Origin of the sequence: Bradyrhizobium ivorense (assembly GCF_900696085.1) — a bacterium.
GTDB classification, from domain to species: Bacteria; Pseudomonadota; Alphaproteobacteria; order Rhizobiales; family Xanthobacteraceae; genus Bradyrhizobium; species Bradyrhizobium ivorense.
In genome coordinates, this window is the sequence record NZ_CAADFC020000021.1 from 56929 (window position 1) to 114599 (window position 57671).

General features: G+C 64.7%; 48 protein-coding genes and 1 tRNA gene (1 of these 49 running past the window's edge). 27 read left to right on the forward strand and 22 right to left on the reverse strand.

Annotation, left to right across the window (positions count from 1 at the left end; all coding sequences use genetic code 11):
- From CI41S_RS27190 to CI41S_RS27200, 3 genes are all read left to right on the forward strand, one after another.
- A protein-coding gene (locus tag CI41S_RS27190; protein WP_139862399.1) for a DHA2 family efflux MFS transporter permease subunit crosses the window boundary here: on the forward strand, positions 1 to 1532 show its 3' portion. It extends 82 nt beyond the left edge of the window; 1532 of the gene's 1614 nt are visible here — the last part of the coding sequence; its start codon lies beyond the left edge, outside the window; the stop codon is at positions 1530 to 1532.
- Positions 1533 to 1636: 104 nt separating this feature from the next.
- On the forward strand, positions 1637 to 2962 hold the full coding sequence (locus CI41S_RS27195) for a PQQ-dependent sugar dehydrogenase (RefSeq protein ID WP_139862470.1): 1326 nt from the start codon (positions 1637 to 1639) through the stop codon (positions 2960 to 2962).
- 128 nt (positions 2963 to 3090) lie between these two features.
- A complete protein-coding gene (locus CI41S_RS27200; RefSeq protein ID WP_139862400.1) occupies positions 3091 to 3852 on the forward strand; it encodes an outer membrane protein in 762 nt (253 codons plus the stop codon).
- A gap of 53 nt (positions 3853 to 3905) precedes the next feature.
- On the opposite strand, the gene CI41S_RS27205 is transcribed toward CI41S_RS27200, so the two are convergent.
- The gene (locus tag CI41S_RS27205; protein WP_172626922.1) at positions 3906 to 4163 is read right to left on the reverse strand and encodes a hypothetical protein; all 258 of its coding nucleotides are present in this window, start codon (positions 4161 to 4163) and stop codon (positions 3906 to 3908) included.
- 209 nt (positions 4164 to 4372) lie between these two features.
- Here CI41S_RS27205 and CI41S_RS27210 point away from each other — a divergent pair, with 209 nt between their 5' ends.
- Complete coding sequence (locus CI41S_RS27210) at positions 4373 to 5272, forward strand: aminoglycoside phosphotransferase family protein (protein ID WP_139862401.1); 900 nt, start codon at positions 4373 to 4375, stop codon at positions 5270 to 5272.
- Between the two features lie 215 nt (positions 5273 to 5487).
- On the opposite strand, the gene CI41S_RS27215 is transcribed toward CI41S_RS27210, so the two are convergent.
- Positions 5488 to 6144 (reverse strand): glutathione S-transferase, encoded by a 657-nt coding sequence (locus CI41S_RS27215; RefSeq protein ID WP_172628211.1) that lies wholly within the window; start codon positions 6142 to 6144, stop codon positions 5488 to 5490.
- Positions 6145 to 6259: 115 nt separating this feature from the next.
- Between CI41S_RS27215 and CI41S_RS27220 the strand changes: the two genes are divergently transcribed.
- The gene (locus tag CI41S_RS27220) at positions 6260 to 6823 is read left to right on the forward strand and encodes a TetR/AcrR family transcriptional regulator (protein ID WP_139862403.1); all 564 of its coding nucleotides are present in this window, start codon (positions 6260 to 6262) and stop codon (positions 6821 to 6823) included.
- A 58-nt stretch (positions 6824 to 6881) separates the two neighbouring features.
- Here the strand turns inward: CI41S_RS27220 and CI41S_RS27225 are convergent, their stop codons facing one another.
- Entirely contained in the window at positions 6882 to 7181 is a 300-nt protein-coding gene (locus tag CI41S_RS27225; protein ID WP_139862404.1) for a hypothetical protein, read from the reverse strand.
- 208 nt (positions 7182 to 7389) lie between these two features.
- Here CI41S_RS27225 and CI41S_RS27230 point away from each other — a divergent pair, with 208 nt between their 5' ends.
- The 3 genes from CI41S_RS27230 to CI41S_RS27240 all read left to right on the forward strand — a co-directional run bounded on the left by CI41S_RS27230 (position 7390) and on the right by CI41S_RS27240 (position 14671).
- Entirely contained in the window at positions 7390 to 7647 is a 258-nt protein-coding gene (locus CI41S_RS27230; RefSeq protein ID WP_371815120.1) for a hypothetical protein, read from the forward strand.
- A 160-nt stretch (positions 7648 to 7807) separates the two neighbouring features.
- Entirely contained in the window at positions 7808 to 9133 is a 1326-nt protein-coding gene (locus CI41S_RS27235) for a type 2 periplasmic-binding domain-containing protein (RefSeq protein ID WP_139862406.1), read from the forward strand.
- A gap of 804 nt (positions 9134 to 9937) precedes the next feature.
- On the forward strand, positions 9938 to 14671 hold the full coding sequence (locus CI41S_RS27240; RefSeq protein WP_139862407.1) for a beta strand repeat-containing protein: 4734 nt from the start codon (positions 9938 to 9940) through the stop codon (positions 14669 to 14671).
- Positions 14672 to 14869: 198 nt separating this feature from the next.
- On the opposite strand, the gene CI41S_RS27245 is transcribed toward CI41S_RS27240, so the two are convergent.
- Positions 14870 to 14959, reverse strand: a tRNA-Ser gene (locus CI41S_RS27245).
- Between the two features lie 742 nt (positions 14960 to 15701).
- Here CI41S_RS27245 and CI41S_RS27250 point away from each other — a divergent pair.
- The gene (locus CI41S_RS27250) at positions 15702 to 16634 is read left to right on the forward strand and encodes a septal ring lytic transglycosylase RlpA family protein (RefSeq protein ID WP_139862408.1); all 933 of its coding nucleotides are present in this window, start codon (positions 15702 to 15704) and stop codon (positions 16632 to 16634) included.
- A gap of 18 nt (positions 16635 to 16652) precedes the next feature.
- Here the strand turns inward: CI41S_RS27250 and CI41S_RS27255 are convergent, their stop codons facing one another.
- Positions 16653 to 17588, reverse strand: a complete 936-nt coding sequence (locus CI41S_RS27255; RefSeq protein WP_139862409.1) for an alpha/beta fold hydrolase — start codon at positions 17586 to 17588, stop codon at positions 16653 to 16655.
- Between the two features lie 160 nt (positions 17589 to 17748).
- On the opposite strand from CI41S_RS27255, the gene CI41S_RS27260 reads away from it, so the two are divergent.
- The 8 genes from CI41S_RS27260 to CI41S_RS27295 all read left to right on the forward strand — a co-directional run bounded on the left by CI41S_RS27260 (position 17749) and on the right by CI41S_RS27295 (position 25706).
- Entirely contained in the window at positions 17749 to 19008 is a 1260-nt protein-coding gene (locus CI41S_RS27260) for a D-alanyl-D-alanine carboxypeptidase family protein (protein ID WP_244626713.1), read from the forward strand.
- Position 19009: 1 nt separating this feature from the next.
- The gene (gene tmk / locus CI41S_RS27265; protein WP_139483625.1) at positions 19010 to 19696 is read left to right on the forward strand and encodes a dTMP kinase; all 687 of its coding nucleotides are present in this window, start codon (positions 19010 to 19012) and stop codon (positions 19694 to 19696) included.
- The gene (locus CI41S_RS27270; RefSeq protein ID WP_139862410.1) at positions 19693 to 20733 is read left to right on the forward strand and encodes a DNA polymerase III subunit delta'; all 1041 of its coding nucleotides are present in this window, start codon (positions 19693 to 19695) and stop codon (positions 20731 to 20733) included. Before tmk ends, CI41S_RS27270 begins: the two co-directional genes overlap by 4 nt.
- 57 nt (positions 20734 to 20790) lie before the next feature.
- Positions 20791 to 22746 (forward strand): methionine--tRNA ligase, encoded by a 1956-nt coding sequence (gene metG / locus CI41S_RS27275; protein ID WP_139862411.1) that lies wholly within the window; start codon positions 20791 to 20793, stop codon positions 22744 to 22746.
- Positions 22747 to 22760: 14 nt separating this feature from the next.
- The gene (locus CI41S_RS27280; RefSeq protein ID WP_139862472.1) at positions 22761 to 23552 is read left to right on the forward strand and encodes a TatD family hydrolase; all 792 of its coding nucleotides are present in this window, start codon (positions 22761 to 22763) and stop codon (positions 23550 to 23552) included.
- Positions 23549 to 24355, forward strand: a complete 807-nt coding sequence (locus tag CI41S_RS27285) for an MBL fold metallo-hydrolase (RefSeq protein ID WP_139862412.1) — start codon at positions 23549 to 23551, stop codon at positions 24353 to 24355. The genes CI41S_RS27280 and CI41S_RS27285 overlap by 4 nt, the downstream gene beginning before the upstream one ends.
- Positions 24356 to 24499: 144 nt before the next feature.
- Positions 24500 to 25258, forward strand: coding sequence for a nitroreductase family protein (locus CI41S_RS27290; protein ID WP_139862413.1), 759 nt, complete (start codon positions 24500 to 24502; stop codon positions 25256 to 25258).
- Complete coding sequence (locus CI41S_RS27295) at positions 25239 to 25706, forward strand: MarR family winged helix-turn-helix transcriptional regulator (RefSeq protein WP_139862414.1); 468 nt, start codon at positions 25239 to 25241, stop codon at positions 25704 to 25706. Before CI41S_RS27290 ends, CI41S_RS27295 begins: the two co-directional genes overlap by 20 nt.
- Positions 25707 to 25864: 158 nt before the next feature.
- Here the strand turns inward: CI41S_RS27295 and CI41S_RS27300 are convergent, their stop codons facing one another.
- From CI41S_RS27300 to CI41S_RS27310, 3 genes are read right to left on the reverse strand one after another with little or no spacing between them, the layout of a single operon-like run.
- On the reverse strand, positions 25865 to 27514 hold the full coding sequence (locus tag CI41S_RS27300; protein ID WP_139862415.1) for an acyl-CoA synthetase: 1650 nt from the start codon (positions 27512 to 27514) through the stop codon (positions 25865 to 25867).
- A 19-nt stretch (positions 27515 to 27533) separates the two neighbouring features.
- The gene (locus CI41S_RS27305; protein WP_139862416.1) at positions 27534 to 29432 is read right to left on the reverse strand and encodes a TRAP transporter large permease; all 1899 of its coding nucleotides are present in this window, start codon (positions 29430 to 29432) and stop codon (positions 27534 to 27536) included.
- A gap of 36 nt (positions 29433 to 29468) precedes the next feature.
- The gene (locus CI41S_RS27310; RefSeq protein WP_139862417.1) at positions 29469 to 30488 is read right to left on the reverse strand and encodes a TRAP transporter substrate-binding protein; all 1020 of its coding nucleotides are present in this window, start codon (positions 30486 to 30488) and stop codon (positions 29469 to 29471) included.
- Positions 30489 to 30966: 478 nt separating this feature from the next.
- Here CI41S_RS27310 and CI41S_RS27315 point away from each other — a divergent pair, with 478 nt between their 5' ends.
- From CI41S_RS27315 to CI41S_RS27330, 4 genes are all read left to right on the forward strand, one after another.
- Entirely contained in the window at positions 30967 to 32274 is a 1308-nt protein-coding gene (locus tag CI41S_RS27315; protein ID WP_139862418.1) for a S1C family serine protease, read from the forward strand.
- A 135-nt stretch (positions 32275 to 32409) separates the two neighbouring features.
- Positions 32410 to 33045 (forward strand): nitrile hydratase subunit alpha, encoded by a 636-nt coding sequence (gene nthA / locus CI41S_RS27320; protein ID WP_139483643.1) that lies wholly within the window; start codon positions 32410 to 32412, stop codon positions 33043 to 33045.
- Positions 33042 to 33701, forward strand: coding sequence for a nitrile hydratase subunit beta (gene nthB / locus CI41S_RS27325; protein ID WP_139862419.1), 660 nt, complete (start codon positions 33042 to 33044; stop codon positions 33699 to 33701). Before nthA ends, nthB begins: the two co-directional genes overlap by 4 nt.
- On the forward strand, positions 33701 to 34078 hold the full coding sequence (locus CI41S_RS27330; protein ID WP_172628212.1) for a nitrile hydratase accessory protein: 378 nt from the start codon (positions 33701 to 33703) through the stop codon (positions 34076 to 34078). The genes nthB and CI41S_RS27330 overlap by 1 nt, the downstream gene beginning before the upstream one ends.
- A gap of 228 nt (positions 34079 to 34306) precedes the next feature.
- Here the strand turns inward: CI41S_RS27330 and queC are convergent, their stop codons facing one another.
- Complete coding sequence (gene queC / locus CI41S_RS27335; protein ID WP_139862421.1) at positions 34307 to 35026, reverse strand: 7-cyano-7-deazaguanine synthase QueC; 720 nt, start codon at positions 35024 to 35026, stop codon at positions 34307 to 34309.
- 140 nt (positions 35027 to 35166) lie between these two features.
- Here queC and mazG point away from each other — a divergent pair, with 140 nt between their 5' ends.
- Positions 35167 to 36021: a nucleoside triphosphate pyrophosphohydrolase gene (gene mazG / locus CI41S_RS27340; RefSeq protein WP_139862422.1), complete on the forward strand. Its 855-nt coding sequence runs from the start codon at positions 35167 to 35169 to the stop codon at positions 36019 to 36021.
- A 456-nt stretch (positions 36022 to 36477) separates the two neighbouring features.
- Here mazG and mgtE read toward each other — a convergent pair whose 3' ends face one another.
- The 5 genes from mgtE to CI41S_RS27365 all read right to left on the reverse strand — a co-directional run bounded on the left by mgtE (position 36478) and on the right by CI41S_RS27365 (position 43826).
- Positions 36478 to 37848 (reverse strand): magnesium transporter, encoded by a 1371-nt coding sequence (gene mgtE, locus CI41S_RS27345; protein WP_139862423.1) that lies wholly within the window; start codon positions 37846 to 37848, stop codon positions 36478 to 36480.
- 207 nt (positions 37849 to 38055) lie between these two features.
- Complete coding sequence (hflX, locus tag CI41S_RS27350; RefSeq protein WP_139862424.1) at positions 38056 to 39450, reverse strand: GTPase HflX; 1395 nt, start codon at positions 39448 to 39450, stop codon at positions 38056 to 38058.
- Positions 39451 to 39461: 11 nt separating this feature from the next.
- Positions 39462 to 39710: an RNA chaperone Hfq gene (gene hfq / locus CI41S_RS27355; protein ID WP_006020546.1), complete on the reverse strand. Its 249-nt coding sequence runs from the start codon at positions 39708 to 39710 to the stop codon at positions 39462 to 39464.
- Between the two features lie 346 nt (positions 39711 to 40056).
- Positions 40057 to 41427 carry a nitrogen assimilation response regulator NtrX gene (ntrX, locus tag CI41S_RS27360; protein WP_139483655.1) on the reverse strand — a complete coding sequence of 457 codons (1371 nt, stop codon included), beginning with the start codon at positions 41425 to 41427 and terminating at the stop codon, positions 40057 to 40059.
- A 17-nt stretch (positions 41428 to 41444) separates the two neighbouring features.
- Entirely contained in the window at positions 41445 to 43826 is a 2382-nt protein-coding gene (locus CI41S_RS27365) for a sensor histidine kinase NtrY-like (RefSeq protein WP_139862425.1), read from the reverse strand.
- A 426-nt stretch (positions 43827 to 44252) separates the two neighbouring features.
- Between CI41S_RS27365 and CI41S_RS27370 the strand changes: the two genes are divergently transcribed.
- A complete protein-coding gene (locus tag CI41S_RS27370) occupies positions 44253 to 44672 on the forward strand; it encodes a hypothetical protein (RefSeq protein ID WP_139483659.1) in 420 nt (139 codons plus the stop codon).
- A gap of 50 nt (positions 44673 to 44722) precedes the next feature.
- Here the strand turns inward: CI41S_RS27370 and ntrC are convergent, their stop codons facing one another.
- From ntrC to dusB, 3 genes are read right to left on the reverse strand one after another with little or no spacing between them, the layout of a single operon-like run.
- On the reverse strand, positions 44723 to 46165 hold the full coding sequence (gene ntrC / locus CI41S_RS27375) for a nitrogen regulation protein NR(I) (protein WP_139483661.1): 1443 nt from the start codon (positions 46163 to 46165) through the stop codon (positions 44723 to 44725).
- A 9-nt stretch (positions 46166 to 46174) separates the two neighbouring features.
- Positions 46175 to 47350 carry a two-component system sensor histidine kinase NtrB gene (locus tag CI41S_RS27380; protein ID WP_139483663.1) on the reverse strand — a complete coding sequence of 392 codons (1176 nt, stop codon included), beginning with the start codon at positions 47348 to 47350 and terminating at the stop codon, positions 46175 to 46177.
- On the reverse strand, positions 47347 to 48348 hold the full coding sequence (dusB, locus tag CI41S_RS27385; protein WP_139862473.1) for a tRNA dihydrouridine synthase DusB: 1002 nt from the start codon (positions 48346 to 48348) through the stop codon (positions 47347 to 47349). The genes CI41S_RS27380 and dusB overlap by 4 nt, the downstream gene beginning before the upstream one ends.
- A 286-nt stretch (positions 48349 to 48634) precedes the next feature.
- Here dusB and CI41S_RS27390 point away from each other — a divergent pair, with 286 nt between their 5' ends.
- The 3 genes from CI41S_RS27390 (at position 48635) to CI41S_RS27400 (ending at position 50990) form a co-directional block, all read left to right on the forward strand.
- Positions 48635 to 49831 carry a bifunctional 2-C-methyl-D-erythritol 4-phosphate cytidylyltransferase/2-C-methyl-D-erythritol 2,4-cyclodiphosphate synthase gene (locus tag CI41S_RS27390; RefSeq protein WP_139862426.1) on the forward strand — a complete coding sequence of 399 codons (1197 nt, stop codon included), beginning with the start codon at positions 48635 to 48637 and terminating at the stop codon, positions 49829 to 49831.
- A 1-nt stretch (position 49832) separates the two neighbouring features.
- A complete protein-coding gene (locus tag CI41S_RS27395; RefSeq protein WP_139483666.1) occupies positions 49833 to 50432 on the forward strand; it encodes a CinA family protein in 600 nt (199 codons plus the stop codon).
- Between the two features lie 162 nt (positions 50433 to 50594).
- Positions 50595 to 50990, forward strand: a complete 396-nt coding sequence (locus CI41S_RS27400; protein WP_139483668.1) for a BA14K family protein — start codon at positions 50595 to 50597, stop codon at positions 50988 to 50990.
- A 176-nt stretch (positions 50991 to 51166) separates the two neighbouring features.
- Here the strand turns inward: CI41S_RS27400 and CI41S_RS27405 are convergent, their stop codons facing one another.
- Both CI41S_RS27405 and lipA read right to left on the reverse strand, forming a co-directional pair.
- A complete protein-coding gene (locus CI41S_RS27405; RefSeq protein ID WP_139862427.1) occupies positions 51167 to 51631 on the reverse strand; it encodes a type II toxin-antitoxin system RatA family toxin in 465 nt (154 codons plus the stop codon).
- A 3-nt stretch (positions 51632 to 51634) separates the two neighbouring features.
- Positions 51635 to 52594: a lipoyl synthase gene (lipA, locus tag CI41S_RS27410; RefSeq protein WP_139862428.1), complete on the reverse strand. Its 960-nt coding sequence runs from the start codon at positions 52592 to 52594 to the stop codon at positions 51635 to 51637.
- Between the two features lie 186 nt (positions 52595 to 52780).
- Between lipA and CI41S_RS27415 the strand changes: the two genes are divergently transcribed.
- Complete coding sequence (locus CI41S_RS27415; RefSeq protein WP_139862429.1) at positions 52781 to 53395, forward strand: DNA-3-methyladenine glycosylase; 615 nt, start codon at positions 52781 to 52783, stop codon at positions 53393 to 53395.
- On the opposite strand, the gene CI41S_RS27420 is transcribed toward CI41S_RS27415, so the two are convergent.
- From CI41S_RS27420 to CI41S_RS27430, 3 genes are all read right to left on the reverse strand, one after another.
- Positions 53387 to 53611 carry a hypothetical protein gene (locus CI41S_RS27420; RefSeq protein WP_139862430.1) on the reverse strand — a complete coding sequence of 75 codons (225 nt, stop codon included), beginning with the start codon at positions 53609 to 53611 and terminating at the stop codon, positions 53387 to 53389. The two genes, CI41S_RS27415 and CI41S_RS27420, sit on opposite strands and share 9 nt — an antisense overlap.
- A 208-nt stretch (positions 53612 to 53819) precedes the next feature.
- Positions 53820 to 56696, reverse strand: coding sequence for a valine--tRNA ligase (locus tag CI41S_RS27425; protein ID WP_139862431.1), 2877 nt, complete (start codon positions 56694 to 56696; stop codon positions 53820 to 53822).
- Positions 56697 to 56830: 134 nt separating this feature from the next.
- Complete coding sequence (locus tag CI41S_RS27430; RefSeq protein ID WP_139862432.1) at positions 56831 to 57571, reverse strand: PopZ family protein; 741 nt, start codon at positions 57569 to 57571, stop codon at positions 56831 to 56833.
- Positions 57572 to 57671 lie beyond the last annotated feature (100 nt).

Here is a 57671-nt window from a genome sequence, read left to right on the forward strand (position 1 = left end):
CCTTCGTCGTCTCGATCGCGACCTTCATGGAGGTGCTCGACACCACGATCGCCAATGTCGCCTTGCGCCACATCGCCGGCGGGCTCGCCGTCGGCATCGACGAGAGCACCTACATCATCACCAGCTATCTGGTGGCCAACGCCATCGTGCTGTCGATCTCGGGCTGGCTCTCCACCGTGATCGGCCGCAAGCGCTTCTACATGATCTGCGTCGCCACCTTCGCGTTCGCCTCGCTGCTCTGCGGATTTGCCTGGAGCCTGGAGGCGCTGGTGCTGTTCCGGATCCTCCAGGGACTCGGCGGCGGCGGGATGGCAACGAGCGAGCAGGCGATCCTGGCCGACTCCTTTCCGCCGGGGAAACGCGGCCAGGCCTTTGCGATCTACGGCGTCGCCGTCGTGGTTGCGCCCGTGATCGGGCCGACGCTCGGCGGCTGGATCACCGACACCTACACCTGGCACTGGATCTTCCTGATCAACGTTCCGATGGGCCTCATCTCGCTGTTCCTGGTCGGCACGCTGGTGAAGGAGCCGTCGGGTGCCGAAGAGGAGCGGAAGGCGTTGCTCAGCAAAGGCCTGCGCGTCGACTATATCGGCTTCGTGCTGGTCGCGATCGGACTCGGCTCGCTCGAATTCGTGCTCGATGAAGGACAGCGCAAGGACTGGTTCGGCTCCAGCATGATCGTCGGCTTTGCGCTGGCCGCTGCGTTCTGCCTGATCGCGCTGATCCCCTGGGAATTGACGCGCAAGGATCCGATCGTCGACCTTCGCCTGCTCGGACGCCGCCAGTTCGGCTCCTGCTTCCTGGTGATGCTGTGCACCGGCGCCGTCCTGATCTCATCGACGCAGCTGTTGCCGCAGCTGTTGCAGACCGAGCTGAACTATACCGCGCTGCTCGCCGGGCTCGCGCTGTCGCCCGGCGGCATCGTCACGCTGATCCTGATGCCGGTGGTCGGCAATCTCGTCAGCCGCGTGCAGCCAAAATACCTCATCTCGCTCGGCGGGGTCATCGTCGCCTATTCGATGTGGCATCTGACCGGGCTGACCGGCGACATCACCTATGGCTACGCTGCGCTGGCGCGAATTTTCCTGTCCGCCGGACTTCCGTTCCTGTTCCTGCCGGTGACGACCGCGTCCTACGACGGCGTGCCGCCGGACAAGACCAACCAGGCATCGGCGCTGATCAACGTCGCGCGCAACGTCGGCGGATCGATGGGCGTCGCGCTTGCCCAGACCGCGCTGGCGCAGCGCCAGCAATTCCACCAGAACCGGCTGATCGAGCACGCCGCACCCTCCGACATCGGGTATCAGCAAACCATCGATGCCATGACGCGCTTCTTCCAGGCCCAGGGCTCCAACGCCTCCGACGCCGCGTCCCAGGCGGTCGCCTGGGTCGGGCAGACCCTGCAGCAGCAGGTCGATCTGCTCGCCTATATCGATGTGTTCTGGTTGCTTGGGCTGATCGGCCTTGCGATGATCCCGCTCGCATTGATCATCAAGCCGATCGATCTGTCAGCGCCGCCCAAAGGACATTGAGAAGGCCGCTCAGGAAGACGACATTGTGAACGGAGACGATGGCCGATCTGCGCTATTGAGGTAAAGACGGACGCGGACATCGCGCGGGGAGCAACATGCCCGGAATGAACCTTGTCAGCGTGAGCCTGGCTGCCGTCCTGCTCGCTGCGATGACCGTCACGGGATCGGGCGCCGAGCCGGTGCTGAAGGGCGCGGACGCCTTCGGCGACTGGCAGCGCGACAAGCCAGGCACGATCAGACTGATCACGCCGCAGGATCTGCCGAAGCCCGGCGCGACCCCCTCCAGCAGCAACGCGCCCCGCGTGATGACGCGCCCGGCATCGGTCGTGCCGCAGGTGCCAGCGGGGTTCAAGATCGAGTTGTTTGCCAGCGGGCTCAGCGGGCCGCGGATCATCCGGACCGCGCCCAATGGCGATATCTTCGTCGTCGAAACCTCGCAGGGGCGAATCCGTGTCCTGCGCAGCGCCGCCGGCGCCAGCAAGCCCGCGACCAACGAGACCTACGCGACGGGACTGACCCGGCCATTCGGCATCGCGTTCTTTCCGAATGGCGACAATCCGCAATGGCTCTATGTCGCCAACACCGACAGCGTGGTCCGCTTCGCCTACCGTAGCGGCGACCTCAAGGCGTCGGGAAAACCGGAGACCGTCGCCAGCCTGCCGCACAGCTACTTCGGCCATTCCACCCGCGACATCGTGTTCACGCCGGACAACAAGCGGATGCTGGTGTCGGTCGGCTCCGTCGGCAATGCGGGCGAGGGGCTCGGCAGGGCGCCCGACGGCTGGAGCACCGAACGCCCGCTCGGCGCGGCCTGGGGCGCGGAAACCGATCGTGCCGCCGTGCTCGCCTTCGATCCCGACGGCAAGAACCAAAAACTGTTTGCCACCGGCATCCGCAATTGCGTCGGGCTCGCGATCCAGCCGGGAAGCGGCACGCCGTGGTGCTCGACCAATGAGCGTGACAGCCGCGGCGACAATCTCGTGCCCGACTATGTGACGCGGATCCGCGAAGGCGCGTTCTACGGCTGGCCGTGGTTCTATATCGGCGGCAACGAGGACCCCGCCCATGTCGGCGCGCGCCCCGATCTGAAGGACAAGGTGACCATCCCCGACGTCCTCCTGCAGGCGCACTCCGCCTCGCTGGGCATCACCTTCTACACCGGGAGCAATTTTCCGCCCGAATATCGCGGCGATGGCTTTGCCGCCGAGCACGGCTCGTGGAACAGGTCCCGGCGGACCGGCTACAAGGTGGTCCGTATCAGGCTGAAGGACGGCGTGCCGACCGGCGAGTATGAGGATTTTGTGACCGGCTTTGTCATTGGCGACAACGAGGTCTGGGGCCGTCCGGTCGGCGTGACCGTGGCAAATGACGGCGCGCTGCTGGTCTCGGAAGACGGCAACGGCACGATCTGGCGTATCAGCCACGAGTAGCGGCGAGCCCTTGGGCAGCGCCCGAGATGGAGCAAAGACTGTGGCAGGCGCGCTACAGCCTTGAGGTGCATTCTGCCGATATTCTCACGCCAGTGATTCAAGCAATTTTTGGGGCGGGAGATTTTGGAATGCGGAAGATTGCGGTTGGCACCATCATGGCGCTTGCGCTCGGAGCATCGGTTTCTGCCAACGCGGCCGATCTGGCCGCGCGGCCTTACACCAAGGCTCCGCCGATGGTCGCTGCGGTTTATGACTGGACCGGCTTCTACATCGGCATCAACGGCGGCGGCGGCTCGACCCACAAGTGCTGGGATTTCGTCTCGCCCGGCAGGGGCATTCTCGTTCCCGAGGGCTGCCACGACTCCACCGGAGCAACGGTCGGTGGCCAGGTCGGCTACCGCTGGCAAGCCGCCAACTGGGTGTTCGGCATCGAGGGGCAGGGCAACTGGGCCGACTTCTCCGGCGACAACATCAGCGCTCTGTTTGCCGCGGACCGCAACCGCAGCCGCATCGACGCCTTCGGCCTGTTGACCGGACAGATCGGCTACGCCTGGAACAACGTGCTGTTCTACGTGAAGGGCGGCGGTGCCGTCGTCGACGACCGCTACGACGTCTACGTAGCTCCCGGGTTTCCGGGGGCAGGCGCGCTGGTGGCTTCCGCGGATGAGACACGTTGGGGCGGCGTTGTCGGTGCCGGCCTCGAAGTCGGCTTTGCCCAGAACTGGTCGATCGGCATCGAATACGACCATCTGTTCATGGGGCACCGTACCGTTGGCTTCACCACGCCGGCTGGTCTGGCCGCCGGTGACAGGCGAATCGATCAGGATGTCGACATCGGCCTCGTTCGCCTGAATTACAAGTTCGGCGGTCCCGTGGTGGCGAAGTACTGATCGTCCCCCCCATCATATCGACCGGCGGCGCCTGAGCAGCGTGCCGCTGGTTGCTATCCCAATCCGTCCTTGAGGCCGTATTCCTCGTAGATGATCAGGGGATTGGTGTCGGGAAACAGCCGGCACTTGGCCTGCGCAAGATGCAGGGTGACAGCGCCGGATTCGCATCTGGACGTCAGGATTTTCCGGACGTCCTCCATATGCGCACGCGGCTGATGCTTTGACGGCAACTGCTCGAGGGCGACCAGCGCCGTGGCCAGGGCCTCGGTAACCACCCAATCATCGTGTCCGGTAATTCCTTTTCGCGGCATCGCCACACCTCCCATGCCAGCGGCGCGACATTGTAACGCAAGGTGGGTGGGGGCTGTCATCAGCCAACATGGGCAGGGCGGCGCGGAACCCGCTCGAAACTTGCTGCCACGAAGCGCCGCAGGCGCCACGGGTGGCAGCTGCCGCAGGCAGTGACTAGAACGACGGGCTCAGCCCCGGCCCGCCAAACTCCCAAAACTCCGTCTCCGAAATGTTCGAGCCCTATCTGTCCGCGTGGAGCCTCATTCCTGACGGCAACCCGATCGTGACGCACGCCGCGCGGCTGTTGCCGGTGCGGCGGCACGGCGAGCCTGCGATGCTCAAACTGTCGACCGAACGCGACGAGCGCCTCGGCGGCATCGTGATGGAGTGGTGGGACGGCGATGGCGCGGCGCGCGTGCTGGCCCGCGAGGGCGACGCGCTGCTGCTGGAGCGCGCCACCGGACCCACCTCCCTCAGCGAGATGGCCCGAACCGGATGGGACGATGAGGCCTGCAATTTCCTCTGTGCGACGGCGGCCCGCCTGCATACCGCCAGAACAAAGCCGCGGCCGGACCTGACGCCGCTCACCGACTGGTTTCGCGAGCTGTGGCCGGCGGCGCGGACGCATGGCGGCATCATGCGTCGATCGGCTGCAGCCGCGGAGGCGCTGCTTGGCGATCAGCGCGAGGTGGTGGTGCTGCATGGCGACTTGCACCACGACAATGTGCTCGACTTCGGTGCGCGCGGCTGGCTCGCGATCGATCCAAAGCATCTCGTCGGCGAGCGCGGCTTCGACTTCGCCAATATCTTCACCAATCCGGATCTTGCGGACCCGACACGTCCGGTCGCAATCGTACCCGGGCGCTTTGCGCGCCGCGTCGATATCGTGACGGAAGTTGCGGGGATGGACCGCCGGCGGTTGCTGTCGTGGATCCTCGCCTGGACCGGATTGTCGGCGGCCTGGTACCTCGGCGATGCCGATCCGCTGGCCGAGATCGATCTGACGATCGCAAGACTTGCTGCGGCCGAACTGGACCGATGGCGTGACGCCCGCGGCTATGCCGCGACTGCGCCGGCTCCGGTCAGTGACACATTGAGGATCCGCCACTTCGAGGTATCGAAGAAATAGGTGGCCTTGATGTGCGCGGACGCGGAATCCGGCGCCTGAATCACCGTGTGGAATTTCCGCGTTCCATCGCTCAGCGAAATTCGGAATGTCTGCATCGGTCGAACCTCCACTCGCCGAATGCTGCGGTAGCGACGGTTAACGTTCGGTTGACCGACGAAGGCGAGGGCCCGCCGCAGCGCTGCTTGCGTGCGCTGACGGCGGCTGCGGCAGCGATGTCAGTCCGGCGCGCGGGTTGGCGCGGGGATCGCCAGCTGCTTCGCTACGCTTGGACGCTCTCGCATGCGTCCGTACCAGGCGAGCAGCGCCTCGCATTCCGCGGGCACCGCCAGCTTCACCAGCGCTGCAAAGATCAACCCGCCGATCACAGTGATGTCGGCCATCGAGAACGCCGCGCCGGCGATGAACGGTTGTCCTTTCAAGACCGCATCGAAATAGTGCATGCCCCTTAACGCCTTGTCGCGCTGACGCAGCCCCCATTCCGCGTTCTGGTAAAGCTCGACATCGGGCCCAAGCCCCGGCGTGGCGTGGTGGAAGTAGACACTGATCGCGTCGAGCAGCTCGAGTTCGGCGCGCTTGCTCATCATGTGGATGATGCCCTTCTCGCGCGGCGTCGCGCCGGTCAGCGTGGCGGTGCCATCGAGCGCGTCGAGGTACTCGGTAATCGCCGTGCACTCGGCAATGAACGTCCCGTCGTCGAGCTCGAGCACCGGGAGCGTGCCTGAGTAGTTTTTGGCGAAGAAGTCGACCCGCTTGTGCTCGCCCTTGCGCAGATCGACGCGCACAAACTCGACGCGCGAGTCCAGGTTCTTCTCGGTCAGGGCGATCCGGACCCGTGCCGGATAGGGGCCGGTCGGCCAATCATGAATTCGCATTGCGGTCTCCTCTCTGCCTAACACTTGGTAGAGGTGGAATTAACGGATTATCATTGCCCAGTCAATCACTATCTAACAGTTGGTAGGTTTGAGTCTGAAGCAATGAGGGATTGAAATGGGTGCAAATTCCAGGGAAGCCATTTTGGCCGCCGCCAAGGGAATTGCGCAGGCGCGCGGTTATGGCGGCTTGAGCTTTCGCGACCTGGCGGACGAGGTGGGGATCAAGGCCGCGAGCATCTACCATCACTTCCCAAGCAAGGCCGATCTCGCCGCGGCGGTGGCGCGGCGCTATTGGGAGGATACCGCGGCAGCTCTGGAGGCATTGTCGGCAGCAACGCCGGACCCGGCGCGTTGCCTGCGGCAATATCCCGAGACGTTTCGCAAGGCGCTTGCGAACGACAATCGGATGTGCCTCTGCAGCTTCATGGCTGCCGAATATGATGATCTGCCTGACGCGGTGAAGCGGGAGGTCCAGATCTTTGCCGACGTCAACGTGGCGTGGCTGAGCCGGGTGCTGTCCGCCGCCGGCGTGGTCAGGCCCGAGGAAAGCCAGCAGCGCGCCCGCGCCATTTTTGCGGCGATCGCCGGCGCGCAGCTGGTTGCACGAAGCCGCGCGGATATCTCGCTCTACGACGCACTGATCGACGGCTATCGCGCGGCGGGTCTGTTGCCGGCGTAGTCCGCGATCACGTCACGCATCCGAAACGTTTGGCCGCGCTGCAGTCCCCAATCCGGAATCACCACCAGTACGGATTTGGCTGGCTGTAGATCACCCCGGGCCCGACAACGCGCCGATGCCGGAAGCGCGCGTTGACCAGATCGACGGCGATCGCAGTCACATCGTGGCCCGTGTAAACAGGGTAGCCTTTGGAGAACAGGTAGCCGTCATAGGTCGGCGGAGACCCGTATCCGAATCCCCAGGGGAATCGCGGGGCGAACGGCGCTCCGTAGCCATCAGCCAGCGCTGATCCCGATAATGCGACGGCACTTAGCCCGAGTAGCGAGACGGCCAGCAAAAGACGCGGGGTCCGTTTCATTGCGTTTCTCCTCCCAAGGTCGGTCAGGACGGTCAGTCGCCACAGTCATGTTATCCGCTGATCGCTGTGCTGGCCAGTGATCCGGCGGGAGCCGCCCGCAACGCCGGCGTCCTGCGACACAGATTGCACTGGTCAAGGCGACGCTGCGCACCGATAATGACGTCATCGCCTCTGGGACTGACGAGGGTCGCTTGTGTTCAGGCTACAGATTCTCGCATTCGCGGTCGTGATCCTCCAATTTTGCCTGACACAAGACGCGGCCGCGTTGCCGCTCACGCCTTTTCGATACGAAGCCCAGGCGCAGCGCCATTGCCCGGACGATACCGTGGTGTGGCTCAATTTCCGGAACGGGCGCTACTATCTCAAATGGCAGAAGCGCTACGCCATGGGGCTGGATGGCAATTTCGTATGCAGGAACGAAGCACGCGACAGCGGCTATCGGCAATCACTGCTCGGTCGCCGTTAGCACCGCCTCCACCGCGCCTGGGGAGAGGAGCGCATTGTTGAGGGAATGGAGACCACGTATTATCGCTGCAAGATCCCGCGGTACGCGATCCGCAGTGCCGGACCCTGGGCTGGTTCGAGAGGCGATGACCGGCCGAGCCAAGGCTAGTCGGTGAACGGTCATGGATGCGATCAGATTACCGGCATGGTTGCGGATCACCCTGGTCGCCGGGGTGGCGCTGTTGGTCGGCGGCGCCAGCCTGATCGCATATCGCTGGTACACAATGCCGACGACGCTGACGGTTGCGGTCGGCTCGCTCGACGGCGAGGCGACCAAGCTCGTGTCCGCGATTGCCGGCAAGCTTGGCCAGTCAGGCGCGCCGGTGCGGCTCAACATCGTTCACACCATAGGTCCGCTGGAATCCGCGAAAGAGTTTGCGGCCGGAAAGGTCGATCTGGCGGTGGTGCGCGGCGACGTCGGCGATCTCTCGCAGGCACAGGCCGTCATGGTGCTGGCGCATGCCGTAGCTCTCTTGGTCGCCCCGCCGGGAGCCTCGATATCCGACGTCAGCGAGCTCAAGCGTGCCACGATCGGCGTCATCGGCGGCGAGGCCAACCAGAAGCTCATCAAGGTCTTGACCGACGAATACGACCTCGCGCGGGCCGGCGTGACGTTCAAGGACATCGCTCCGGCCGATGCGCGGCGCGCGCTCGAGGCCAAGGAAGTCCGCGCGATCCTGGTCGTGATTCCGCTCACGGAGAAATACCTGGCGCTGTTGCGCGGCCTGTTTGCGCATGGTGCGAAAACCGGCCCCGTGATGATCGCGGTGGAGTCCGCCGGCGCGATCGCCGAAAAGGAGAGTGCCTACGAAAGTTTCGATGTGCCGAAGGGCACCGTGCGCGGCGCGCCGCCAATTCCCTCTGACGATCTGACCACGCTCAGGACGTCGTTCTATCTCGTGGCCCAGAAGAAGCTCGGCGCCGACCTGATCGGCGACTTGGCCGAGTCGGTCATGAAAGCTCGCCGGGATCTGCTTGCGGAATTGCCCATGCTGGGACAGATCACGGCACCCGACACCGCCGCGGACGCCTACCTGCCCGTGCATCCGGGAGCGGCTGCGTTCTACGACGGCACGCGGGAAAGTTTTCTCGACAAGTGGGGCAATGCGATCTTCCTCGCGCCGATGATCGCCGGTGCGCTGGCCTCGATCCTTGCGGCGGCGTGGAAGTTCGTCCGGCCGGTCGAGCTCAAGAGCCGGCAGGAAGCGCTCGACGAGCTCTATGCGCTCGGGCCGCGGATCCGGATGAGCGAGCAGGCCGCCGAGCTGGACGAGATCGAGCGCGAGATCGACCGCGTGCTTCGCATCCAGCGCAATGGGGATGCTGCTGGCGAGAATGCCGAGCGCCACGTCACGGCGGTGAACGTCGCCGCCCATCGCCTGGAAAACCTGATCCACGACAGGCGCCTGCATCTTGCGTCACGGCAAGGGGGCAATTCGCAGGGTTGAAGGGGGCTAGCTGCAGGTTCCCGCTGAAACCACCGTAAAATTCCGGAGGACGTTCATTGGAAATCACGGCTAAGTCCGTGGTTTAGCGACGTTAATGGTTAAGCAAACACAAATCTCGTTCATGTAGACGATCGCACAAATTTGCTGCAATCTGCACGCGAACTAGGTTAAGGGATCCTTCTAGGTTAAGGGATCCTTGCCCGGCTGAACCCGTCACGGGGAGGTCGGGGATTGAAGTTACGTAACGAGAAAATTTAAGCGACAAGCATTTTCAGGGTGCGCGGTGTGCGGACCGAAGCACGCAGCAGGCAGGGGTTACGGCGGTCGTAGTCATTTCACGGTAGGCAAAGTGCATATTGCAACGGCAGATGTTTCTTTGGCCGGATGCCCACGCGAATTTGGATGGGCGTTCGTGTTTTCAGTGAATTGAATTGCAATCGCTCCTGCTCTGCCCCAGCAGAGTGGAGGAGGAGGCGTTGGTTTGCGTAGTATTGCCGCACATCATAGTCGAGCCTACGCTTGACAGGTCCGGAATCGAACCGCGCCTGCAGAGCATCTCAGTCGCTTCAACACGTTGTTCTTCCGACCTTCCGCTCGATCAGTCCGCAGGTCTCGCGAGTCATCTGCTGGCAGGCAACGCGCCCTGGCGGCTACTTCATCAACGCGATCCAGGACCTTTTGGTCGGTTGAACGCCGCCGAGCGCGACGCCGCGTCGAGATTTCAGACCTCGACCGATTTGAACTTTTGAATAGGTCGGCCTCCGACCGCGAAATTATTGCGAACAAGATTTTGGAGCGAAAGTAATGGCAAGCGCCAGCGGCACGACCATCCTCTCGGGTACACAGAGCAACGATAATTTGGTCGGCGGGTCGGGAAACGACATTCTCTCCGGTGGAGCAGGAAATGACCGCCTGAATGGCGGGTCCGGCGATGACATCCTCAACGGGGGCAGCGGTTTCGACGTTCTCTTGGGAGGATCAGGAACCGACATCCTTATCTACAAGGCATTCGAAAATCAGTATATCCTCGGATCAACTGGTTTCAGCGCAGCAACCCAGCAGATCAGCGGAGGGGTTGCATATTCCGGAGCGGACCAGACCACGTTGGGAAGCGTGGGTACGCAGTCGACGATCACCGGATCGTCATTCCCGGGATATGACTCCTACAACGGCGGAAGCGGCGCGGTACAGCTAGGCAAAGCGGGGGCGACCCCGGACGTCGATACACTTCAGATTTGGCTGAGCACTGCGCAGCTCGCAGACAGCAACATCCAGGCTGAAATTTCCTATTACAAGAATGTTTGGGTGCCGGCGCACATCAATGCGCAGACCGGGCAGTCTGACGAGACCATCTACACTTTCAAGACCTTGAATTTGCAGGTCGCGGCCATTGAGAAGGTTGAGGTTCGCGATAGCGCCGGGGTTCTTACCATTGCGGCCAAATCGGATACCGCTTCGGCGACAGAAGCAGGCGGCGTCAACAATGGGACGCCCGGTGTAAATCCGACCGGCAACGTTCTGACGAACGATTTTGATTTTAGTTCTGCCACGAAGTCTGTCGCCGGCGTTGTCGCTGGGACGACGAGTGCTACCTTAAGCACAGGTGCCGGGTCCGATATCGTCGGTGCGCACGGCACGCTGCATCTCAATGCTGACGGTTCTTACACTTACAACGTGAACAATGCCGATACGGCAGTGAACGCATTGCCGACGTTCAACGATACCCTCACAGACACGTTCTCTTACACGGTCAAAGACACCGCGGGAGCGACTGCGACCACCACGTTGACCGTGACCATCCACGGCGCCAACGACGCAGCCACCATCACGGCGTCGGCGGGCGAGGACACCTCGGTGACCGAGGCCGGCGCCGGCAACGCCACCGTTCAGGCAACCGCCGGCGATGCCAGTGCGGGCGGCACGTTGACGGTCCATGACGTCGATGCGGGCCAGGCCCACTTTGCTGCCGTGGATCCGACGGCCTTGGCCGGGACCTACGGCAACTTCACCTTCGATCCTGCGACCGGGGTGTGGGGCTACACGCTCGACAACAGCAAGACGGCGACCGAAGCGTTGATCGCCGGCCAGCCGGCCACCGACACGCTGACGGTGACGTCGGCCGACGGCAGCGCAAGCCAAACCATCACGGTCAACATTATCGGGGCCAACGACGCCGCCACCATCACGGCATCGGGCAGCGAGGACACCTCGGTGACCGAAGCCGGCGGCGTCAACAACACCACGGCGGGCGACCCGAGTGCATCCGGCCAGCTCACGGTGTCCGACGTCGACGCCGGGCAGGACCACTTTGCCACCCCGGCCAGCCTCAACGGCACCTACGGCACCTTCACCTTCGACACCACCACGGGAGCGTGGACCTACACGCTCGACGACACGCGCAGCGCCACCCAGGCCCTGATCGCCGGCCAGGCCACCACCGACACGCTCACCGTTGCCTCCGCCGACAACTCGGCGAGCCACGACATCGTCGTCAACATCACCGGCGCCAACGACACCGCTGCGATCGGCGTGGTCGCCGGCGGCGACTACGCCGCCAGCGAAGCCGGCGGCGTCAACAACACCACGGCGGGCGACCCGAGTGCGTCCGGCCAGCTCACGGTGTCCGACGTCGACGCCGGGCAGGACCACTTTGCCACGCCGGCCAGCCTGAACGGCACCTACGGCACCTTCACCTTCGACACCACCACGGGAGCGTGGACCTACACGCTCGACGACACGCGCAGCGCCACCCAGGCCCTGATCGCCGGCCAGGCCACCACCGACACGCTCACCGTTGCCTCCGCCGACAACTCGGCGAGCCACGACATCGTCGTCAACATCACCGGCGCCAACGACGCGGCCACCATCACGGGTACCCCGAGCGGCTCGGTGACCGAGGACGGCGGGTTGACGGCAGGCAATACGCTGACGGCCAATGATGTGGATACGGGGCAGAACCATTTCCAAGCCCCGGCCTCCCTGGCTGGCACCTACGGCACCTTCACCTTCAACGCGCTAAGCGGCGTGTGGGGCTACACGCTCGGCAACGGCCAAGCCAATGTCCAGGCACTCGCAGGCGGCACGCAGGTACACGATACGCTGACAGTGAAGTCGTTCGACGGTACCGCCACGCAGGTGATCGACGTGACCATCAACGGTGCGAACGACGCGCCGGTTTTGGATGCAACCAAAACACCGGTCCTCGCGTCCGAGAACCAGGGGGTCGGAGCGCCCGTCGGTGCAGTCGGGACACTTGTCTCGGCGCTGGTCGATCTCAATCCTCCGGTCGGCGGCCTTGATAACGTCACTGATGCCGACACCGGTGCGGTGACCGGCATCGCACTGGTTGGCACCGATACGAGCCATGGCACCTGGTTCTTCTCCACCAACAACGGTGGGACATGGACGGCCGTGGGCACGGTGTCGAACACGTCGGCTCTGCTGCTGTCGGCCGACGCCAACACGCGACTTTACTTCCAGCCGAGCCCGGGTTTTGCCGGGACGGATACAGGCGCCATCACATTCCGCGCCTGGGACCAAACCAGTGGGTCGAACGGAGCGACCGGTGTGAACACCTCCTCCAATGGAGGTACGACAGCCTTCTCCACTGCAACCGACACCGCCAATATCACCATCAATGCGACGAACGTCGCGCCGGTTGTAGATTTGAATGGACCGGGCGCCGGCAATGACGCCACGGCGAGCTATCCATCACAGACAGCACCGCTGGCGATTGTTCCTACGGCGACGATCTCCGATTCCGACTCAACAAATCTTACGTCTTTGACAATTACGCTCACGAATCCGCAGGATAATAGTTCAGGGACCGGTATCAGGGAGATACTGTCGCTCAATGCTGCCGCATCCTCGGCCGCTACGGCTGCCGGATTGACCGTGAGCTTTACGTCGACCGTAACCAACAATACGGATCCGGTCACTCTGTCCATCACCGGGTCGGCTTCCGTCAGCACTTACCAAACCATCCTCAGAGGACTCCAGTACGCTGACACCAAATCCGGAGCGCACATCGATTCCCCGGCGCGCATCATCAATGTGGTGGCCAGCGACGGCACGAGCAGCAGTGTCGTCCACACGATCACGCTGAGCGTCGCAAAACCGGCAGGCGTTGCGGGCTCCGAGATCAATCTGGCCCTGAACGATCCTGCCGATCACGTCGGAGCCACCACCGTGACCGTTACCGGCGTTCCTTCGGGATGGACCTTGAACGAGGGGACGCACAACAGCGACGGCAGCTGGACGGTGACGACCAATAACGTGTCGTCGCTGGCGATCACCTCGCCTGTCGACTACGTCGGAGCGGCGGTCCTGAATGTCGCGCTGGCCTGGACGAATTCCGATGGCAGTATCGGACACGCAACCGTCATCGATAATGTCGAAGCGTATGCACCGGGCTCTCCCATCTTCGCCGTTGCGGGCACCGATACGCTGACGGCCTCAAGCGGTAGCGACGTGCTCGTATTCTCGCAGCCGATTGGCCACGACGTCGTCTACAGTTTCGACGCGATGCACGACATGATCGACCTGGTCGGATACGTCGGTTTCGGAAGCTTCGCCGACATTCAAGCGCACACTGTCGACGACGGTGCCGGCAATGCCGTCATCACGCTGGGGGAGGGGCAATCGATCACCCTCTATGGCGTGGGTGCCGCGTCGCTTTCCGCCGACGACTTCGCGTTCAACCAGACTCCGTTCACGGAGAATCCGATCACGATGACGATCGACGACGGCGCGATCTTGCCGCTCAGTGGCGTGATCCACAACACCGGTACGATCGCGCTGAATTCAGCCGGCGCCGAAACCGATCTTCAGCTCGTGGGACATGGCATCACGCTGGAGGGCGGCGGTCAGCTGATTATGTCCGACAACGCCGGAAACTTCATTGCTGGTGCAAGCAGCGACGTCACGTTCACCAACGTGGACAATATCATCTCGGGAGCCGGACACCTTGGCGCTGGACTGATGGTCCTCGTGAACGAGGGGACAATCATCGCAACCGGGACCAATTCGCTCGACATCGATACGGGGACGAACTCAATCACCAATTCCGGAACGCTCGAAGCGATCGGAAGTGGAGGTCTCGTCGTTCACAATGACATCGTCAATGACGGCGTCCTGTGGGCTAATGGTGGGAACGTCACCGTGGAGGGCAATGTCAGCGGCACCGGATCGGCGATCATAAGTGGGATGGCTACGCTGGAGTTTGCCGCGACTTCGACCGGAAACGTGGCATTCGCGGCCGGTTCGTCGGGAACTCTGGCACTAGATCACGCCTTCGACTTCTCGGGCATTGTCTCAGGTATGACCTCCGAAAATCATTTGGATTTGCTTGATTTCAACTTCGCGGACACAACTCTGAACTACACCGCGAACGCTGAAGGGACCGGCGGAACGCTAAGCGCCACTGACGGCGTTCACACGGCGAGCATAGCTTTGATTGGTCAATACGATCCGGCGGGGTTCCAGACCGAGGCCGACAAGGGGGCCGGGACACTGATCAACTATCACCTCCTGGCGTAATGCGGTCCACACGACGAAACGACGTACACACCGGGGGCTGACGCCTCCGGTGTTCGTTTGGACGGGGGCTGGATCGTCCGTCTGCCTCTTTCTGGCCCCCTTGAGCCGGTCGTGGTTTTCTTGATCGGCGGTGCACGGTCCAGGAGGAGACCTCCGCAGAGATGCAACCGTGGATAGAGCAATGCGGAGGATATATACTGGCGGAAGGGGTGGGATTCGAACCCACGGTACCCTTGCGGGCACGCCGGTTTTCAAGACCGGTGCCTTAAACCACTCGGCCACCCTTCCGTCTGGATGCGAGCGACATAGCAAAGGGGGGAGGTTCGCGAAAGGGGCATGCGGGTGCCCATGGATGGGCGCGGGCGCCCCAAGGTCTTAAATCTTCAGCTGAACGCGAACGCTAGCAGGCTCGAGCACAGCAGCACGAAGCTCGCTGCGGTCAGGGTCAGAAATCCGTCGGAGACCAAATCGTGATTACGCATGATACACCTGCCTTGAAGGGATGCTCATCCGAATTGATTAAAGCTTTCCGAACTGTCGCTCTTGCTCCTGGAAAGAGATGATGCGTCTTTCCGCTTTCAACGGACCCGATCAGGCCCGATACCAGTAGCCTTCCACAGCGTGAGCCACGAAGATGGCTGCACTCACCAGGCCCATAACCGCTGTAACCGTCTCGATCATCGCAAACTTCCTTTGCGCCCCGCAGGCGAGAGAACGATTGCAGCCTTGCACAGTCAAAAAGATTCAATTGTTGGAATCGAAGATGCGCCGAGACTGATGATTTGCTGCAACAGTGTGTCTGATTGCGGGACACGTGAGCCCGCTTGGTGCGGCTCTAGCTCAGTAGATCAACGGAGGGCGCGCAACAGACCATTCACCACGGCGGGCTAGCTTGAAAGCTCACCCCATTTCCGCCGTGTTCCGGTTGCGATATCGTCACGGTCTGGTGCGGAAGGTGGGCCGCATCATGGGGATATGACCTCGACGCCTCGCAGTAGGCGCGGGTCCGGCAGAATGGTACTTGGGGCAGATGGGGATTAGACGGCCAGATTCGATCATCCGGACGGCGCGCGGCGCTGTTGCGGTGGCCACGTGCCTCGTCCTCGCCAACTGCGCCTCGTCGAACAAGTTCGCCAGCCGCGTCGACCCCAGATACGGCGTGTCGTCCAGCCCGCGCGTGGTCGCGCTTGGCGATCCCGTGCCGAAGGGCGGCGGCACCTACCGGATCGGCAAGCCCTACGTCGTCGCTGGCCGCACCTACGTGCCGGAGGAGGACGTGAACTACCGGGCCGACGGCATCGCCTCCTGGTACGGCAACGATTTCCATGGCCGCCTCACGGCCAATGGCGAGGTGTTCGACATGAGCTCGCTCACCGCGGCCCATCCGACCCTGCCGATGCCGAGCTACGCCCGTGTCACCAATCTGAGCAACGGCAGGTCGCTGGTCGTGCGCGTCAATGACCGCGGCCCGTATCACGGCAACCGCCTCATAGACGTCTCGAACAAAGCCGCCGAACTGCTTGAATTCAAAGGCAATGGCGTCGCCCGGGTCCGCGTCGAATATGTCGGCCGGGCGCCGCTCGAAGGCTCCGACGACCGCCAGCTGATGGCAACCCTGCGTACCGGCACGCCGGCACCGTCGCCGTCGATGGTCCGGGTCGCCTCGGCCCGGCCGTTCGTGCCGGATCTGTCGTCCTCGTCCGGCCGGATCCGCGGCGATGTCCCGCTGCCGGAGGGGCGGCCCTACAGCCTCGGCAATACCTCGGCCGATTACGCCTCGGTCAATGCCACCTCCGAAATGTCCGCTTCCGGCCGCTCCCGTGGTCGCGCTTTGCACAATCCGCGGGAAGTGTCCTACGAGAATGACGAGCGCTTTGCCGCGAGCCCGAGCCCGGCGTCCGCTTATGTGCCGATCGACGCGCGCGGCCCGGCGGAAGTGCTGAGCGGGCGCGGCCTCTACTGAATCAGGTACTTCGCCAGATTATTTGAGGAATGCGATCAGCGCCGCATTGACCTCGTCCGGGCGCTCCTGCTGGATCCAGTGGCCGGCGCCCTCGATGATCAGCTTCTGCTTCAGGTTCGGCAGCACGCGCTCCATGTCGGCCACCCGCTTGGCGCCGATCAGCCCGGTGATGACGGAATCGTTCGAGCCGGCGATGAACAGCGAGGGCTGGAGGATCTGCGCGTCCTGCCAGGGCGCGGTCAGCTCCCAGTTGCGGTCGAGGTTGCGGTACCAGTTGAGACCGCCGCGGAAGCCGGATCGGCGGTAATTGTGGGCGAACTCGGCGATGTCGGCCTCGCTCAGCCAGGTCGGCAGCGGCTTGTCGCCCGGCAGCTTGCCCAGAAAGCCCTTGGCCTCGTCGACGAACATTGAATCCGGATCGGACACGCCGCGCCCCAGCACCAGCCGCATGGTGCTGATGACATCGCGCTCGAATTCGGCCTCGGCGACGCCCGGCGGCTGAAAATACTGCCAGTAGAAATTGGTGATGCCGCCCTCGCGCAGGGTTTCAAGCGGGCGACCGCGGCCGCGGAAAGGCGGGGGGACGCTAAGGCCGGCGACCTTGGTGAAGATATCCGGCCGGAACAGCGCCGCGTGCCAGGCCACCGGCGCGCCCCAGTCGTGGCCGATGATCACGGCCTGTTTCTCGCCGAGCGCGGCCACCAGGGCGACCATGTCGCCGACGGTGTCGAAGATCGAATAGGCGCCGACCTCGACCGGCGCGCTGGTGCGGCCGAAGCCGCGCATATCGGGCGCGACGACGTGGAAACCGGCGGCGGCAAGCGCGGTGATCTGGTGCCGCCAGGAGTAGGACAGTTCCGGCCAGCCGTGGCAGAGCACGACCAGCGGTCCTTCGCCTGCCTCGCGCACGAACATGTCGATACCGTTGACGGTGATGGTGCGTGAGGAGGACATCGCGTTTCCGCCTTGTTTGCCGGTTCTGTTGCCTTTGCCGGTTCCAAGATTACGGACGTTCCGCGCAGGCGGCAATCCAGCCGGCCGTGCATAAGCGCAAATACCTCAGTTGTTTGCGATACTTCCACCTGTTAGAACGCAGTCTTTCAGGACATCGCCGATGGCAGGAAAGACCGCAGTTCCCCGCACGTTCGCCGCTCGCGCCGGACGAGGCTGGCGCGGCCTGATCGCGGCCGTCGTCGCGCTGGCGATCGGCTGCGGCGGGGTGGTCTATGCCGCCAACAACAGCGTGCAGGGCGCCAAGAAGGAAGAGGGCGGTTTCGACGGCGATGCGCCGACCGCGATCCTGGTCGAGGCCTCCAGCGGCAGCGTGCTGTTCGAGAAGAATGCCGACGAGCTGCGCGCGCCGTCGAGCATGATGAAGCTGATGACGGCCGAGGTGGTGTTCAACGCCATCAAGAAGGGCGACGTCAAGCTGACCGACGAGTACCGCATCAGCGAAAACGCCTGGCGACGGGGCGGCGCGCCGTCCGGTACCTCCACGATGTTCGCGGCGATCAACAGCAAGGTCTCGATCGACGATCTCCTGCACGGCGCGATCATCCCGAGCGGCAACGACGCCTGCATCGCGCTGGCCGAGGGGCTGGCCGGCAACGAATATACCTTCGCGACCGACTTCATGACCAAGCGCGCCCGCGAGCTTGGCCTGACCAAATCCACCTTCGGCAATTCCAATGGGCTGCCCGACCCCCGCAACAAGATGACGGTGCGGGAACTCGCGGTGCTGGCGCGCCACATCATCCTGACCTATCCCGACATGTACAAGCTGTTCGGCGAGAAGGAATTCACTTGGAACAAGATCCGCCAGCAGAACCGCAATCCGCTGCTCAACGCGCTGCCCGGCGCTGACGGATTGAAGACCGGCTACACCAAGGAGGGCGGCTACGGCATGGTCGGGTCCGCCGTGCAGAACGACACACGGCTGATCGTCGTGGTCAACGGGCTCGAGGATTCCGAGGACCGCGCCACCGAGGCCAAGAAGATGCTGGAATGGGGTTTCCGCAGTTTTGAGACCCGAACCCTGATCGCGGCCAACCAGCCGGTCGGTTACGCCCGGGTATTCGGCGGCGAGAGCCGCTCGGTCAAGCTGACCACCCCCGATCCGGTCAAGGTCATGGTGGCGAAGAACGGCAACGACAAGCTGATCGCGCGCATCGTCTATAGCGGCCCGGTCAAGGCGCCGATCACGGCCGGCCAGAAGATCGGCGTGGTCAGGGTCTGGCGTGGCGGCAACGTCGCGGTGGAGCAGCCGGTCTATGCGGCGGACCCCGTCGCCACGGGGTCGACGATGCGCCGTGCGCTCGACGGCGTGCAGGAGCTCGTCATCGGCATGTTCCGCGCCGGCGTCGAGAAGCTCTGACATGGCAGAGGCAGCAGTCAAACGGCCGAGCTTGCGCGGTCGCTTCATCACCTTTGAGGGCGGCGAAGGCTCCGGCAAATCGACCCAGATCCGCAAGCTCGCCGAGCGGCTCGACGCCGCCAAGCTGCGCGTCATCGTGACCCGCGAACCCGGCGGCTCGCCGGGTGCCGAGATCATCCGCCACCTCGTGCTGTCGGGGATGGGCAAGCTGCTCGGGCCGGATGCAGAGACGCTGCTGTTCGCGGCTGCCCGCGACGATCATGTGCGCACCGTGATCCTGCCGGCGCTCAATCAAGGCATCTGGGTGCTGTGCGACCGCTTCTTCGATTCCACGCGCGCCTATCAGGGCCAGCTCGGGCAGGTGCTGCCCGGCCTGGTCAACGCCATGCAGCGCGTCACCATCGGCGATCTCAAGCCCGATCTGACCTTCATCCTCGACGTGCCGGTCGAGGTCGGCCTGCAGCGCGCCAGCGCCCGCCGCGGCAATGCGGCCGCAGATCGTTTCGAGGCGGAGGACGTCAAGTTCCACCAGGATCTGCGCGAGGCCTACCGGAAGATTGCGGCCGAGGATCCGCAGCGCTGCGTGCTGATCGATGCCACACCCGATCCGGATGCGGTCACGGCCAAAATATGGGCGGAGCTGCGCGAACGCCTGCGCGCGACGCAATCGGCGGCAAGCCCGGCATGAGCGCGCGCAAGGTCGAACAGGAGATCGCGGTCCGGCATCCGCGCGAAACGCCCGATTTGTTCGGGCATCGCGAGGCGGAGACGGCCTTGCTCGACGCCTATCGCAGCGGGCGGATCCCGCACGCCTGGCTGATCGGCGGCGCGCAGGGCATCGGCAAGGCCACGTTGGCCTATCGCATGGCGCGGTTCGTGCTGGCGTTCCGCAATCCCAAGGCCTCGCAGGTTCAGCGGGCGCCGACGCTGCGGCTCGACCCATCCGATCCGGTGGCGCGGCAGGTCACGGCCGGCGCGCATGGCGGGCTCCTGGTGCTGGAGCGCGGCCTCAACGACCGCGGCGTGCTGCGCACGGTGATCACGGTCGACGAGACGCGCGAGACGATCTCGTTCTTCGGCTCGACCGCCGCGGTTGATGGCTGGCGCGTCTGCATCGTCGATACCGTGGACGAGCTCAATCCCAACGCCGCCAACGCGCTGCTGAAAGTCCTCGAGGAGCCGCCGCAGCAGTCGCTGTTCCTGCTGGTCAGCCACGCGCCGTCGCGGGTGCTGCCGACCATTTTGTCCCGCTGTCGCAAATTGCTGCTGCGGCCGCTGGAGCAGGACGACGTGTTGCGCGCGGCCGCCGCCGCGACCGGCATGGCGTCCGACGATCCCGCGCTGGCGGAGGCAGCGGCCGCATCCGAGGGCAGTGTGGGCAGGGCGCTGTCGCTGCTCGGCGGCGACGCCCTCAAGCTGCAGCAGCGCACCGCTGCGCTGCTCGCGACGCTGCCCAACGTCGATCCGCGCGAGCTGCATGCGTTGGGCGACGCGCTCGGCACCAGCGATCGCGTCGCGCTTGCGGCCTTCATCGACGGCATCGATCGCTGGATGAGCGAGCGCATGCGCTCCGGCGATGCCAATGCCAATCTGCCGCGCCTTGCACGGCTGGCGGAGGTATGGGAAAAGATCGTCCGCGCCGCGCGCGATACCGAAGCCTACAATCTGGAGCGCAAGCCGCTGGTTTTCTCGGTGTTTTCGATGCTCGCCGATGCAACCCGATAGACGCTCCGTCTGACAACACTCCCGACATTCCCATTTCGATCTGCAGAGGATTTTGTGGTGGCGACCGCTAGGAAGAAATCGTCGAAGAAGAAGGCGAAGAAGACGAAGAAGGCGGCGCCCGCTCGCGCAAGTGGGAAGAAGGCCGCAGCCAAGTCCGCAATCAAGTCGCGCGCCGCCAAGAAGGCCAAGCGGGTCGTCAAGAAGGCGAAGAAGGCTGCCAAAAAGACCGTCAAGAAAGCGGGCGCGAAGAAAGCGGCCAAGAAGACAGTAAAGAAGGCAGCGAAGAAGGCTACGGAGAAGGCCGCCAAATCGGCGCCCAGGGCCGCGGCTGCAAAGGTTCCGGTATCGCCGGCCCCCAAGGCACCGAAAGCTCCGGCAGCCAGCAAGGCGCCAAAGCCGGCCCGTGCGCCGAAGCAGCCCAAGCCCGCCGCGCTTGCTCCCGTGTCTGCGCCCATAGCCGCACCGGCCGCAGATCGCGGCAACGTCTTCTACATCACGACGGCGATCGCCTATCCGAACGGCCAGCCGCATATCGGCCACGCCTATGAGGCGATCGCGACCGACGCGCTGGCGCGCTTCCAGCGGCTCGACGGCAAGGACGTGTTCTTCCTGACCGGCACCGACGAGCATGGCCAGAAGATGATCCAGACCGCGCAGGGCGAGGGCATGAGCCCGGAAGCACTTGCGACCCGCAACGCCGCGCGTTTCAGGGAGATGGACGAGCGGCTCAACGTCTCGTTCGACCGCTTCATCCGCACCTCGGAGCCGGCGCACCACAGGTCGGTGCAGTCGATCTGGAATCGCATGCAGCAGAACGGCGATATCTACATCGACACCTATGCCGGCTGGTACTCGGTGCGCGACGAGGCCTATTACGCCGAGGACGAAACCGTCGTCGGCGAGGACAACGTTCGCCGCGGGCCGCAGGGCACGCCGGTCGAATGGGTCGAGGAGAAGAGCTACTTCTTCAGATTGTCCGCCTATCAGGACAAGCTGCTGCATCTCTATGAGAGCCAGCCCGATTTCATCGGGCCGGATTCGCGCCGCAACGAGGTAATGAGCTTTGTGCGCGGCGGCCTGAAGGACCTCTCGATCTCGCGCACCACCTTCGACTGGGGCGTCAAGGTCCCCAATGATCCCGAGCACGTGATGTATGTGTGGGTCGACGCGCTGACCAACTACATCACCGGTGTCGGTTATCCGGACGAGGGCGATGCGAACTGGCGCTACTGGCCGGCGGACGTGCACATCATCGGCAAGGACATCATCCGCTTCCACGCGGTGTACTGGCCGGCCTTCCTGCTCTCGGCCGGGATTCCCGTGCAGAAGCGGGTCTATGCCCACGGCTTCCTGTTCAGCAGGGGCGAGAAGATGTCGAAGTCGGTCGGCAACGTCGTCGACCCCTTCAATCTCGCCGACCAGTACGGCGTCGACCAGGTGCGCTACTTCTTCCTGCGCGAGGTGCCGTTCGGCCAGGACGGCAACTACAACCACGAGGCCATTGTCGCGCGCATCAACGCCGACCTCGCCAATGATTTCGGCAATCTGGCGCAGCGCTCGCTGTCGATGATCGCAAAACAACTGGGCGGCGTGCTGCCTGAGCCAGGCGAGTTCAGCGACAACGACAAGGCGATCCTGGCCCAGGCCGACGCCATGCTGGAGACCTCGCGGACCGCGATGGCGACTCAGCAGATCCACCAATGGCTCAACACGGTGTGGGCCGTGGTCGCCGAGGCCAACCGCTATTTTGCCGGCGAGGCACCGTGGGCGCTGGCGAAGACCGATCCTGCGCGCCAGAAGACGGTGCTCTATGTCACCGCCGAAGTCGTGCGCCAGATCGCGATCATGGCGCAGGCGGTGATGCCGGAATCTTGCGCCAAGATGCTCGACAGCCTCGGTGTTGCCGCGGACGCTCGGCAGTTTGCCGCGCTCGCGGAGCGGATCAAGCCGGGGACGCTGTTGCCGGCGCCCGTTGGTGTGTTCCCGCGTTACGTGGAACCGAAGAGCGAGTGAGCGGTTCGGACATCATGCTGGTCGACAGTCACTGCCATCTCGATTTCCCCGATTTTGCCGACGATCTCGACGGCATCGTCGGCCGCGCCGAAGCGGCCGGCATCGGCCGCATGGTCACGATCTCGACCCGGGTCAAGCGGCTCAACGGGCTGCTTGCAATCACCGAGCGGTTTCCCGACGTCTATTGCTCCGTCGGCACCCATCCGCATCATGCCGATGAAGAGGACGGCATTCCCGCCAGCGAGTTGATCGAGCTGACGAAGCATCCGAAGGTCGTGGCGCTCGGCGAGGCGGGGCTCGACTATTTCTATCAGCATGGTTCGCGTGAGGCGCAGGAGCGCGGCTTTCGCGCCCACATTGCCGCCGCGCGTGCGACCGGGCTGCCGCTGGTGATCCATACCCGCGAGGCGGACGAGGATTGCGGCCGCATCCTCGAGGACGAGGTCGCGAAGGGACCGTTCAAGGCCGTGCTCCATTGCTACACCGGCGGCCGCGAGCTCGCGATGAAAGCGATCGCGCTCGGGCTGTCGATCTCGTTCACCGGCATCATCACGTTCAAGAAGTCGGAGGCGCTACGCGCGCTCGCAGCCGAGCTGCCGGCCGACCGCATCATGGTCGAGACCGATGCGCCGTATCTCGCGCCCGGAAAATTCCGCGGCAAGCGCAACGAACCGGCCTATGTCGTCGAGGTCGCCAGGGTGCTGGCGGAGACCCGCGGCGTCTCGCTCGACGAGATTTCGCGGCAGACCAGCGAAAACTTCTTCCGGCTGTTCTCAAAAGTGCCGGCGCCGAAGGTTGCTGCATGACGCTGACACTGACAATTCTGGGCTGCGGCTCTTCCGCCGGCGTGCCGCGCCCGGCGCTCGGCTGGGGCGCCTGCGATCCCAACAATCCCAAGAACCGGCGCCGCCGCTGCTCGATCATGGCCGAGCGCGCCACGGCGCAGGGCACCACGCGGGTCGTGATCGACACGTCGCCGGACCTGCGCGAGCAGCTGATCGACGCCGATGTCGAGCATATCGATGCGGTGTTCCTGACCCACGAGCACGCCGACCAGACCCACGGTATCGACGATTTGCGCTCGGTCGTGATGCACCAGCGCCGCCGCATCCCGGTCTATTTCAACATGTCCACCGCCAAGGACATCATGGCGCGGTTCTCATATTGCTTCATCTCGCCGGAAGGCAGCGATTATCCGCCGATCCTGACGCGGCATTCGATCGAGGCCGGCGAGAGCCACACGGTCGAAGGGAAGGGCGGCGCGCTGAAGCTCGAGGCCTTCCTGGTGCAGCATGGCCGGATTCCCGCGCTCGGTTACCGCATCGGCGATTCCGCCTACACGCCCGACCTGCACGACATTCCGGAGGAGAGCTGGCCGGCGCTGAGGGATCTCGACCTCTGGATCGTCGACGGCCTGCGCTATGCGCCGCATCCCAGCCACTTCAGCGTGGCCGACGCGCTGTCGTGGATCGAGCGCTTCAAGCCGAAGCGCGCGGTCCTCACCAATATGCATTCCGACCTCGACTACGAGGTGCTGCGGCACAAGCTGCCGCCCGGCGTGATCCCGGCCTATGACGGCATGCGCCTGACGCTCGATCAGTCGGGCTGACGCTTCCCAATCACGACATTTCCGTCGGTCGGACGGCACCCGTCCGCCGCCGCACGTTCGCCGTGCCAGCGATCACACGCTTGCGCATTGACGTTTCGCGCGATTGGAATATCGTTATGATCATAACGATATTGGGAGGATCCCATGGCCGAAGCCTTGGCAACGCGCGATTACACCGACCGCACGCGCTATGACGCCTTGATGGACGTCGTGAAGAACCGCCTGACGACGCGGGCGTTCGATTCCAGCTACGTGATGCCGGCCGAGCATTACAACATGATCCTGGAGGCGGCGCGGCACGCGCCGTCCGGCGCCAATGCCCAGCCCTGGCACTTCATCGCCGTCACCGACCAGGACCTGAAGAACCGGATCACCGAGTATTTTCGCGAGGAGCAGGTGGCGCGCGCGAGGCTCAAGATGAAGTTTCCGACGCCCGACTATCGCGGGCTGGCCTCGGCGCCCGGCTTCATCGTCGTCGCCAGTGATTTTCGCTGGGTCAGGGCGTTTCCGGTGCTCAACGACGGCTCCGAGCTCGACAAGATGTACAAGGAGAACGCCGAGCGCATCCTGCTGCAGAGCGTGGCGGCGGCGACGATGTCGGCGCACCTTGCGGCCGCTGCGCTCGGCTACAATGTGTGGTGGGTCACCGCGATCGGGCAGGAGAAGGCGCAGCAGGCCATGAAGCCGCTGCTCGGCATCCCCGAGGAGTTGTCGGTGCTCGACATCATTTGCTTCGGGCCGCCGGCGAAGCCGCCGTACAAGCGCTGGAAGAAGAGCCTGTCCGATATCAGCAACTGGAACAGGTTCGACGCCTCGCACTACATGACCGAGGCCCAGATCGACGAATGGGTTTCGACCACGCGCCACAAGGTGATGTACCGCGATGCCGAGAACGTCGACTAAGGTAGCCGCGCCGGTCAGGCGCCAGGCGCCAGACTACCGGCTGGAGGACCAGGTCGGCTTCCTGCTGCGCCGCGCCTACCAGCGCGCCTCGTCCAATCTCGTGGAGCAGATCGGCTCGCATGATCTGACCGCGCCACAGTTCGCCACCTTGGCCCGGCTCTATGAGCGCGGGGCGCTGTCGCAGAACCTGCTCGGCCGGCTCGTCGCGATGGAGCCGGCCAACATCCGCGACGTGGTGCTGCGGCTGAAGAAGCGGCGGCTCGTTGCAACGCGCCGCGACCCGACCGACAGGCGGCTGGTGCTGATCGACCTGACGGCTGCCGGCGTCGCGCTGGTCGAGCAGTTGATCCCGATCGAGATCGCATGCACGGCTAAGACGCTGGCGCGGCTCGACGCCGAGCAGAAGCAGCTGCTGTACGATCTGCTCGGCCGCCTCGCGGACAACTGAGCGCCTCGCCCAACACACGCTGTCGTCCCTGCGAAAGCAGGGACCCATAGCCACAGGGCTTTGGCGTTGAGGTAAGCTGTCGCTCCAGCGCAGCAACACAATTGGCATTCGTGGTCCCGGGGCAGGCCCGGGACGACAGCGAGTATGTGGGGCCTTGCTCAGGCCGAGATCGCCTTGGCGGAGCCGACCTGATTGCGCAGCAGGAATTTCTGGATCTTGCCCGTGGACGTTTTCGGGATCACGCCGAACACCACCGATTTCGGGGTCTTGAAGCCCGACATGTGCTCGCGGCAATAGGCGATGATCTCAGCCTCGGTTACCTTCGCGCCGTCCTTCAATTCGAGGAAGGCGCAGGGCACCTCGCCCCATTTCGGGTCCGGCTTTGCCACCACCGCCGCGAACAGTACGGCCGGGTGCTTGTAGAGGATGTCCTCGACCTCGACCGATGAGACGTTCTCGCCGCCGGAGATGATGATGTCTTTCGAGCGATCCTTGATGATGACGTAGCCGTGCTCGTCGAGCACGCCGAGATCGCCGGTGTGAAACCAGCCGCCGGCAAACGCTTCCTGGGTCGCCTTCTCGTTCTTCAGGTACCCCTTCATCACGATGTTGCCGCGGAACATGACCTCGCCGATGGTCTCGCCGTCGCGCGGCACCTCGCGCATGGTTTCCGGGTCGAGCACCGTGACGCCTTCCTGCAGCGGATAGGAGACGCCCTGGCGCCGCTTCAACTGCGCGCGCTGGTCGGCCGACAGCGCGTCCCAGCCCGGCTGCTCGGCACAGACCGAGGCGGGGCCATAGACCTCGGTCAGGCCGTAGACATGGGTCAGCTTGACACCGATCCGCTCGGCGCCCTCGAGCACCGCAACCGGCGGCGCCGCGCCCGCGATCAGGCCGATCACGGGTTTTGCCTTGCCGCCCTTCGGCGCATCCGGCGCATTGATCAGCGTGTTGTAGACGATCGGCGCGCCGCACATGTGGGTGACGCCGTGCCTGGGGATCAGCTCAAAGATCTTCGCCGGGTCGACCTTACGCAGGCAGACATTGACGCCGGCCGCGGCCGCGATGGTCCAGGGAAAGCACCAGCCGTTGCAGTGAAACATCGGCAGCGTCCAGAGATAGACCGGATGCTGGCCGAGATTGCCGGCAAGGATGTTGCTGACGGCGTTGAGATAGGCGCCGCGGTGATGCGTCACCACGCCCTTCGGGTTACCCGTCGTGCCGGAGGTATAGCTCAGCGCGATCGCATCCCATTCGTCGGCCGGCGGCCGCTCGACAAACGAGGGATCGCCCTGCGCGACCGCCGCCTCGTACTCGATCTCGCCGATCCGCTTGCCGCCGGCAAACGCCGCATCATCGACGTCGATCACGAACGGCTTTGCGCCCTCCATCAAGGTCAGCGCTTCCGCGATCACGCCGGAAAATTCCGGGTCGACGAGGATGATCTTGGCGCCGCCATGGTCGAGCTGGAACGCGATCGATGGCGCATCGAGCCGGATGTTGAGCGCATTCAGCACCGCGCCGGTCATCGGCACCGCGAAATGTAGCTCGTTCATCGCCGGGATGTTCGGCAGCATCGCCGCGACGGTGTCGCCGTGGCCGATGCCGCGGCCGGCCAGATACGACGCAAGGCGCTTGCAGCGCTCGTAGGTCTGCTTCCAGGTGAAGCTGCGGCCTTCATAGACCGTGCTGACATGGTCGGGATAGACCGCGGCCGAGCGCGCCAGGAAGCTCAGCGGCGTCAGCGGCACGTAGTTGGCCGGCGACTTGTCCAACCCGATCGCGTACTGGTTTTGAGCTGCACTCATGTGGCCCATCCCAAGGTTCTTACAGGAAGCCGATCGAGATCCAGGGGAAGATGGCGACGATGACCAGGCCGATCAGCAGCGCCAGCATGTAACCCCAGATCGGCCGGATACCCTCGGCCGGATCGACGCGCCCGATGGCGCAGGCGGCATAATAGCCGACCCCGAACGGCGGCGCGAACAATCCAATGCCCATGGCCAGGATGATGATCATGGCGTAGTGCACCTCATGGACCCCGACCGTCCGGGCGATCGGAAACAGCAGGGGCCCGAACAGCACGATCGCCGGGATGCCCTCCAGCACACTGCCGAGGATCACGAAGGCCAGGATCGAGACCGCGATAAAGCTCGCGGAGCCGCCGGGCAGGCCGGTCATCGCCGCAGCCAGCGCCCGCGAAAAGCCGGACTGGGTCAGGCCCCAGGCCATGCCGGTGGCGGCACCGATGATCAGCAGGATCGCGCCCGAAAGCGAGGCGGTTTCCACCAGCATCGGAACGATCCGCCGCCAGTCGAAATTGCGGTAGATCAACAGCCCGTAGATGAAGAAGCCGACGATGAAGGCATACACGATGCCGATCGTGGAGACCTCGGTCGCGGTCGCAATGCCCTCGACCACGGCGTAACGGATCACGAAAGGCAGTGCCAGCGCGGGCAGGGCGACGATCAGCGCCTTGAGAATCTCGGCGCCGCTGGCCCGCGTCACATGGCTCAGATTCTCACCGCGGTAGCGCCACCACACCAGCGCCGACAGCGTGATCGCCAGCACCACGCCGGGCAACAGGCCGCCGGTGAACAGCGCCGCGATCGACACGCCGGTGACCGAGCCGATCGTGATCAGGACGAGCGACGGCGGGATGGTTTCGGTCTGCGCGCCGGTCGCGGCGAGCAGGGCGACGAGGTCGCCGGGCTTCGCGCCGCGCGCCTTCATCTCCGGAAATAGCACCGGCGCGACGGCTGCCATGTCGGCCGCCTTCGATCCGGAAATGCCTGATACGAGGTACATCGCGCCGACCAGCACATAATGCAGCCCGCCGCGGACGTGGCCTAGCAGGCTCGCCAGGAACGCCACCATCGCCCGCGCCATTCCGGTCATTTCGATCAGAAGCCCGAGGAACACGAACAGCGGCACCGACAACAGGATCAGGTGGCTCATGCCTTCATCCATGCGCCCGACCAGCACCATCAATGGCGTGCTCGTGGTCAGCGCCAGATAGCCGTAGGTGGCGAGCCCGAAACCGAACGCGATCGGGACGCCGGCGAAGACGCAGAAGCCCGCCACGCCGACGAAGAAGATGATCAAATTGAGGTTGCCGAGCGGTTTCAGCGCGCCCTTGAGCAGCCAGAATGCGGCGATGACGGCCGCGACCGAGGCGATCGCTGCCAGCACCGTCCTGACATTGCCGGCGCGGGCGAGCCGCAACAGCGCAAACAGGGCCATCAGCGCGATGCCGACCGGGAGCGCCGCGGCGCGCCAGCTGTTGAGGATCTGCAGCGCCGGCGTGGTGATGTAGCTTTCCTCATATGCGTATTCCCAGGACGGCCAGGCGATCATCACGAGGAACGCCAGCGCCGCACAGGTCGCCACCAGATCCAGATAGGCGCGCATCGCAGGCCGCGCGTTGGCGACGACTGCGGTCATCCGCATGTGCTCGGCGCGGCGGAATGCGACGGCCGCCCCCAGCATCGCCAGCCACAGGAACAGGATCGACGCCAGTTCGTCCGACCAGATCAGCGGCTGGAGCAGCACGTAGCGCGCGACCACGCCGGCAAACAGGATGACGATCTCGGCGACGACGAGCACCGCCGCGGGAATCTCGACCAGCGTTCCGAGCAACGATTCCAGCGCGACGAGGAACGAGCGGCGGCGAGGGGGCTGATTCACCTCGCCGGCCGCGACTTCGGTCAATTCGGCATGAGCCATACGGCCCCCTGCACTCAGGCTTCTTGCTTTGACGCGTTACGACAGCTTGCCGACGGACTTCTCCAGCAGGTCCCAGGCCTGCTCGCCATACTTGCCCTTCCATTCGGCATAGAAGCCGGCCGCCTTCAGCTTCTCGCGGAACGGCGCCACGGTGGGCTGGTTGAAGGCCAGGCCCTTGCCGGCCAGTTCCTGCTGCAGGCCGGCATTCAGCTTGGCGACGTCGGCGCGCTCGTTGACGGCCGCGGCATTGATGTTCTTGGCGACGACGGTGCGGACATCCTCCGGCAATTTTTCCCACGCCCGGCGGTTCATCAGGAACCAGAAGCCGTCCCACATATGGTTGGTCAGCGAGCAGAACTTCTGCACCTCGTAGAGCTTGGCGGTCGAGATGATCGCCAGCGGATTCTCCTGGCCCTCGACGATCTTGGTCTGCAGCGCCGAATAGACCTCGCTGAAATTGATCGAGGCGGGCGACGCATCGAATGCCTTGAACATCGAGGTCCACAGCGGCGATACCGGCACGCGGATCTTGAAGCCCTTGAAATCGTCCGGGCCGTTGATCGGCTTGGTCGACGACGTGGTCTGGCGGAAGCCGTTGTCCCAGATCTTGTCCATCACCTCGAGGCCGGCCTTCTTGATCTCGCCGCGGACATAGGCCCCCAGGCCGCCATCCATGGCCTTCCAGACCGTGTCGTAATCCGGGAACGCGAAGCCGATGCCGTTGATGGAGGCCGCCGGAACCAGGGTCGCCAGGATCAGGCCGGACAGCGTGAAGAACTCGACGCCGCCGGAGCGGATCTGGCTCAGCATGTCGGTGTCGGAACCGAGCTGGTTGTTCGGGAATATCTGCAGGTCGAACTTGCCGTTGGTCTCGGCCTTGATCGCCGCGGCCATCTCCTTGGCGCGCACATTCATCGGATGGCCATCCGGGAGATTGTTGGCGTACTTGTAGGAGAACTCGGCGGACTGGGCGCGCGCCACATAAGGTGCGCCGACGCTGCCGAGGACGGCGGAAGCGGCGGTGGCCTTCAGCAGCGTGCGTCGTGAAAAACTCATTGGTGGTCTCCCTCGAGAGGCTTGTTGTTGTTCTGAGATGCCAATCCTATACGGACCTGATGCCGTGGGGTCACCAGCGATCTCTGCATACGGCCGCGCTTATTGCAGCGTCCGCACGCCGCGGCAATATCGGCTTTCAGCCGAGGCGGCTGGCGGTGGACCGGCATGCGGTGGCAGCCCGCCGACATGGCATCTGTCGAGCTGTCGAAGCAGCCCGGTCACAGCGCCCAGTTGCCAGCGTTTGCGAAGATTTCCCACTAAATATCTGATCTAATTGTAGATATAAAAATTCCATAATATACCTTATGCGAATTATGGGTACGGGGCCGCCCGGCGAACGGTAGCGCTGTGCTCCGCGTTGGAGCTATCCGTCGCTGCGACTGCGGCAGAGCCACCACTCCCGCGCCGAACGTCGAGTATTGGGCCGCCAAGTTCGATCGAAGCGATGCCGGAATGAAACCTTTGCCGCGAGCTGCCGTTGGCGGAAGAAGCCAGCTTTCTCGAGACGGGTGCAAAGATGAGAAAGGCAATGAAGGTCGAAATGGCGTTCAGAAAATTGACCGTCGGTCACCGTCAACTGCCGGCTATTGGCGGTATGGCGTTGACGGCCCTGGCCACCATCGGCACGGCGGTTGCCCAGCCGAACTCCACTCATGGTCCCAACCTCGCAACGCGGCCTGCGGGCGCGATCCAATTGATCGGAGATGTCGCATCGCCCAATGGAGCACCCGGCAACTTCGCCGATATGGCCGAGAGAGCTCAACCCGCTGTTATTGGCGTCATCTCCAGATCGGTTGAAGCCAAGCAACTGCGGCCGGGCCTCCCCTTCGGCGACGGACCCGAGGAGGACGCTCCCAATGAGAACGCTCCCGGCAAGGGACCTTCGGGACCAGGTGGCCTGAGCCCGAGAAAGAGCCCGAATGCGATCCAATCGGTCGCAATGGGCTCAGGCTTCTTCATCTCGCCGGACGGATACGCGGTGACCAACAGCCACGTTGTCAAAGACAGCGATACTGCCACGATCCTCACGAGCGATAAGAAGAGCTACTCGGCAAAGGTGGTAGGAAGGGATGCGCTCAGCGACCTCGCCCTGATCAAGGTCGATGGGCGAGCCGATTTTAGCTACGTGAAAATGGCCGAACGGCCGCCGCGCGTCGGCGATTGGGTGCTGACTGTAGGCAATCCGTTCGGGCTTGGAGGGACGGTCACGGCGGGGATCGTCTCGGCACGGGAACGCGAACTCGAGAATGGTCCAAGCGAGGGCTTCCTTCAGATCGACGCGCCGATCAATAGCGGAGATTCCGGCGGCCCCAGTCTCGATACCAACGGCGATGTCATCGGCGTGAACAGTATGATCTTTTCTCCCTCCGGCGGTTGGTCGGGGGTTGCGTTCGCGATCCCGGCAGACACCGTCAAGTCAGTGATCCCCCAATTGAGGGAAAAAGGCACCGTAACGCGCGCGTCGATGGGCGCCGAAGTCCAATCGGTTACCCCGGAGATCGCCGATGGTCTCGGCGTCGAGAACCTCCAAGGTGCGATCATTGCCAATCTTCAAAAGGATGGACCCGCGGTGAAGGCCGGTTTGCGAAGCGGCGACGTCGTGACCTCGGTGGCTGGAGAGCCGATCAAGGGCGCCACCGAATTGACGAAAAGGATCCACGCAATGGCGCCCGGCTCTTCAGTTCAACTCGCGATGGTTCGCGCCGGAAAGCAGAGCTCAGTGAGCGTAACCTTGGGTCAGCTTCCAAATGAGTCCCAGCAGTCTCGGCCGCGCAATCCGGAGTAGATGTCGTCCCTTGCATCTTGCGTGGATCGTCGGCCGAAGTCAGCCACCGAATACCTCCCTGCTCGCATTGTTGTGTCAAATGCCGGGCAATCGCTCGCCTCGACATAGCACGGCCAGTTCGCCTATCCTGCCGCCATGACCGACCATGATCACGACCATCATCATCACGATCACGACCATTCCGAGCTGTCGGAAATGGAGCTGCGCGTCCGCGCGCTGGAATCGATCCTGAGCGAAAAGGGCTATTTCGAGCCGGCCGCGCTCGACGCTATCGTGCAGGCCTACGAGACCAAGATCGGCCCGCATAACGGCGCCCGCGTCGTCGCCAAGGCGTGGAGCGATCCCGCCTTCAAGCAGGCGTTGCTCGACGATGCCAGCAAGGCGGTCGGCACGCTCGGCCATGTCAGCCGCGTCGGCGATCATCTGGTCGCGGTCGAGAACACGCCCAATCGCCACAACATGGTCGTGTGCACTCTGTGCTCCTGTTATCCTTGGGAAATGCTCGGGCTGCCGCCGGTCTGGTACAAGGCGGCGCCGTATCGCTCGCGCGCGGTTAAGGATCCGCGCGGCGTGCTGGCCGATTTCGGCGTCAGCCTGCCGACGCAGACCGAAATCCGGGTCTGGGATTCGACCGCAGAAACCCGCTTCCTGGTGCTGCCGATGCGGCCGGCCGGCACCGAGGGCTGGAGCGAGGAGCAACTCGCTGAGCTCGTGACGCGCGACTCCATGATCGGCACCGGATTCCCGAAGACGCCGGGAGCCCCGTCGTGAACGGCGTGCACGACATGGGCGGCATGGACGGGTTCGGCAAGGTCGAGCCCGAGCCCAACGAGCCGATGTTCCACCAGGAATGGGAATCGCGGGTACTGGCGATGGTGCGCGCGATGGGCGCGGCCGGCGCCTTCAACATCGACGCGTCGCGGTTCTATCGGGAGTCCCTGCCCCCGCACGTTTATCTCTCGAGCTCGTATTACAAGAAATGGCTGCTCGGGCTCGAAGACCTGCTGCTTGCCAGGGGTTATGTCGCGCCTGAGGACGTCGCGGCCGGACATGCGGTGGCGCCGGCGAAGTCGCTCAAGCACGGCAAGTTCTCGGTCGCCGACGTCGAGCGCGTCATGGTGCGCGGCAAGTTCGGCCGCACCGCGCCGGCGGCCGCGAAATTCAAGCCGGGCGAGCGGGTGCGGGCGAAAAACATCCATCCCGCCACCCACACGCGGCTGCCGCGCTATGTGCGCGGGCATGTCGGCGTGGTCGAGCGCGATCATGGCTGTCACGTGTTTCCCGACACGGCCGCCAACGATGCCGGCGAGCATCCGCAATGGCTGTACACCGTCGTGTTCGACGGACGCGAGCTGTGGGGGCCGGACACTGACCCGACCATCAAGGTGTCGATCGACGCCTTCGAGCCGTATCTGGAGCCGGCCTGATGGACGCCTCCGCGGCCGCTCGCGCCACCAGCGCCGTCGCCAGCATTCCCCGTGATGACGACGGCCCGGTGTTTCGCGCGCCCTGGGAGGCGCAGGCTTTCGCCATGGCGCTCACTTTGCACGACCGCGGCGTCTTCACCTGGCCGGAATGGGCCGCGGCGCTGGCCGATCAGATCAAGCGCGCGCAGGCCGCCGGCGATCCTGACACCGGCGAGACCTATTATCTGCATTGGCTGGCGACGCTCGAGCATCTCGTGGCGGCCAAGGGCGTCACGACCCCGGACACGCTGCGCCGCTACCGCAACGCCTGGGACCACGCCGCCGACCGCACCCCACACGGCAAGCCGATCGAGCTGACGCCGGCGGATTTCGAGTGATCGCTCCACTGTCGTCCCTGCGAAAGCTGTCAGACCCGTCATCCCCGCGCAAAGGCTTCGCCTTTGTCGCTGGAGGTGCAAGCCTCTTCGGCGAGCCTCGAAGGATCGACGGCCACCAGCCGGGCCGATTCATCCTTCGAGGCTCGCCCAGCAGCGCAGTTGCGCTGCAAGGCTCGCACCTCAGGATGACGGTCATTGTTGAACCGAGAGACCGCGACGCCACATGGATCAGCGACCGCCCTGCGCCACATACTCCCGCCAGCCCTTGGCGCGCAGGCTGCACGCCGGGCATTCGCCGCAGCCAAAACCCCAATCGTGCTGCGCGCCGCGTTCGCCGAGATAGCAGGTGTGGGAATGCTCGCGGATCAGGTCGACCAGCCCTGCCCCGCCGAGTTCATGTGCGAGCCGCCAGGTCGCGGCCTTGTCGAGCCACATCAGCGGCGTGTGCAGCTCGAAGTTTTTGGCCATGCCGAGGTTGAGCGCCGACTGCAGCGCCTTGACGGTCTCGTCGCGGCAATCCGGATAGCCGGAGTAGTCGGTCTCGCACATGCCGCCGATGATGTGGCGGATGCCGCGGCGATAGGCCAGCGCCGCCGCGAAAGTCAAGAACACCAGATTGCGGCCCGGCACAAACGTGTTCGGCAAGCCGTCGGCGCCCATCTCGATGGCTACGTCGCGGGTCAGCGCGGTGTCGGAAATCTCCGCCAGCGTCGGGATCGCGATGGTGTGGCTGTCGCCGAGCTTTGCGGCCCAGTCCGGCCGCAGCGCGCGGATGCCTGACAGCAATCGGTCGCGGCAGTCGAGCTCGATCGCATGGCGCTGGCCATAGGTGAAGCCGAGCATTTCGACGCGGGCAAAGCGCTGCAAGGCCCAGGCGAGGCAGGTGGTGGAATCCTGGCCGCCCGAAAACAGCACCAGCGCGGTATCGGAATTGATTTGATCGGTCATGGAACGCGCTTTAGCACCCTCTGGCACGGTGGCCAATCGGTGGACATCACGGCGAGTTCAGCGCCTTTGGCTGGGATCGGCTCGCTCGTTTTGGCATAACACCAACGCATCAAAAAAGACCCCTCACAGTCCGGTGCCCGATGACCCCTTCCCGCGACATTTCCCGCCTGATCGAGATCATGGCCGCGCTGCGCACGCCGGTGACCGGCTGTCCCTGGGACCTCGAGCAGGATTTTGCGACCATCGCGCCTTACACGATCGAGGAGGCCTATGAGGTGGCGGACGCGATCACGCGCGGTGATTTCGACGACCTTCGCGAGGAACTCGGCGACCTCTTGCTGCAGGTGGTCTATCACGCCCGCATGGCCGAGGAGCAGAACGCCTTTGCCTTCGGCGACGTGGTCGAGGCGATCACCAGGAAGCTGATCCGCCGCCACCCGCACGTCTTCGCCGACAAGGACGGCAACATCCAGCCCGCCGGCGTGAAGAGCGCCTGGGAGCGCATCAAGGCCGAGGAGAAGGCCGAACGCGCCGCGCGGCGGCCGCCGGAGGAGACCGCGCACACCTCGCTGCTCGCCAGCGTCAAGGCGGGCCTCCCTGCCCTGACCCGCGCGATGCAATTGCAGCGCAAGGCGTCGACCGTCGGCTTCGACTGGAACGATCCGCGCGCCGTGCTGGCCAAAATCCGCGAGGAAGCCGACGAGATCGAAGCGGCGCTCGACAGCAAGGACAAGGAGGAACTCGCGTCAGAGACCGGCGACCTGATGTTCGCCGTCGTCAACCTCGCCCGCCATGTCGATGCCGATCCGGAGACGGCGCTGCGGGCGACGAATGCCAAGTTCGAGCGGCGGTTTGCCTATATCGAGAAGGCGCTGGCGGCAAAGGGGCGTTCGCTGGACGATGCGTCGCTGGAGGAGATGGACGCGTTGTGGAATGAGGCGAAGGCCACAACCACCGCCGTCGTCCCGGCGAAGGCCGGGACCCATACCACGTGATCTAACGGTGATGGACGGTGCCAGTCCCGCACTCATGCGGAACTGCGACTATCGTCAGCGGTGAGGCCGGTGGTTATGGATCCCGGCTATGCGGACATGGTCCATTCAAGGATCCGTTCTGCTGAATCTGCAATTGCTCAGCATAAAGCTCGAAGCTCGTCGTTCCATCCGTGGCTTCCATGGCCCAGGGGGTCAGAATGGAGATGTCAACGATTTCGCGCCCAACACCATCTTGCCGTCTTGCAACCACCTCGCACGCAATGAGAACGGGCTGAGGGAATTGGCTATCGGGCCGCAGATCGGCGTCCGTAAGGACGGATAGCTTCTCGATTATCGCCCATTCTTTACCGAACCGGTCGGAGAATCCGCATGCGACAACGCCCGGGAAATCGTCACTGACCCACCTAACAATCTGAGCCCGAATATACGCAGTCACGACCTTTACCCTGCCCTGGCCTACAACAGCGTCCCGCGCAGGGTGACCGCCGCCACGCCGAAATAGATCACGAGCCCGGTGACGTCGACCAACGTCGCGACGAACGGTGCCGACGCACTCGCCGGATCGAAGCCGATGCGCTTGAGGATGAACGGTAGCATCGATCCGCACAGCGAGCCGAAGGTGACGATGCCGACCAGCGCAGCGCCGACGGTTGCGGCGACCAGCACCCAATGCGGGCCGTAGTCGAACAGGCCCAGCGTCTGCCAGAGCGTGATCCTGACGATGCCGATCACGCCGAGAATGGCGCCGAGCACGATGCCGGTCGGCAGCTCGCGCAGCGCCACCCGCCACCAGTCACGCAGCCGCACCTCGTGCAGCGCCAGCGAGCGGATCAACAGCGAGGTTGCCTGCGAGCCGGAATTGCCGCCCGAGCTCATGATCAGCGGGATGAACAGGGTCAGCACGATCGCCTTCTCGAGCTCGCTCTGATACGACTGCATCGCGGTCGCGGTCAGCATCTCCGAAAGAAACAGCGCGCACAGCCAGCCGGCGCGCTTCCTGATCATCTCGCCAAAACCGATCCGCAGATACGGCTCGTCGATCGCTTCCATGCCGCCGAACTTCTGGGCGTCCTCGGTGGATTCCTCGACGATCGCGTCGATGACGTCGTCGACCGTGACGATGCCAAGGATATGCCCGGGACCATCGACGACGGCGACCGCGAGCAAATCGTAGCGCGAGATCAGCCGCGCCGCCTCCATGCGGTCGGCCTCCGGCGCGATCATCAGCGGTTTTCGCGCCGGCGCGGCGGTCAGCACGTTGGCATGTGGATCGCCGGAGATCAGGCGGCGCAGCGGCACTGCCTGGATCAGCGTCTTCTTGACCGGATCGGTCACGAAGATCGAGTAGACGGTCTCGCGGGTGCGCTCGACCATCCGGATGTGATGCAGCACCTCGGCGATGGTCCAGGTCGCGGGCACGCTGACGAACTCAGTGGTCATGATCGAGCCGGCGCTGCGCTCGGGATAAGCGAGCAGGCCCGAGATGACGGCGCGGGTGTCCGGATTGAGGCCGTTCAGCAGCGTGGTGCGCAGCGGTTCGATCAGCTCCTTGAAGATGTCGGCGGCGCGGTCGTCGGACACGCCCGACAGCAGCGACACCGCGGTGTCCGTCGGAAGCTCGGCGATGATCTCGCAGGTGTTGTCGAGCCCGGGCAAATCGAGCACCTCGATCGCCCGCTCCGCCGGCAGCGACCGCAGCATCTTTGCGGCATCCGCGGGCTCCCTTGCGTTGAGCGCCTCGACGATTTCGGGGGCGCGCTCATGGGCCAGATCGCCGGTCGGGCTCACGGGCGCGTCGCGGGTTATGGTATCGCTGGAGTCTTGCATCGATCGCCCTCGCCTTGGGTTCTGCAGCGCAATGAACCAAGGCGGCGCGGATTTCAAACGGAAAGTGCGACGTCGCGCCGCAGGCGCGCCGACGCCGTGAGATGTCACGGCTTGGTCATATTTCCGGAGATTGCGGCTTGCGCCGCATTTCTTTTGGGCATGGTCTCTTCGGAAGACCGCTTCGCACTTTTCCGGATCATGCCCGGCTCAGGCCTGGTGTGGCACGGCGTCGAACCGGTTCATCACGATGTCGCGTTTGGTCTCGTCGACGCGCACGGTCATATCGAAGCGCTCGCCGTGCAGCTCCTTGTTCAGGACCTCGGCGTTGCGGTGCAGCCAGCTGATGCCGGCGCCGTCGGAGGCGTCGATCGAGAGATTGAGCGTCATGCGCTTGGCCGCCAGCCGATCCTCGATCGCGGTCAACAGTTGGTCGATCCCCTCGCCCGTCGCGGCTGAGACCAGAAAACACGGCCGCTCCGGCGGCCGGCGCGCGGCGATGTTGCGGAGATTGTCGCGCTCCTCGGGATCGAAGCGGTCGATCTTGTTCCAGACCTCGATGATGCGCTGGCCGCCATCGGCGTCGGTGTCGATGCCGAGCTGGCGCAGCACCGCCTCGACGTCGCGCTCCTGCGCCTCCGCATCTTCATGCGAGATGTCGCGGACGTGCAGGATGATGTCGGCCTCCAGCACCTCCTCCAGCGTGGCACGGAAGGCGGCGACGAGCTGGGTCGGCAGGTTGGAGATGAAGCCGACGGTGTCGGAGAGCATCGCCTTGCCGCCATGCGGCAGGTTGAGCGCGCGCAAGGTCGGATCCAGCGTCGCAAACAGCATGTCGGCGGCTTGCACGTCGGCACGAGTCAGTCGGTTGAACAGGGTCGACTTGCCGGCGTTGGTGTAGCCGACCAGCGCCACCACCCGATACGGCACGCGCTGGCGGCCGGCACGATGCAGCCGCCGCGTCGCCTGCACCTTCTTCAGCTCGCCCTCGAGCTTGGTGATGCGATCGCCGATCAGGCGGCGGTCGGCCTCGATCTGGGTTTCACCCGGGCCGCCCATAAAGCCGAAGCCGCCGCGCTGGCGCTCGAGGTGGGTCCAGGATCGCACCAGGCGGCTGCGCTGGTAGTTGAGATGGGCGAGCTCGACCTGCAGCGCGCCCTCCTTGGTCTTGGCGCGGCGGCCGAAGATTTCCAGAATGAGTCCGGTGCGGTCGAGCACCTTGGTGCTCCAGGCCTTCTCGAGGTTGCGCTGCTGGATCGGCGACAGCGCGCAATCCATCACCACGAGCTCGACATGGTTGCCGGCGACGAGGCCGGTGATCTCCTCGACCTTGCCCTTGCCGAGATAAGTCGCGGGCCGGATCTGGCTGATGGGCGCGACCAGTTGCTCCACTACGTCGAGATCGATGGCGCGCGCAAGACCCGCGGCTTCCTCGATCCGCGCGTCATAGTCGCGGACAGAGAAATCCATTTGCGCATCGCCGTCGCCACGGCGCATGCGCAGGTAAGGGCCGATGACGATCACCCGCCCGGTACTGCTATTCTCCGCCGACCCAGGCCTAGATTTGGGACGGTCGGCGCCCCCTTCACGATTGAAGGGTTCCAATCAGGTCACTCTCAAGCCGGTGCGTCCTCGCCACCTTCGAACAACTGAATCGGAGCGCCCGGCATGATGGTCGAGATCGCGTGCTTGTAGACAAGCTGCGAATGACCGTCGCGCCGCAGCAGCAGGCAGAAATTATCGAACCAGGTGACAATCCCCTGCAGCTTTACTCCGTTCACTAGAAATATCGTCAAAGGTGTTTTGGTTTTACGAACGTGATTAAGGAAGGTGTCTTGTAGATTTTGTGCGCGGTCTGCCGCCATTGTTTTTGTCCCGCATTGCTTGTGCTTCTTTTTATTGAACCGGTGATTGCTCTCTCACGGAGTCTGCATCCGGCTGCTCACCTGCCCTGAGATCCCCCTCCGGCAGGCATAGCGGTAGGATTAGAAGCCACGCGCGCGTGTTAGGCAAGCCAGTTCGCGTATCAGTCGGTAGGAACACGGTGGCAATTCTAAGAAAGCGCTGCGAAAGAGACGAATATTCTCAGCCTGCGTGGATAACTCCCCCGGAATTATACCGGCCCTGCGTCGGCACGCCCATGCTCACGTCAGCGTGCAGATAGCCGGTCCGATTTCGGTGGAAGCGCAGGCCCCAGACGATCCTTGGGGGTCAGCCGACCCCCAGCGCCTTCAGCTTGCGATGCAGCGCCGAGCGCTCCATCCCGACGAACTCCGCGGTGCGCGAGATGTTGCCGGAGAAGCGGCTGATCTGCGCGATCAGATAGTCGCGCTCGAACACCTCGCGCGCCTCGCGCAGCGGCAGGCCCATGATGTGCTCGCCATTGTTGGAGGTCGGCATCGCCGGCACCATCGAGCCGACGTCCTGCGGCAGCATGTCCGCGGTGATGATCGCCTCCGGTCCGCCGCCGGCGAGAATCATCACGCGCTCGACATTGTTGCGGAGCTGGCGGACGTTGCCCGGCCAGACATGCGACTGCAGCACGGCCATCGCGTCCTGCCCGATCTGCCGCTTCGGCAGGCCGGTCGCGGCCGAGATCTGGTCCATGAAATAGTCGATCAGCTCGGGGATATCCTCGCGCCGCTCCGACAGCGGCGGCACCCGAATCGGCACCACCGACAGCCGATGATAAAGGTCCTCGCGGAAGCGGCCGGCGGCGATCTCCTCCTCGAGATTGCGCGCGGTCGAGGAAATGATGCGGACGTCGACATGGACCTTGGCGGTGCCGCCCTGGCGCTGAAAAGTCTGGTCGACCAGCACGCGCAGAATCTTGTTCTGGGTCTCGCGCGGCATGTCGGCGATCTCGTCGATGAACAACGTGCCGCCATGCGCCTCTTCGAGCGCGCCAGGCTTGCGCTGCTGCTCGCCGTTCGAGCCCTCGACGCCGAACAGTTCGAGCTCCATGCGCTCCGGCGTGATCGCCGCCGCGTTGATCACCACGAACGGCCCCTCGGCGCGGCCGGAGGCATTGTGCAGGGTGCGCGCCGCGAGCTCCTTGCCGGCGCCGGCAGGCCCGACGATCAGGATCCGGCTGTTGGCCTTGGCGGCGCGATCGATGGTTTGGCGCAGCTGGTTCATGCAGGCCGAGCGGCCGGTCAAAATGCTAGCCGCCGGAGCCAGTTGCTTGAGCTCCTTCACCTCGCGCCTGAGCCGCGAGGTCTCCAGCGCCCGGGTCGCGACCAGGATCAGCCGGTCGGACTTGAAGGGCTTTTCGATGAAGTCGTAGGCGCCGCGCTTGATCGCGGCGACGGCGGTCTCGATGTTGCCGTGGCCGGAGATCATCACGACAGGCAGATCGGCATTGTCCTTCTTGATCTGCTCGAGCAGCTGCAGCCCGTCGAGCTTGGAGCCCTGCAGCCAGATGTCGAGGAACACCAGATGCGGACGGCGGTTGGCGATCTCGGCGAGCGCCGAATCGCTGTCGCGCGCGGTGCGCGTGGAAAAGCCCTCGTCGTCCAGAATGCCCGCAACGAGATCGCGAATATCGGCCTCGTCATCGACAATCAGAATGTCGCTAGCCATGGGTATACACCTGCCTGTCAATCGCCCGTTGCGGCTTTGATTCTTGGTAGTTGGATTTCTGGTTGATCGTTGGTCGTTTCTGCCGGTGCGCTGGTCGGCTCACCCGGCGGATTTTTTTCAAGTTTTAGTTCGCCCGGTTCCGGTTTCGCGTCCGGTCGCTGCGCGCTGTCGGGCTTCGCCGCCTGCCCCGAGACGGCAAACCGCAGCCGCATCCAGGCGCCGCGCTGGCCATCGCGGAAGTCCGACGCGTCCTTGAGCTCGATGCGGCCGCCATGGTCCTCAAGGACGCGGCCGACGATCGCCAGCCCGAGGCCGGTGCCCTTGGCCCGCGTCGTGACATAGGGCTCGAGCAACCGCGCGCGGGCGACCTTGGGCAGGCCGATACCGTTGTCGACGACGTCGATCAGGATGTCGTCGTTCTCGCGCTGCGCCACCACGTCGATCCGGCCCTTGCGGAGTTCCTCGGGCGGCACCTGCTCGATCGCCTCGGTGGCGTTCTTGATGATGTTGGTCAGCGCCTGCGAGATCAGCCGGCGGTCGAATTGCGCGGGCAGCGGGTCTTGCCTGATATCGGCCTCGATGTCGAGGTCGGGATTGGCGACCTTCATCAGGAACACCGCCTGCTTCACCACGTCGGCGACGTCCTCGCCCTCCATCACGGGCTTCGGCATGCGCGCAAAGCGCGCGAACTCGTCGACCATCCGCCTGATGTCGTCGACCTGGCGCACGATGGTGTCGGTGCACTGGTCGAAGATCGACTTGTCCTTCTCCTCGGTGATGGTCTTACCGAACCTACGCTTGATGCGCTCGGCGGAGAGCTGGATCGGGGTCAGCGGATTCTTGATCTCGTGGGCGATGCGGCGGGCGACGTCGCCCCAGGCCGAGGTGCGCTGCGCCGACACCAGCTCGGTGATGTCGTCGAGGGTGATGATGTAGTTGTCGCGCGACTGGCTGGTCGGCTCGGCGGAGATCCGCACCGAGAGATTGCGCTCGTGACCGTCGCGGTTGATGGTGATCTGGCCCTGCACCAGCCGCTGGGTGCCCTCCCGCGCGGTCTTCATCATCTCGTCGAGCTCGGGCAGCACGTCCGACAGCGGATGATCCAGCGTCTCGGATTCGGCGTGCCCGATCAGTTTTTCCGCCGAGCGGTTGAGGATGCCGACGCTGCCTGAGGCGTCGACGCCGATGATGCCGGCGGAGGCCGAGGACAGCACCGCCTCGATGAAGCGGCGGCGACTGTCGATCAGCTCGCTGGCGTTGACGAGCTCGTCGCGCTGGGTGCGCAGCTCCTGCGTCATGTTGTTGAAGGTCTGGCCGAGCTGGGCAAGGTCGCCCTCGGATTTGACCACCGGCACCTGGACATGCAGGTCGCCGGTCGAGACCTGGTTGGCCGCGCTCATGATGTTGCGGATCGGCTCCACCAGCCAGTTGGCGAAATTCAGCCCGATCAGCACCGAGGCCATCAGGATGGTGAGCGCGATCACCGCGAACATCAGCGCGAAGGTGACCTGGATGCCGAGCCGGCGCGATTCGATCTCGGCATATTCGGCGACGCTGGTCTGGGTCTGTTTCAGCTGCCCGACCACGTTGGGGTCGAGCAGGCGCGCGACGTAGAGGAAGACCCCGTCGAAATTGCGCAAGCGCACCACGGCGGCGACATAGTTCTCCTCCGGAAACACCGAGATTTCCGGCTTGTTCTCGCCGATATCGTCGAGCAGTTCCTTCGGCGGCGTCGCAAACACCTGGGTGGCGCCGGTCGGCGCCGTCACGACGGGCTTGCCGTCCCGGTCGAGCAGCATCGCCCCCGGCAGGTTGCGCGCGATGGCGCCCGAGGTCAAAAGCTGCAGGAAGGTCAGCCGGTCCTGATCGAACAGCGGCCGGGAATTGGCGAGGTCGCTGGCCATCGCCAGGATGTCGCCATTGATCAGCTGGGCGTGCTCATAGGTATAGGCGCGGGCCACGCTCAGCGAGTTCTGGATCGCTTCCCGGGTCGGTCCCGAGAACAGCCGGTCCAGGCCGCGGTCGAGGGTGACGTTGGCGACGACCGCCACCAACACGGCCGGCAGCACCGCGATGATCGAGAACAGGCTGACGATCTGGACGTGCAGCCTGGCTGCGGCCCGGCCACGGCGGCGGGCCTGAATCACGTCCCAGACCTCGCGGGCGATGATCCCCATCAGCAGCAGGATCGAGGCCGCGTTGATCACCAGGAAGGAGTAGACCACCGGCTTGGTGGGCTCGATCGGGGTCAGACCGCTCAGCACCACGAAGGTCAGCATCGCCGACAGCAGTGCCGTGGCCGCGGCGAACGGCGCCAGCCATCGCCGCAAGCCAAAACCCTTCGGCTCGGCAGCGGGGGACGTGTCTATGGTCGAGGCCGTGGTCTCTGCGCTGGTCATACCGGCAATTGAGCTGGAAGCGTTCGCCCGCAGGACTTGCGGACTGATGCAATGATATCACAATGTTGCCGAATTGCGACATTTCCGCGGCGCAAAGATCGGCGCGGACGCGTGTTCCCAACACCATTTGTGACGAAAGCATAACCGCGGGTGAGAAAAGCCGCGGAAGTCATTCAGGCGATGGGCTAAACGGCCGCCGTCGGTCCGGGGAACGCTAGCGCGACCGCCGGGATCCCCGGACGCAGATCATGGCCACGTTCGTTTTCGTCAGGGGGCGCCCGATGCAGCGGATGAAAGCGACCACGCCTTCTCCGGACCGGAAGAACAGCAGGCACAATGCCCCAACCGGGCCTATCCAGGAAAAGGCAGGGTCGCCTATACACTACGTCCATGGGCCCAGTGCGCCGATCAACTAGAGAGACCTGCATGTCCGACGTCGAGACCAAACCGACCATGACGACGATCATTCTGATCGCCATCCTCGTGCTCAACGTTTTGGGAATCGGTCTTTCTGAAGTTCAGCGCAGGCAACTCGGGCAGCAAAGCTTCCTGGCCACACTCGAGCTCCGGGACATCGAGAAACAACGGCTTGAGCAACAGGCTACGGAACTGAATCGTCTCTACGGTCTCGTTGCCAACATCGACCAACGGATCAGCAAAGTGCAAGCTGCGGTTGAGAATGCGGAATTGGCGCACCTCAACAGTCTTGTCACCAACGTCGACCAACGTATCAACAAAGTGCAGACGGCGCTCGAATCTGGCCCGCTCGCCCTTCAGGTAAAGGACATCCAGGCGCGTATAAATGCTGTCCAGATCAAATTGGACCAAGCACCTGCCGGCAAATAGCCGTTCCGGACGCTATTCCCCGGCAGCGGAGCGCGCCTCGCCGGCCCGCCCTACCCGCCGCTGCGGTAGACCTGGATGTCGAGGTCGCGGATCTTCTTGCGCAGCGTGTTGCGGTTCAGTCCGAGCAGGTCGGCCGCCCGGATCTGGTTGCCGCGCGTCGCCGCCAGCGCCGCGGTCAACAGCGGCACCTCGATCTCCTTGAGGATGCGGTGATAGAGGCCCGGCGGCGGCACGCCATTCGGGAAGCCGGAGAAGTGTGAGGACAGATAGGCCTCGACCGCGCCGCCGAGATTGTCGACGCCGACGCTCGCCGTGCTGCCCGCGGTGACCGCCGGCGGCGCCAGTTCGCCGTCGATCACCGAGCCGGTGATGACGTCCTGCGGATAGAGCGCAGCCAGACGCCGGGCGAGGTTTTCCAGCTCGCGGACGTTGCCGGGCCAGCGATGCTGCTTCAGCCGTTCCAGCGCCTGGGCGTCGAGCTTCTTCGGCGGCAGGCCGTCCTTCTCGGCGAGCGCGAAGAAGTGCCTGATCAGGTCAGGCAGGTCCTCGATCCGCTCGCGCAGCGGCGGCAGCCGCAGCGGCACCACGTTAAGGCGGAAGAACAGGTCTTCGCGGAACAGCCCCTGCTGGATCAGGATGCGCAGATCCTTGTTGGAAGCGGCGACGATCCGCACGTCCGTCTTGATCGGGGTGCGGCCGCCGACCGTAGTGTATTCGCCCTGCTGCAGCACGCGCAGCAGCCGGGTCTGCGCTTCCATCGGCATGTCGCCGATTTCGTCCAGGAACAGCGTGCCGCCCTCGGCCTGCTCGAAGCGGCCGGAGGCGCGGGTGTTGGCGCCGGTGAACGCGCCGCGCTCATGGCCGAACAGTTCCGACTCGATGAGGTCGCGCGGGATCGCCGCCATGTTGACCGCGACGAACGGGCCGTTGCGGCGCCTGCCGTAATCGTGCAGCGCGCGGGCGACCAGCTCCTTGCCGGTGCCGGACTCGCCCGAGATCATCACGGTAAGGTCGGTCTGCATCAGCCGCGCCAGCACCCGGTAGATTTCCTGCATCGCCGGCGAGCGGCCGACCAGCGGGATCGAGTCGAACTCGTTGTCGTCGTTGGCGCTCGCCACCCGCTCCTTCGGCTCGGCCAGCGCGCGGCCGACGATGGTGATCAGCTCCTTGAGGTCGAACGGCTTTGGCAGGTACTCATAGGCGCCGCGCTCGGAGGCGCGGATCGCGGTCATGAAGGTGTTTTGCGCGCTCATCACGATGACCGGCAGGTTCGGCCGCATTTTCTTGATCCGCGGCAGCAGGTCGAACGCGTTCTCGTCGGGCATCACCACGTCGGTGATCACGAGGTCGCCCTCGCCTTGGCTGACCCAGCGCCACAGCGTGGCGGCATTGCCGGTGAGGCGCACCTCGTAGCCAGCGCGCGACAGCGCCTGGTTCAGGACGGTCCGGATGGCGGTGTCGTCGTCGGCGACAAGTATGCTACCTGCAGGCATTGTTGTTCCTCATCGTGCATCCTGAGAGGCAGGCGACGGCGTACCCGGAACGTCATCGCGGTTGCTGTGATCGTGTTGCTTGGCGGCGCTGTACATCGGCATCAGCACGCGGAAGGTGGTTTTCCGCGGCTGCGACTCGCATTCGATGATGCCGCCGTGATCGCCGATGATTTTTGCGACCAGCGCAAGGCCGAGCCCGCTGCCGGTCTGCTTGGTGGTGACGAAGGGATCGAACAGGTTCGGCAGCAGGTCTTCCGGCACGCCCGAGCCATTGTCCTTGACGCAGAATTCCAGCGGCAGCGAGACCCGCGATTTCTTGCCGGGGACCGACAGCCGCACGCCTGGCCGGAACGCCGTGGTGAGCTGGATCTCGGCGTCGGTGCCGAGATCGGCGACCGCTTCGGCCGCGTTCTTCACCAGATTGAGGAACACCTGGATCAGCTGATCCTGGTTGGCCAGCACCGGCGGCAGCGACGGATCGTAGTCCTCGATGAAGCGGACATTGCGGGCAAAGCCTGATTGCGCCAGCCGCTTCACATGGTCGAGCACGGAATGAATGTTGACCGGTCCGCGCGCCACCGGGCGGTCGTCGCCGAACACCTCCATGCGGTCGACCAGCGTGACGATGCGATCCGCCTCGTCGCAGATCAGCCGGGTCAGCAGCCGGTCCTCGGAAGACGCCTGCTGCTCCAGGAGCTGCGCGGCGCCGCGGATGCCCGACAGCGGATTCTTGATCTCATGCGCCAGCATCGCGGCGAGCGCGATCACCGAGCGCGCGGCGCTGCGATGGGTGAGCTGGCGGTCCATCTTGTCGGCGATGGTGCGCTCCTGCAGCATCACCACGATGTGGCCGGGCCGCTCGGTCAGCGGCGCGACGTGGAGATCGACCTGTCGATCGCCGCCGATCCTGGGCGTGCCGAGATCGACCTTGTATTCGTTGACCGGCGAGCCTGATGTCCGCACCTGCTCGATCAGCGCGAGCAGCGGGCTGCCGAACGGCACCAGCTCCTTGAGCGACTGCCGGCGCAGGAACTGCGTCGAGATTTCAAAGAACGATTCGGCGGCGATGTTGGCATCGACGATCCGCCCGTCGGGGGCGACCAGCAGCACCGGGTTGGGCAGCGCGTTGAGGATTGCCTCGCCATCGGTGGGTATTGGCCTGCGAAAGTCCATGGCTGACGTCATGCGGCAGCGCTCCAGGCAAAGTCGTCGTAGGCCTCCTCGAGCGAGCGGTGCACGCTCGACGGTTCTTCCGAGGTCAGGATCTTCTGCCGCCAGCTCTTCAACGTTGCGGCCGGCGCGCAGCTATAGGCGGCCGCGACCTCGAGCGCCCAGCCGAGATGCTTGCGTGCATGCTTGAGCCCGACGCGGAGGCCGTAATGGCTGCAGACCTCGTCGTAGAGCGCGCGGACATGCTTGAGCTGCTCGGCCAGCGGCGGTGCGGCCTCGGCGATGCCGGTCTCGAGCCGGCGGCCGACCTGCCCCGGCAGCCAGGGCTGTCCCTGCGCGCCGCGGCCGATCATGACGGCGTCGGCGCCGGACTGCTCGAGCGCCGTGACGGCCTTATCGAAGGTGCTGACGTCGCCATTGACCACCACCGGGACCGCGACGGCGTCCTTGACCGCCCGGATTGCCTGCCAGTCCGCCTCGCCCTTGTAGAACTGGCAGCGGGTGCGGCCGTGCACGGTGATCATCTGCACGCCGGCGCCTTCGGCGCGGCGCGCCAGTTCCGGCGCGTTGAGCGAACGGTCGTCCCAGCCGAGCCGCATCTTCAGCGTCACCGGCACCTTGACCGCCGCGATCGTCGCCTCGATCAGCGTCAGCGCATGGTCGAGGTCCCGCATCAGCGCCGAGCCGGACTGGCCGCCGGTCACGTGGCGGGCCGGGCAGCCCATGTTGATGTCGATGATGTCGGCGCCGGCGGCCTCGGCGATGCGGGCGCCCTCCGCCATCCAGCGGGTCCCGCAGCCGGCCAGCTGCACCACATGCGGGCCGATCCCGGCCGCTTCGCAGCGCAACTTCGACATCGGCTTGCCGTTCACCAGATCGTCGCTGGCGGTCATCTCCGAGACCACCAATCCGGCGCCCAAGGCCGCCGTGAGTCGGCGGAAGGGCGCATCGGTAATGCCGGACATCGGCGCGAGGAGAACCCGGTTGGCGACGGCAATATCGCCGATCTTCAACGGGTTACGAGCTACACTTTGCACGCCGGTCACGGCTGTCTCGAAGTTGGGTCGGCCACGTCATTGCAGCCGACATTGTTTATTTTGCGCACAATTCTTGTGCAGTCAAGGTTCTTGCCTACAGTTTAGACAATTCTACCACCGACGCAAGTGCACTGCAACAAAATCTGCTTTTCCCACAGCTAGCTGGAAACGCTCTGTTCTTGCGCACCGGGCATGGTAAGGGCTGTGCGCGACTGTGACGTCGCCCTCTCCTCACCCCCGATTCGTCTGTCATTGGTTCAACATGCCCAAGCCTGAGCGTACCGCAGCCATTCTTGTCGCAGCCGGCCGAGGCCTGCGCGCCGGCGCGGGCGGGCCGAAGCAGTACCGGACCATCGGCGGACAGACCGTGATCTATCGGGCCATGGAGGCGTTCTCCGGGCATCCTGACGTGTTCGCCGTCCAGCCGGTGGTCAACCCGGATGACACCGCGCTGTTTCGCGACGCCGTCGCCGGCCTGCGCCACCAGCCGCCGACCCCGGGCGGCGCGACCCGGCAGGCCTCGGTGCATGCGGGGCTCGAGGCGCTTGCGAGTAACAGGCCCGATATCGTGCTGATCCACGATGCCGCACGCCCCTTTGTCACGTCGGCGGTGATCTCGCGCGCGATCGCGGCCGCCGGCCGCACCGGTGCTGCGATCCCGGTGATTCCGGTCACCGATACCATCAAGCTTACCGGCGATGCCGGCCACGTCGAGGCGACGCCGGAGCGCGCGCGGCTGCGGATCGCGCAGACGCCACAGGCCTTTCGCTTTGACGTGATACTGGAGGCGCATCGTCGCGCGGCACGCGAGGGCCGCAGCGATTTCACCGACGATGCAGCGCTTGCGGAATGGGCGGGATTGACGGTTGCGACATTTGAAGGTGATCCTGCCAACATGAAACTCACCACTCCCGACGATTTCGTGCGCGAGGAAGCGCGGCTCGCGAGCCAGCTCGGCGACATCAGGACCGGCACCGGCTACGACGTGCATGCCTTCGGCGACGGCGACCATGTGATGATCTGCGGCGTGCGTGTGCCGCACACCAAGGGCTTTCTCGCCCATTCTGACGGCGATGTCGGGCTGCATGCGCTGGTCGACGCGATCCTCGGCGCTCTGGCCGACGGCGACATCGGCTCGCACTTCCCGCCCAGCGATGCCAAGTGGAAGGGCGCGTCCTCCGACCAGTTTTTGAAATATGCCGTCGAGCGCGTCACCGCGCGCGGCGGGCGGATCGCCAATCTCGAGGTGACGATGATCTGCGAGCGGCCGAAGATCGGCCCGCTGCGCGACAGCATGCGGGCGAAGATCGCGGAGATCTCCGGCGTTCACATCTCGCGGGTGGCGGTGAAGGCGACCACCAGCGAGCGCCTCGGCTTCACCGGCCGCGAGGAAGGCATCGCGGCAACCGCGAGCGCGACGATACGTCTCCCCTGGGACGATAAAGGCTGGAGTGCCTGACATGGGCGGCAGCGACGCTCGTGCCCTCTCCCGCTCGCTGCTCGACCTGTGCCGGATGCGCAAGCTGACCATCGCGACCGCCGAATCCTGCACCGGCGGCCTGGTCGCCGGCGCGCTGACCGACATCCCCGGCTCGTCCGACGTGATCGACCGCGGCTTCGTCACCTATTCGAACGAAGCCAAGCGGGTGATGCTCGGGGTCAAGGCGGCAACGCTCGAGACGTTTGGCGCGGTCAGCAAGGAAACCGCGACTGCGATGGCGATCGGTGCGCTGGAAAAGGCCGGCGTCGACCTCGCGGTCTCCATCACCGGGATCGCCGGGCCCGGCGGCGCCACGCCAGGCAAGCCGGTGGGTCTCGTGCACTTTGCCGTTGCCGCGCGCGACGGCCGCATCATTCACCGCGAACAGCGGTTTGGCGCGATCGGCCGCAGCGCGGTGCGCCAGCGCTCGGTGGTCGAGGCGTTGCGCATGCTGATGGAGCTGGCGCGCCCGCCGCAAGCGGCAAAGCCGCGTCGCGAGGCCGTCAGCCGGCTGCGGCCGCGGGTGGCGCGCTCGCCGCGCAGTCACGCCGCCAAGCGGCGCCGGACGCCGCGCGGATGAACTTGGCAGCTTGAGTCGCGCCCTAAAGTCGATCTATTTCCAATCGTGTTAACTGCAACCCAGTGTCGCTGGGCCGGCACGCAACTTTGACGTTGCCTCGCCGTTTTCTCCTGTTCCAACCTGCGGCATTCCAACCGCAAATCCACAACAAGGAGAAAATTGATGAAGTTGGGAACGTTGGTCGTGGCCAGCATCACCGCCGGTGCCATGACACTGTCGACTGTTGTCCCCTCGGTTGCCGCGCCGCTCGCTCCGGCACGTTTGCAGGATCAGCCTACCTCCGTTCAGCAAGTGCAGTACCGGCACTATCATGGCGGCGGCCCGCGCTACGGCTACCGCGGCGGTGGTTATCGCGGCGGATATCACCACCACGGTGGCGGCGGAAATGCCGGCGCGGTGATCGGCGGTCTTGCGGTCGGCGCGATCATCGGCGGTGCGATTGCCGCAAGCCAGGCCAAGGCCAACAACGACGCCTATTGCTCCCAGCGCTTCCGCTCCTACGACCCGGCGTCGGGCACCTACATCGCATCCGGCGGCGTGCGCCGTCCCTGCCCGTAAGGCAATGCAAGGGCATTGCCTGTAGTTCACCGTTGCGATCCCCTCTCCGTCATTGCGAGGAGCGACAGCGACGAAGCAATCCATCCATCAGCGTACGCGGAGATGGATTGCTTCGCGGAGCCTATCATCGGGCGCGCGTTCGCGCGACCCGTTGGCTCGCAATGACGTTGAGAGATTTATGAAGCGACCGGCTTGCCGTAGATGTGGTCCGCCCGCTTCTCGAACGCTCCGGCGAAACGGCCGAACGCGGCGTCGAACATCGAGCCCATCAGCATCGCCAGCATCCGGTTCTTGAATTCGTAATTCAGGAAAAAGCCGACGTCGCACTCGGCGTCCGACTTCGGCTCGAAGGTCCAGCGATTCTCCAGATTGCTGAACGGACCGCGCAGATACTCGACCAGGATTTTCAGATTGGGTCGATCGAGCGTCACCTTGCTGGTAAAAGTTTCCCGCACCAGCTTGAAGGAAACAGTCATGTCGGCCACCACGATCTCGGTGCCGTCGTCCTTCGGTGTGCGCTGACGGATCTTCAACGCCTGGCACAGCGGCACGAATTCCGGATAGCGCTCGACGTCGGCGACCAGATCGAACATTTGCGCGGCGCCGTGACGAACCCGCCGCTTGCTTTGGAATCGCGGCATGATCTAGCGGCCGCGGGCGACGCGGGCCGCCTGCAGCCTGGCGAAATCCTCGCCGGCATGATGCGACGAGCGGGTCAGCGGGCTCGCCGACACCATCAGAAATCCCTTGGTATAGGCGACCCGCTCATAGCCGGCGAATTCATCCGGCGGCACGTAGCGCATCACGGCGTGATGCTTGCGGGTCGGCTGCAGATACTGGCCGATGGTGAGGAAATCGACGTCGGCCGAGCGTAGATCGTCCATCACCTGCAGCACCTCGTGCCGCTCCTCGCCGAGGCCGACCATGATGCCCGACTTGGTGAAGATGGTCGGGTCCGTCTCCTTGACCCGCTGCAGCAGCCGGATCGAGTGGAAATAGCGCGCGCCGGGACGAACCGTGAGGTAGCGCGACGGCACGGTTTCCAGATTGTGGTTGAACACGTCGGGCTTTGCGGCGACCACGCGCTCCAGCGCGCCGTCCTTGCGCAGGAAGTCCGGGGTCAGGATTTCGATCGTCGTGATCGGGCAGCGCGCACGGATGGCGCGAATGGTTTCGGCAAAATGCTCAGCGCCACCGTCGGCGAGATCGTCGCGGTCGACCGAGGTCACCACCACATGGGTCAGGCCGAGCTTGAAGGTCGCCTCGGCGACATATTCCGGCTCATTGGTCTCGAGCGCCGCGGGCATGCCGGTCTTGACGTTGCAGAACGCGCAGGCCCGCGTGCAGGTGTCGCCCATGATCATGAAGGTGGCGTGCTTCTTGTCCCAGCACTCGCCGATATTGGGGCAGCCGGCCTCCTCGCACACCGTGACGAGGCCGTTCTCCTTGACGATGCGGCGGGTGTCGGCATAGCCGCGCGAGTTCGGCGCACGGACCCGGATCCAGTCCGGCTTCGGCGGCGAGACTGCATCCGGCCGGTTCACCTTTTCGGGGTGTCGCGGGCGCAACGGGGTCGTGGAGATGGTATCGACGATGGTGACCATAGGTGCCTGCAAGTCGCGAGAGCATGATCCGGAAAAGTGGAAGCCGGTTTTCCGAACAGATCATGCTCCAGTAAAGACCTTAGCTAATCCGTGTTGACGCGGCCTGCAACCCGGCGCCCGACCCTAGCAGAGCGGCCGGAATATTGGCAGTCTCCTGCCCTGTTCCGCCGCGATTCCCACCTGAAAATGGCTCAAAAACCGCAATCGACCACGGCGACCGCGCCGCGCCTCGGCAAGCCGCTGAAACGCTCGTTCTTTGACCGCAGCGTGCATGAGGTCGCGCCCGACCTGATCGGCGCGACCTTCCTGGTCGGCGGCGTCGGCGGCATCATCGTCGAGGTCGAGGCCTACCACCACACCGAACCGGCGGCCCATTCGTTCAACGGGCCGACCCCGCGCAACCAGGTGATGTTCGGACCGCCCGGTTTCTCCTATGTCTACCGCTCCTACGGCATCCATTGGTGCGTGAACTTCGTCTGCGAGAAGGCCGGCTCGGCCAGCGCCGTGCTGATCCGCGCGCTGGAGCCGACCCATGGCCTCGCCGCGATGCGCAGGCGGCGCGGGCTGGACGATGCGCGGGCCCTGTGCTCGGGGCCCGGCAAGCTCTGCGAGGCGCTCGGCATCAGCATTGCCCACAGCGAGCTGCCGCTCGACCGTCCGCCAATCGCGCTTTATGCCCGTACCGAAACGCCCGACATCGCCACCGGCGTGCGGATCGGCATCACCAAGGCGGTCGAGCTGCCCTGGCGCTATGGGGTGAAGGGATCAAAATTCCTCAGCAAGCCGTTTGCGTCAGCGTAGCGGCGCGCTTGACGGAGGCGACGGCGGCGCCATGACCATGCTGCGCAGTTCGGCGACGCGCCGCGGCCGCGGGATCAGCACGGACGGCACATTCGCGGGATCGTAAAGCCGCAGGTAGAAATGACCGATGCCGGCGAGCCCGAGCAACAGGCTCGCCGCCGCCGGGTACGCCGCACGGCCACGGCAGGTCCTTGCGGCGACAGGTTTCGATGCCATAGCGCCCGACGCCTTCGGCAACCGCGCGCGCGGTTTGATCGCCGAGCACCTCGGCGGCGGTGATGAACAACTCGGCATTGCCGGCGCGGCCGTGGCATGGCGTGAAATCGAATTGCGAACCGTAATTCGGATCGGCGAGCGTCCGCCCGCCTTGCTAGTTGGGCACGATCCTTTCGGAAAACCGCTTCACACTTTTCCGGATCATGCCCTACGACGCCTGCTTCAGCCGCTCGATCGCCTCGAGGATCTTCGCCTTGCGCTCCAGTGCCGCCTCGCGTTTTTCCTTCTCTTCCTCGACCAGCTCTTCCGGCGCATTGGCGACGAATTTCTCGTTGGAGAGCTTTGCGTCGACCCGCTTGATGTCGGCGTCGGCCTTGCCGAGTTCCTTCTCCAGCCGCGCCCGCTCGGCGCCGAGATCGATCACGCCCTTGAGCGGCAGCGCGACCACTTCGCCGCGCACCAGCAGCTGCATCGCGCCTTCGGGCGGCGCGTCGGCGAAGGAAATCTCCGACAGCCGCGCCAGGCGCTTGATGGTGTCGTTCCAGCGCTGCGCGCGGTCGCGCGTCTCGTCCGACGTCGTCACGATCACCAGCGGCGTCAACGTCGACGGCGGGATGTTCATCTCCGCCTTCACCGAGCGCATCGCGGTGACGAGGTCGACCACCCAGCCGATCTCGGCCTCCGCGGCGGGATCGCTGAAATCGTCGGCGTCGAGCGCTGCGATGATGGGTGGAATGATCTCGCCGGCCGGGCCGGGCCCGGCCATCGCGGCAAGCTCCATCTCGGTCATCGCGGCCTTGCGCGGCCACTGCGCCAGCACCAGCAGGCTGTCGCGCTGGGCCGTCACCGCCCACAGCTCCTCGGAGATGAAGGGCATGAACGGATGCAGCAGTTTGAGAATCTCGTCGCGGGTCCAGGCGATCATGGCGCGGGTCTCGGCCTTGGCGGCGCCCTCCTCGCCCATCAGCACCGGCTTTGCCAGCTCGAGATACCAGTCGCAGAACACGTTCCAGACGAAGCGGTAGATCGCGCCGGCGGCATCGTTGAAGCGATAGCTCTCGATCGCCTCGGTCACCTCACGGGTGGCGCGCGAGGTCTCGTGCGCGATCCAGCGGTTCAACGTTTCCTTCAGGGTATCCTTGGCGCCCTTGGGATCGAAACCGTCCGGCTTCACGCACTCGTTCATCTCGGCGAAGCGGCACGCGTTCCAGAACTTGGTCGCAAAATTGCGGTTGGTCTCGACCAGGTGCGGCGACAGGCGGATGTCGTGGCCCTGCGCCGCCTCACGGGTCAGCGCGAAGCGCAGCGCGTCGGCGCCGTATTCGTCGATCACGCCGAGCGGGTCGATGACGTTGCCCTTCGACTTCGACATCTTGGCGCCCTTCTCGTCGCGGACGAGACGGTGGATGTAGACGGTCGAGAACGGCGCCTGCTTCATGAAATGCAGGCCCATCATCATCATGCGGGCGACCCAGAAGAAGATGATGTCGAAGCCGGTCACCAGCGTGTCGGTCGGGTAATAGCGCGCGACCTCCGGCGTCTCGTCCGGCCAGCCCAGCGTCGAGAACGGCCACAGCGCCGAGGAGAACCAGGTGTCGAGCACGTCCTCGTCGCGGGTGATGAAGCCTTCGCGCTTGGCCGGATCGGTGGCCATCTCATGGCCCTGCTCCGGCGTGATGACCTCCTGCTCGACGTAATAGCCGAGCGCATTGCCGACCGCCTCTTCCTCGGTCTCGGCGACGAACACCTTGCCGTCCGGCCCGTACCAGGCCGGGATTTGATGGCCCCACCAGAGCTGGCGCGAGATGCACCAGGGCTGGATGTTCTCCATCCACTCGAAATAGGTCTTTTCCCAGTTCTTCGGCACGAAGGTGGTGTCGCCGGAACGCACCGCCGCGATCGCCGGCTGTGCGAGCGTGTGCGCGTCGACATACCACTGGTCGGTCAGATAGGGCTCGATCACGACGCCGGAGCGGTCGCCATGCGGCACCATGTGGGTGTTGGGCTCGATCCGCTCCAGGAAGCCGAACTCCTCCAGCCGCGTCACGATCTTCTTGCGCGCGGCGAAACGCTCGATCCTGTCGAACTCCGCCGCGAACTCGGCGGATCCTTCGGGCAGACCGCGCAGATAATCCTCGTTGTCGACCAGGCTGAGGCAGCCCTCCTGGTCGAGCACGCTGATCTGCGGCAGGCCGTGGCGCTTGCCGATCTCGAAATCGTTGAAGTCGTGCGCCGGCGTCACCTTGACCGCACCGGACCCCTTCTCCGGATCGGAATAGTCGTCGGCGACGATCGGAATCCTGCGGCCGACCAGCGGCAGGATGACGTGCTGGCCGACCAGCGCGGTGTAGCGCTCGTCGTCCGGATGCACTGCAACGGCGGTATCGCCGAGCATGGTCTCCGGGCGCGTGGTCGCGACCACGATGAACGACTTCGGATCCTCAGGGCTGAAGGTCCGGCCCTCGATCGGATAGCGCAGATACCAGAGATGGCCCTTGACCTCGACCTGCTGCACCTCGAGATCGGAGATCGCGGTCAGCAGTTTCGGGTCCCAGTTGACCAGCCGCTTGTCCTTGTAGATCAGGCCATCGCGGTGCAGCTCGACGAACACCTTCACGACGGCGCGCGACAGCCCCTCGTCCATCGTGAAGCGCTCGCGCGACCAGTCGCAGGAGGCGCCGAGGCGCTTCAGCTGGTTGACGATGGTGCCGCCGCTCTCCGCCTTCCACTGCCAGACCCGCTCGAGGAATTTGCCGCGGCCCATGTCGCGGCGGCCGGGCTCCTGCCGCTCCATCAGTTGCCGCTCGACCACCATCTGGGTCGCGATGCCGGCATGGTCGGTGCCGGGCTGCCACAGCACGTCGCGGCCGCGCATCCGCTCGAACCGGCACAGGATGTCCTGCAGGGTGTTGTTGAGGGCGTGGCCCATATGCAGCGAACCGGTGACGTTCGGCGGCGGGATCACGATGGTGAAAGGCGCAGCGTCCTGGCGTTCCGGCCGTCCGGCCTTGAACGCACCGCTGTCCTCCCAAACCTGGGACATCCGGCGCTCGATATCGGCGGGCTGGTAGTTCTTCTCGATCATGACACTGCAATTTGGGAATGTGGAAACGGCTAGAAAGCCGCCCGAACGCACCGAGTCAACCGGACCGGCGCACGGAAACGGCAATTAGGGCATTTTGGGGTGGCTGAATGAGGGCCGGATAGCCCCGCGGGGCTTCAGCGCCCGCGCGAGACCCGCTCGATCTCGGCCTTGACGATCCGCTCGACCAGCCCGGGCAGGTTGTCATCCAGCCAGGCTTTCAGCATCGGTCGCAGCATCTCCTTGACCAGATCCTCCAGCGTCCGCGCATTGTTGCTCAGCACGGTATTGGCCAGCGAGTTGAACGCGGATTCGACCGCCCGCATTGTGGTTCCCGAGATGATCGGCTGGATCGTCGCGGGGTCGACCGGCGGCGGCTCGCGGACTGGCTCGCGTACCGGCTCACGAACTGATTCTTGGAGCGGCGCACGGCTCCGCACCGACGGGTCGGTGAACTCGACGTCGTCTTCGGGCTCGACCTTGCGGAACGAAGGCGCGGGCGCCGGATCCGGCAGCGCCATGTCGTCGGTGAGCTCGAACACGTCAGCTTCCGGCTGTGGCGGCGATGGCCTGATCTCCGACGCCGGCGTTGCTTGGTCGAGGCTGGCCAACAGCGAATCGATATCGTCCTGGCTGTTGCTCGGCGTTGCTGCGGGCGCAGGCGGCACCGGTTTTGGCGCGGGCGCGGCGGCCTTCGCAGCCGGAGCCGGCGGCGGGCTGGCGGGTTTGGCGGCTTGCGGCTCGACCTTCGGCGGCGGCGCGGCGGCCGCCGGTTTCTCGGCCGCGGCTGGCTTCGCCTCGTCGTCGGCAATGATGCGACGGATCGACGCCAGAATCTCCTCCATCGAGGGCTCTTGGACCTTTGCAGGTTGCGTCATTTCCGACTCCACATCGAAACCATTTTACATCAAGCCCGAGAGGATTCGCTGGTTCCGATGATGCGGGCCGAGATTTTCGTCGCTCCCGCCCCGACTTGTC

Bases quoted from the DNA above. Each gene is read 5' to 3' on its own strand.
- CI41S_RS27400 (WP_139483668.1), top strand. From the start codon at position 50,595: ATGAAGTTGGGAACGTTGGTCGTGGCCAGCATCACCGCCGGTGCCATG.
- CI41S_RS27210 (WP_139862401.1), top strand. From the start codon at position 4,373: ATGTTCGAGCCCTATCTGTCCGCGTGGAGCCTCATTCCTGACGGCAAC.
- CI41S_RS27205 (WP_172626922.1), bottom strand. From the start codon at position 4,163: ATGCCGCGAAAAGGAATTACCGGACACGATGATTGGGTGGTTACCGAG.
- queC (WP_139862421.1), bottom strand. From the start codon at position 35,026: ATGACCGATCAAATCAATTCCGATACCGCGCTGGTGCTGTTTTCGGGC.
- CI41S_RS27260 (WP_244626713.1), top strand. From the start codon at position 17,749: ATGGCAGGAAAGACCGCAGTTCCCCGCACGTTCGCCGCTCGCGCCGGA.
- CI41S_RS27420 (WP_139862430.1), bottom strand. From the start codon at position 53,611: ATGGCATCGAAACCTGTCGCCGCAAGGACCTGCCGTGGCCGTGCGGCG.
- CI41S_RS27380 (WP_139483663.1), bottom strand. From the start codon at position 47,350: ATGACGTCAGCCATGGACTTTCGCAGGCCAATACCCACCGATGGCGAG.
- CI41S_RS27415 (WP_139862429.1), top strand. From the start codon at position 52,781: ATGGCTCAAAAACCGCAATCGACCACGGCGACCGCGCCGCGCCTCGGC.
- mgtE (WP_139862423.1), bottom strand. From the start codon at position 37,848: ATGCAAGACTCCAGCGATACCATAACCCGCGACGCGCCCGTGAGCCCG.
- CI41S_RS27305 (WP_139862416.1), bottom strand. From the start codon at position 29,432: ATGGCTCATGCCGAATTGACCGAAGTCGCGGCCGGCGAGGTGAATCAG.
- CI41S_RS27240 (WP_139862407.1), top strand. From the start codon at position 9,938: ATGGCAAGCGCCAGCGGCACGACCATCCTCTCGGGTACACAGAGCAAC.
- CI41S_RS27200 (WP_139862400.1), top strand. From the start codon at position 3,091: ATGCGGAAGATTGCGGTTGGCACCATCATGGCGCTTGCGCTCGGAGCA.
- lipA (WP_139862428.1), bottom strand. From the start codon at position 52,594: ATGGTCACCATCGTCGATACCATCTCCACGACCCCGTTGCGCCCGCGA.
- CI41S_RS27220 (WP_139862403.1), top strand. From the start codon at position 6,260: ATGGGTGCAAATTCCAGGGAAGCCATTTTGGCCGCCGCCAAGGGAATT.
- CI41S_RS27215 (WP_172628211.1), bottom strand. From the start codon at position 6,144: ATGCGAATTCATGATTGGCCGACCGGCCCCTATCCGGCACGGGTCCGG.
- CI41S_RS27405 (WP_139862427.1), bottom strand. From the start codon at position 51,631: ATGCCGCGATTCCAAAGCAAGCGGCGGGTTCGTCACGGCGCCGCGCAA.
- CI41S_RS27195 (WP_139862470.1), top strand. From the start codon at position 1,637: ATGAACCTTGTCAGCGTGAGCCTGGCTGCCGTCCTGCTCGCTGCGATG.
- CI41S_RS27290 (WP_139862413.1), top strand. From the start codon at position 24,500: ATGGCCGAAGCCTTGGCAACGCGCGATTACACCGACCGCACGCGCTAT.
- ntrX (WP_139483655.1), bottom strand. From the start codon at position 41,427: ATGGCTAGCGACATTCTGATTGTCGATGACGAGGCCGATATTCGCGAT.
- ntrC (WP_139483661.1), bottom strand. From the start codon at position 46,165: ATGCCTGCAGGTAGCATACTTGTCGCCGACGACGACACCGCCATCCGG.
- mazG (WP_139862422.1), top strand. From the start codon at position 35,167: ATGACCCCTTCCCGCGACATTTCCCGCCTGATCGAGATCATGGCCGCG.
- CI41S_RS27270 (WP_139862410.1), top strand. From the start codon at position 19,693: ATGAGCGCGCGCAAGGTCGAACAGGAGATCGCGGTCCGGCATCCGCGC.
- CI41S_RS27430 (WP_139862432.1), bottom strand. From the start codon at position 57,571: ATGACGCAACCTGCAAAGGTCCAAGAGCCCTCGATGGAGGAGATTCTG.
- CI41S_RS27365 (WP_139862425.1), bottom strand. From the start codon at position 43,826: ATGACCAGCGCAGAGACCACGGCCTCGACCATAGACACGTCCCCCGCT.
- CI41S_RS27395 (WP_139483666.1), top strand. From the start codon at position 49,833: ATGGGCGGCAGCGACGCTCGTGCCCTCTCCCGCTCGCTGCTCGACCTG.
- CI41S_RS27330 (WP_172628212.1), top strand. From the start codon at position 33,701: ATGGACGCCTCCGCGGCCGCTCGCGCCACCAGCGCCGTCGCCAGCATT.
- CI41S_RS27300 (WP_139862415.1), bottom strand. From the start codon at position 27,514: ATGAGTGCAGCTCAAAACCAGTACGCGATCGGGTTGGACAAGTCGCCG.
- CI41S_RS27250 (WP_139862408.1), top strand. From the start codon at position 15,702: ATGGGGATTAGACGGCCAGATTCGATCATCCGGACGGCGCGCGGCGCT.
- CI41S_RS27310 (WP_139862417.1), bottom strand. From the start codon at position 30,488: ATGAGTTTTTCACGACGCACGCTGCTGAAGGCCACCGCCGCTTCCGCC.
- nthA (WP_139483643.1), top strand. From the start codon at position 32,410: ATGACCGACCATGATCACGACCATCATCATCACGATCACGACCATTCC.
- CI41S_RS27225 (WP_139862404.1), bottom strand. From the start codon at position 7,181: ATGAAACGGACCCCGCGTCTTTTGCTGGCCGTCTCGCTACTCGGGCTA.
- CI41S_RS27280 (WP_139862472.1), top strand. From the start codon at position 22,761: ATGCTGGTCGACAGTCACTGCCATCTCGATTTCCCCGATTTTGCCGAC.
- CI41S_RS27295 (WP_139862414.1), top strand. From the start codon at position 25,239: ATGCCGAGAACGTCGACTAAGGTAGCCGCGCCGGTCAGGCGCCAGGCG.
- CI41S_RS27235 (WP_139862406.1), top strand. From the start codon at position 7,808: ATGGATGCGATCAGATTACCGGCATGGTTGCGGATCACCCTGGTCGCC.
- CI41S_RS27255 (WP_139862409.1), bottom strand. From the start codon at position 17,588: ATGTCCTCCTCACGCACCATCACCGTCAACGGTATCGACATGTTCGTG.
- CI41S_RS27425 (WP_139862431.1), bottom strand. From the start codon at position 56,696: ATGATCGAGAAGAACTACCAGCCCGCCGATATCGAGCGCCGGATGTCC.
- CI41S_RS27390 (WP_139862426.1), top strand. From the start codon at position 48,635: ATGCCCAAGCCTGAGCGTACCGCAGCCATTCTTGTCGCAGCCGGCCGA.
- hfq (WP_006020546.1), bottom strand. From the start codon at position 39,710: ATGGCGGCAGACCGCGCACAAAATCTACAAGACACCTTCCTTAATCAC.
- tmk (WP_139483625.1), top strand. From the start codon at position 19,010: ATGGCAGAGGCAGCAGTCAAACGGCCGAGCTTGCGCGGTCGCTTCATC.
- CI41S_RS27285 (WP_139862412.1), top strand. From the start codon at position 23,549: ATGACGCTGACACTGACAATTCTGGGCTGCGGCTCTTCCGCCGGCGTG.
- CI41S_RS27370 (WP_139483659.1), top strand. From the start codon at position 44,253: ATGTCCGACGTCGAGACCAAACCGACCATGACGACGATCATTCTGATC.